Raw genomic sequence first — 54060 nt, forward strand, 5'->3', positions numbered from 1 at the left:
AAGCGCGCCTCGAAGCCCCGGTGGAAGGCCCCCGCGAAGCGCATCAGCGGCGCCCCCACGGCGCCGACGACCCGGCCGATCCGCGTCCGGCGGGGGGCTTCGCCCTTCTCGTGCCGATCCTTGGCGTGCTTGGCCGCGTATTCCGGCGCCACGATCACGTCGATCAGTAGGGGCACCAGGGTCCGCGATAGCAGGTAGGAGGTCAGCATCGCGAACACGACCGCGAGCGCCTGCGGGGTGAACAGGTATTTCGGCGTGTCGGTGAGGGCGAAGACGGCGGTGAAGGCCGCGCAGATCGACAGCGTCGAGATCAGCGCCGGCTTGGCGATGCCCGCCGCGCCGTGGACCACGCTCTCCCGGAACTCCTCGCCCTCCTCGAACAACCGGTAGGTGTTCTCGATGGCCACCGTGGCGTCGTCCACGAGGATGCCGACCGCGAGGGCGAGGCCGCCCAGCGTCATGATGTTGATGGTCTGGCCGAGCGCCGCCAGCACGGCCAGCGAGGTCATCACGCAGAGGGGGATCGAGATCAGGACGACGAGGGTCGAGCGCCACGAGCCGAGGAACAGCAGGATCGCGAGGCCGGTGAGCGCGGCGGCGATGGCCGCCTCGTGCAGCACCCCCTCGATGGCGTTCGACACGAAGACCGACTGGTCGAACAGCAGCTTGATGCTCATGCCCTCGGGGGCGGCGGCCCGGATCGTCGGCATCGCCGCCTTGACGTTGTTCACGACGCTGAGCGTCGAGGCGTTGCCGTTCTTGATGACCTGCATCAGCACGGCTTGGCTGCCGTCGGCCCGGACCACGTTGATCTGCGGCGGCCCGCCGTCGCGGACGAAGGCCACGTCCCGCACCAGCACCGGCTGCCCGGCCACGACCTTGATCGGCGCGGTGTTCAGGGTCTCGATGGAGGGCGGCGTCGCGTTGAGCTGGATCGGGTATTGCTGCTCGCCGATCTTGGCGAGGCCGGACGGGACGGTCAGGTTCTGCGCCGTCATGGCGTTGGTGACGTCGAGCGGCGTCAGCCCGAGCGCCTGGAGGGCGTTCAGGTCGAGATCGACCATGATCTGGCGCGGCGCCCCGCCGAACGGCGCGGGCAGGGTCGAGCCCGGCACCTGCGCCAGGGTCTGGCGGATGCGGTACTGCGCGTAATCGTAGATCTCGTTGAGGCTCTGGCTGGCCGAGGACAGGGCCAGCTGGATCACCGGCACCGACGAGGCCGAGTAGCGCACGATGACCGGCGGCTGGATGCCCGGCGGCATCGCGGCGCGGATGGAGTTCGTGGACGACACGACCTGGGCGATGGCGAGGTCGATGCTCACGCTCGGATCGAAATAGATCCGCTGGACCGCCGTGCCCTGCAGGGTGGTCGATTCCATCCGGCGGATGTTGTTGACGTTGTTGGAGATGCCGAACTCGGCATAGGTCGTGACGCGGGTTTCCATCTCCGGCGTGGACAGGCCGGTATAGGTCCAGACCACCACGACGACGGGGATGTCGACGACGGGCAGCACGTCCTTGGGCATGACGACGATGGCGCCGACGCCGCCGAGCATCATCAGGACCGCGAGCACGTAGGTCGTGATGCGGAACTTGAGGGCGTAGAGGACGAGGCCCATGCGATCTCCCGGCCCCCCGGACGTGCGAGCACTAGGGTGAGCTAACCCGCCCGGGCCGACAAGTACTGATCCGCGATGCCGCAGGCGCCGTTAAGTTGTTTCCGGCGGAAACACTATCGTGGTCACGCTCGTGTTCTCAGCGCAGCAGCGCCGACTTTTCGACTTCCAGCGAATTCGCAATCTCATCGAGCGCCGTGTGCTCGACCGCGCTGATACCGTCGAAATCGGCGACGTCGGCGGCGATCAGGAACACGTCCTGCCTCTGCTCGATGGGCCGTTCGGCGATCGCGGCGGCGGCCCGGAGGTTCTCGATCCGCCCGGCGCGGGTCTTCGCGCGGCTGATCGCCTCGTACAGTTCCTGCTCGACGCGCAGGGTGTCGTAGGACCGTTCGAGGATCGGGTTGGCGCGGATGCCGACGATGGCCGCCTCGACCTCTTCCTCCGCCACGTCGCCATCCGCGACGATGACGTTGGCCGCCGCCGAGACGGCCGCCTGCAGGAACATCGCATCGCCGGCATAGGACATGATCGTCCGGCCGAAGCGAAGGATAGCGTCCTGGAAAATACTCATGCCCCTCTCCCGTTGATCCAAGATGGCGGGAGAAGGGGCCCCTGAGTCAAGCTTGCCCTCAGCAACACCGGAAACCGGAGGTGTTGCCGACGCCGAACCGCGCGTTCTCCCGGTTGCGGAAGAACTCCGTCTCGGTCATCGGCTCCCGGTCGGGATGGGTGCGGCGGATGTGCTCGGCATAGACGGCGTAGTCGCCCTGCCCCACCATCAGCCGCGCCCCGTCGCAGACGCATTTCGTCAACGTCCGCAGTTGGTTGCGAAAGCCCTGCGCCGGCATCATCGCCTCACTCCGCCGCCACCATGCGCGGCTCGGTCTCCAGCGCGGTCCAGCGGTCGGCGCGCAGCGCCTTCATGCAGGCCATGATGCCGAAGACCGCGATCGCCACCACGAGCGCGATGAACAACGCGGCGAGCACTGCGTCGATCCGGTCGTTGAGAATGATCTGGCTCATCTGGTCGGCGCTCTTGGCCGGCGCGAGGAGCTTGCCCTCGGCGGCGGCCGTCGCGTAGCGCTCGGCATGGGCGAGGAAGCCGATCTTCGGGTCGGCCGAGAAGATCTTCTGCCAGCCGGCCGTCAGGGTACAGATGCACAGCCACGCGGTCGGGATGATCGTCACGAAGGCGTATTTCTCGCGCTTCATCTTGAAGATCACCACGGTGCACAGCGTCAGCGCCACCGCCGCCAGCATCTGGTTGGAGATGCCGAAGAGCGGCCACAGGGTGTTGATGCCGCCCAGCGGATCCGTGACGCCCTGGTAGAGAAAGTAGCCCCAGGCGCCCACAGAGATCGCGGTGGCGACGATGCTCGGCCCCCAGGCATCCGTCTTCTTGAAGCCGGGCGCCACGAGCCCCACGAGGTCCTGCACCATGAAGCGGCAGGCCCGCGTGCCCGCATCCACCGCCGTCAGGATGAACAGCGCCTCGAACAGGATCGCGAAGTGGTACCAGAAGGCCATCATCCCCTTGCCGCCGATGGCCGAGGAGATGATGTGCGCCATGCCCACCGCCAGGGTCGGGGCGCCGCCCGCGCGGGAGATGATCGTGTGCTCGCCGACATCGGCGGCGGTCTGGGTGATGACCTCCGGCGTCGTGGCGAAGCCGAGCTTGGTCACGGCGGCGGCGGCGGTCTCCGGCGTGGTGCCTACGAGGGCCGCCGGGGAGTTCATGGTGAAGTACACGCCCGGATCGATCACGCAGGCCGAGACCAGCGCCATGATCGCCACGAAGGATTCCATCAGCATCGCGCCGTAGCCGACGAAGCGGGCATCGACCTCGTTGGCGATGAGCTTCGGCGTGGTGCCCGACGAGATCAGCGCGTGGAAGCCCGAGACCGAACCGCAGGCGATGGTGATGAACAGGAACGGGAACAGGCTGCCCGCCCAGACAGGGCCGGTGCCGTCCACGAACTTGGTCATGGCCGGCATCTGCAGGTGCGGGGCCACGAAGGCGATGCCGAGCGCGAGGCCGACGATGGTGCCGATCTTGAGGAAGGTCGAGAGGTAGTCGCGCGGGGCGAGCAGCAGCCACACCGGCAGGACCGAGGCGACGAAGCCGTAGCCGATCAGCAACCAGCACAGCTGCGTGCCGGTGAAGGTGAAGGCCGGGCCCCAGACCGGGCTCGCCGCCACCTGCCCGCCGCCGAAGATGGCGGCCATCAGCAGGACGAAGCCGACGACGGAGACCTCGCCAATCTTACCCGGCCGGATGTAGCGGGTGTACACGCCCATGAAGATGGCGATCGGGATCGTGGACATCACCGTGAAGGTGCCCCACGGGCTTTCGGCCAGGGCCTTCACGACGATCAGCGCCAGCACCGCCAGCAGGATGATCATGATGAGGAAGGTGCCGAAGAGGGCGATGACGCCCGGCACCGCCCCGAGCTCGGCGCGGATCAGCTCGCCCAGCGAGCGCCCGTCCCGGCGCATGGAAACGAACAGGACCATGAAGTCCTGCACCGCGCCCGCGAGGACGACGCCCGCCAGGATCCACAGCATGCCGGGCAGGTAGCCCATCTGCGCGGCGAGCACCGGGCCGACCAGCGGGCCGGCGCCCGCGATGGCCGCGAAATGGTGGCCGAACAGCACGCTCTTGTTGGTGGGGACGTAATCGAGCCCGTCGTTGTGGCGTAGCGCCGGGGTCTCGCGCTTCGCGTCGAGGCGCATCACCTTGTCGGCGATGAACTTCGAGTAATAGCGGTAGGCGATCAGGTAGACGCAGACCGCCGCGACCACGATCCAGAGGGCGTTCACCGCCTCGCCACGCTCGACGGCCACGATGGACAGGGCGGCGGCGCCGAGCGCCCCGACGAGGGCCCAGGGCCCATGCTTCTGAATGGCGGTCATGGCGTGGCCTCCCCGGCCCACGGCTCGAACGACCCTGACAGGGCCTGTGATCTGGCCTGCGTTCTGCCGGAAATTTTACGCCGTGCAAAGATTTTCGCGAACCGCCCGCCGGACAAACGGGGCCTCGTTGTTCGCCCGCGCCGGGCTGCTATAGGTCGGGCGCCCGCCACGGACCGGCGGGCAGGAACGCGGGCCGCTCCGCATGGCCTGCGGCGTTCGGGTGGAGACGGATGATGGCCAAGGTCGCTTTTCTGGGACTCGGCGTGATGGGCGGCCCGATGGCCGGGCATCTCGCGAAGAAAGGCCATGACGTCACGGTCTACAACCGAACGGGCGCCAAGGCGGAGGCCTGGGTGAAGGCCCATGGCGGCGCCCATGCCGCCACCCCGCGCGAGGCCGTGAAGGGCGCCGCGATCGTCTTCGCCTGCGTCGGCAACGACAACGACCTGCGCAGCGTGGTGCTGGGCGAGGATGGGGCGCTCGCCGGCATGGAGCCGGGCTCGGTCTTCGTGGACCACACCACCGCGTCGGCCGAGGTCGCCCGCGAACTCGCCGCCGCCGCGCAGGAGAAGGGTGTCGGCTTCATCGACGCCCCCGTCTCCGGCGGACAGGCCGGCGCCGAGAACGGCGTGCTGACGGTGATGTGCGGCGGGGAGCCCGAGACCTATGCGAAGGCCGAGGAGGCCATCAAAAGCTTCGCCCGCGCCTGCCGCCTGATGGGCCCGGTCGGGTCCGGCCAGCTCACCAAGATGGTCAACCAGATCTGCATCGCCGGTCTCGTGCAGGGCCTCTCGGAGGGCGTGCACTTCGCCAAGCGCGCCGGTCTCGATGTCGAGGCCGTGCTCGACGTCATCTCGAAGGGCGCTGCCGGCTCCTGGCAGATGGAGAACCGCGGCAAGACCATGAACGAGGGCAAGTTCGACTTCGGCTTCGCTGTCGATTGGATGCGCAAGGATCTCGGCATCCTGCTGGACGAAGCCCGCCGCAACGGTGCCAAGCTCCCGGTCTCGGCCCTGATCGATCAGTTCTACGCCGAGGTGCAGGCGATGGGCGGCAACCGCTGGGACACGTCGAGCCTCGTCGCCCGCCTGGAACGCTGACGGACGCGGGCGCGGCGGCGGCTCAGCTGTCGCTGCCGAGCCCGAGGCCGCGGATGATGTCGCCGATCGGGTCGATGCGGTTCGCCTCCGGCTTCTTCACGGGGGCGACGGCCGCCGGCTGGGCCGGTTGGGTCAGCACGGCCTGACGCACCGGGGCCGAACGCTGCGAGAGCTTATGCCGGTGGGCGCCGGCCTTCCGGCGATGCTCCGGCGCGGCCTCGGCGATGCGCACCGGGACCGGGGGCTCGACCTGCACCGAGGTCCAGGCCACGGGGGCGGGCACCAGCTGCGGGGCTTCCGCCTTGAGGACGGGGGCCGCAGCGGAAACCGCAAGGGCGGCCGGCGGGTTGGCCCAGGCTTGGGGAGCCACCGTCGCGACGGGCCGCGACGGGTATGTCGTGCGCTCGAAGTTGCCCGGATGCAGGATATGCGCTGCGGCGAGGAGGCCGAAAGCTGCAATCGCTGTCGTGGCGATGGTGGACTTGAAGTGTTCCATGCCGCTTCAACGTGAGGCCAAGCTAATGGTTCCGCTTGGCCCATGCCTAGACTGCGGGAGGACTGTCTTCCTTCACCCGGACGGCGACGACTATCCGGCGGGACGGGCGCGGCGCTGATCCGCGATAGCACAGCCATGGTCCATGATGTCCTCCGCGCTGGCCTGGCGGCCCCGGAAGGCGAGGAGGATGAGGCCCGGCTCTGGATCGCCGGGCCGTGTCGAGACCGCCGCGAAGGTGGTCCGCGTCAGGTCGCGGCGGCCCGGCAGGGTCGTGATGGCCGCGAAGGGGTTGAACGTCTCGACGTCGGCGGCGCGCACCCGCATCGCGTGGAACCGGTCATAGGCCAGCGGCACCGGGAACGGCGCCCACGCCTTGCCGACGGCGCGGCCATGGGCGTCGAGGGCATCGAGCACCTTGGGCCGCAGGCAATCGAGGTGGATGTGCAGTTGATCCTGGCTGCGCCCGCGCGCCGAATTCACGGCGAGACCGAGATCGGCCTCCGGCACGCGGTTCTTCAGGGAATCCACCACGAAGTGCCGGGCCGAGAGCGCCGCCTTCCAGTACGCCACGCCGCGCGGGCCGCGTAGGGGCGCCGCTTCGAGCCCCGAGACCGTGTCGGTGGGCATGACCACGATATGCGTCGGCTCGCCCGGCGCCCGCAGCACGGCCGTGCCGGGGCGCTCCTTGTCGCCGAGATCGACGGCCAGACAGGGGAAGGTCCTGTTGGCGAGCGTCTTGGCGAGGACGCAGGTCTTCAGGGCCATCCAGAGGACGTCGCGGGTCGGGTCCGACCCAGCCGAGGCGGGGACGGCGAGCACCAGCCCGATCAACCCCGCCGACAGCGCGATCCGCCGCCGGTCAGTGGTCATGCTTGTGGCTGTGATCGTGCCCATGATGCGCATGATCATGGTTGTGGCCATGGGAATGGCCGTGATCGTGCGCATGGTCGTGAGCATGGTGGTCGTGATCGTGCCCGTGATCATGGTCGTGGGCGTGATCGTGCCCGTGGTGGTCGTGGCCGTGATCGTGGCCGCACGTGCTGTGATCGTGGGCGGCCTTCTCCGGGCTGAAGGCGCGGGTCACCGGGGTGGCGACGCAGCCCTGGCCGCGCACCAGTTCGGCATTGGCCGGCGAGGCGGGGATATGGAGCGTGTCGGCGCCGACCTCGGCCTCGACATGGTTGCCGCCGAGCTGCCACGCGAGGCGCATCAGCCGGGCCGGGTTCTCCGCCCGGACTTCGAGAAGCGATTCGGCCGCCGCCTTCACGACGACGAGCCGGCCGTCGTCGAGGCGCAGGGCGTCGCCGTCCTCCAGCGAGCCGGCCTTCGGGAGGGCCACCTCGAAGGCGAGGCCACCCGCCGCCGTCAGGCTGGACGGGAGGGCGGACCGGCCGGCATGGTCGAGTTCGACGGTGTCCGCGACGCGGTCGGCGCGCACGGCCGGACGGCGGACGATCGTGGTGGCTTTCTGCATGGCGGCCTCGAAATCCGGCGGCGGCCCAGGCGGCCCGCCTTCCGCGTGGCATAGGGCGGGAGGATGACGGGACGCAACTGCCCCGTTCATGGATCGGAACCTTGGCCGTAGGGACGGCGTTGCGTTCCTGCTAAGCTCGATTCGCAGCCATAACGGCAAAAGCCAAAACGGATGCACAGGGGAGTTGTAGAGATATGAAGAAGACCATCGCGGCCGCCCTCGCCGGACTCGCAGCGCTGTCGCTCGGCGCCTGCAACACGCCCGAGGACCGGGCTCTCGGCGGCGCCGGCCTCGGCGCGCTGGCCGGTGCGGCCATCGGCGGCGCGGCGACCGGCCGGGCCGGCGGCGCCCTCGCGGGTGCGGCCATCGGCGGCGCCGGCGGTGCCATCGTCGGCGCCTCGACCGCTCCGCGCTGCCCCTACGGCACCTACCGCGACGCCTACGGCAACGTCTACTGCCGCTAAGGCACGATCGGCCGGGAGACATCTCGGCCCTTCCACCCCGGGCGCCGCCGGTCTATCGGGTGGCGGCCGGGGCCATCCCGGCGGATGATCTCGAAGCCGCCCGATGATCCACGACAGCCGGACGCCGACGCCTCGCGCCTCGGGGATCTGGGGCAAGCTCGGCGGCGCCGGCATCGGGCTGGCGGTCGGAGGCCCCCTCGGCGGGCTGATCGGCGGTGTCGCCGGCCATTTCCTCGTCGACCGGGTCGGCGCGCCCTTCGGCCCGACCCCACGCGACGTGATCTTCACCACCGGGCTCGTGGCGCTGGCGGCCAAGATGGCCAAGTCGGACGGCGTCGTCGCGCCCTCGGAGGTCGAGGCCTTCGCCCGCGTGGTGCATGTCGAGCCCTCGGCCCAGGCCGGGGTGACGCGCCTGTTCGACCTCGCCAAGCGCACCACCGACGGCTACGAGGCCTACGCTTACCAGCTCGCGGCGACCTTCGGAGACGAGCCGGCCCTGCTGGAGGACGTGCTCGACGGCCTGTTCCAGATCGCGGGCGCGGACGGGGCGATCCACGCGGCCGAGGAGCAGTACCTGCGCGCCGTCTCCGCGATCTTCGGCTTCGAGGAGGCCGCGTTCCAGCGCATCGCCGCGCGGCATGTCCGCCTGGAGGACGACCCCTACGAGGTGCTGGGCCTCGACCGGGCCACCGACGACGCGACGGTGAAGGCCCGCCACCGGAGCTTGGTGTCCGAGCACCACCCCGACCGCGCGCTGGCGCGGGGCCTCCCCCCGGAGGCAGTGGCCATCGCCAGCAAGCGCCTCGCGGCGATCAACGCCGCCTACGATCTGGTCGCGGCCGAGCGGGGGTTACGGTAGGGGGCGGTTCGGCTTCGGCTGGGCCATCCTACAGCGTGTAGGGCTCCCGAATCCCCGCGTCGCCCGGCGGAAAATCCTTGGTGTTGCGGGTCACGAGCAGGCGCCCGGTGATCTGAGCCGTCGCCCAGATCACCGCATCGGGGAGCTTGATGCGGTGGCTGCGCCGCAAGTCCACGGCACGAGTGGCGATCTCGTCGTCCAATGGGATGATCCTGAAGCCTTCCAGAAAATGCCGCGTCGGCTCGATCAGGTCGGCCTTCGCGCCGACCATCACTTCCATCCACGTGATGATGCTGATCGCGCGGTTCTCGAAGCGCCCGATCTCCTCGCGGGCCTGCCGAACCGCGTTCAGATTGTCGATGAGGATGTTGGTGTCGAACAGGGCGCCTACCATTCGCTCCGCGCCTTCTCCTGAAAGGCGAGGCCATCGACAGCGCCCTTGCCCCACAGGCCGAAGCCATCCTCCACCTGCTCGCGGCGATGGCGGTCGAGATAGTCGTCGATGGCGGCACGGATCAGCGCGGCGCGCGATTGGCGCTTCCGCTTGGCGAGACTATCCAGCGCCGCCAGCTGCGTCTCATTCATATCGACGAGAGCCCGCATCCTCCCCCCTCCGCGATATCGGGTATGGATATCACATATCCTCGACGGCGATAAAGGGAACGTGGCGCGCGCTCGGCACGAAAGCGTAGAAGCGACCGATGACCCTCACGCCCGACACCCCCCTCGCCCGCAAGGTGGCGCCGTCTCCGAACCAGGGGGACCGGCGCGGCCTGCGGCCGGACATGCTGATCCTGCACTACACCGGCATGGAGAGCAGCGCGGCGGCGCTGGCGCGGCTGCGCGATCCGATGAGCGAGGTCTCGGCCCATTACGTCGTGTTCGAGGATGGCGGCACGGTGCAGCTCGTCGCCGAGGCCGCGCGGGCGTGGCACGCGGGGGCCGGGGCGTGGAAGGGCGTCACCGACATCAACTCCCGCTCCATCGGCATCGAGATCGTCCATCCCGGCCATGTCGGCGGGTTGCCGCCTTATCCGGACGCGCAGATCGCGGCGGTGATCGCACTCGGTCTCGACATCGCGGGGCGCTGGGGCATCCCGCAGGCGCGGGTGCTCGCCCATTCGGACATCGCGCCGGAGCGAAAGGAAGACCCCGGCGAGACCTTTCCGTGGCTCCGCCTCGCGGAGGCCGGGCTCGGCCATTGCGTGCCGCCCGCCCCCCTGCGGGACGGGCGCTTCTTCGCGGAGGGCGATGCCGGCCAGCCGGTTGAGGCGTTGCAGGCGATGTTCGCCCTCTACGGCTACGACCTGCCGGTGAACGGCACGTTCGACGCCCGGACGAAGGCGGTGGTCACCGCCTTCCAGCGCCATTTCCGGCAGGCGCGGGTCGATGGCGTCGCCGACAGCTCCACCATCACCACGCTCCGCGACCTGCTGGCGAGCCTGCCGGCCGCCTGAGGCTCAGGCGCGGTGCGCCCGCGCCTCGCCCTCGGGCAGGGTCGCCTCGCCGCGGGTGCGCCACAGGCTGTAGGCGACGCCGCCCAGCAGGAGGACCAGGGTGACGACCAGGGACACCCAGGGCTGCACCTTCAGGAGCCCGAACGTGTCCGCCACCACGATCTTCGCGCCGATGAAGATGAGGATGAAGGCCAGCGCCGTCTTCAGGTAGGCGAAGCGGTCCACCATCGCGGCCAGCGCGAAATACAGGGCGCGCAGGCCGAGGATCGCGAAGATGTTCGAGGTGTAGACCACGAAGGTGTCGGTGGTGATCGCGAAGATCGCCGGCACGCTGTCGACGGCGAAGATGACGTCGGCGCCGTTCACCAACACCAGCGCCAGGGCGAGGGGCGTGAACCACAGGGCCTTCCGCCCGGTCTTCGGGTCGGTCTTGCGCACGGCGAACTTCTGGCCGTGCAGTTCCGGCGTCACGCGGAAGCGGCGGCGCATCCAGCGGACAACCTTGCTGTTCCCGAAATCGCCCTGCTCCTCATGGCCGGAGAACAGGATCTTGAGGCCGGCATAGATCAGGAAGGCCGCGAACAGCGACAGGATCCAGTGCACCTGATGCACCAGGGCTGCGCCGAGGCCGATCATCAGCCCACGCAGGAGCACCGCCGCGAGGATGCCCCAGAGCAGCACCCGGTGCTGCGCCGTGCGCGGCACGCCGAGCCCGGTGAGGATCATCGCGATGACGAAGACGTTGTCCATCGACAGCGACTTCTCGACCACGAGGCCGGTGACGTACTCTTCGGCCGGCGTCCAGCCGAGTTCCCACCAGATGAACCCGCCGAAGGCGAGGCCGAGGGTGAGGTAGAATGCGGTGAGGCCCAGGCTCTCGCGCACGCCGATCTCGTGCTCCTTGTCGCGATGCAGGAGACCGAGATCGAAGGCGAGAAGCGCCGCGATGAGGACGTGGAAGCCGAGCCACATCCACAGCGGCTTGCCGAGCCACTCGACGTACAGAAAATCGACCATAGGCGGGACCTGATGCTCCTTCCGGGAGGAAAGCATCGACTCCGACATCACGGACGCCTCAAGGAGCGTCCGCCAGAGGGGCCCGCAGTCGATGGCCGCGACGTAAGAGGGGGAACGAGGCGAATCAAGGGCGGCACGGGCCGATCCCCAGCGCTTGACACGCAACCCTGCGGCGCGCCTCTCGGCGCCATGGTGCAAGGATGCGACATCGCGGTGATCGGCGGCGGCCCGGCCGGGCTGGCGGCGGCGGAGATCCTCGCGGCTTCGGGCCGCACGGTCACGCTCTACGACCGGATGCCCTCCCTCGGGCGCAAGCTCCTCATGGCCGGGCGCGGCGGGCTCAACCTCACCCACAGCGAGCCCCTGCCGGCCTTCCTCAGCCGCTACCATCCGGCGCAGAGCCTGACCGAGGCAATCCGGGCCTTCCCGCCCGCGTCCCTGCGTCAGTGGTGCGCCGAACTCGGGCAGCCGACCTTCGTCGGGTCGAGCGGTCGGGTCTTCCCCGAGAGCTTCAAGGCCTCGCCCCTGCTGCGGGCGTGGCTCGCCCGCTTGGCGGAACACGGCGTCGCGATCCGCCCCCGCCACCGCCTCACCGGGATCTCGGAAGGCGCCCTGACCTTCGAGACGCCGGAGGGCGATCTCACGGTACGCCCCACCGCGACGCTGCTCGCCCTCGGCGGGGCAAGCTGGCCTCGCCTCGGTTCGGACGGCGCCTGGGTGCCGCTCCTCGAAGGGCTCGGCGCGGCGGTCGCGCCCCTGCGCCCGGCCAATGCGGGTTTTGCCTGCGCGTGGTCCGACACGTTCCGCGAGCGCCACGCTGGCACGCCGTTGAAGCGCATCGCCCTGACCGTCGCCGGAGAGACAGTCCCTGGTGAGGCCATCGTCACGCGGACGGGGCTCGAAGGCGGAGCGGTCTACGCCCTGTCACGCCCCTTGCGCGAGGCGATCCTCGCGGAAGGTTCGGCGCGGCTCGTGGTGGATCTCCGGCCGGACCTCGGCGTCGAGGTGCTGGCGGCGCGGCTCTCGACCGGGCGGAAGGGCGATTCCCTCTCGGCCCGGCTGCGCAAGGCCGCCGGCCTGTCCCCCGTCGCCATCGGTCTCTTGCGGGAGGCGGCGGGCGCCGCCCCGCCGGCCGATCCCGGCGCCCTCGCGCGGCTCATCAAGGCGGCGCCGCTCACCCTTACCGGCATGATGGGCCTCGACCGGGCGATCTCGACGGCCGGAGGCGTGGATCTCGGCGCCCTCGACGGCAACGCCATGCTCCGGGTGCGGCCCGGCCTGTTCCTGGCGGGCGAGATGCTCGACTGGGAGGCGCCGACGGGCGGCTACCTCCTCCAGGGATCGATTGCCGGCGGCCGGGCGGCCGCCGGGGGGATGCTGCGCTGGCTCGCGGATCAGGGCTTGGCGCAGAAGCCGACGAGGCCGGTAGCTTCAGCCGGGCAGGACGCCCCCTCGCCCTCATAGGTCACGCTGCCGCCGCCGAGGCAGCGGGCTGCGACCAGCACCTCGCCCTCGTCGCAGGTGGCGGAACAGGCGCCGCCGCATTCGGTCTTGCGCAGCACCCGGAAGGCAGACGTCGCCGCCGCGCCGGGCTTGCCGGGCTCGCCGCGTCCGCCGATCGGGCCGCGGGGGCCGGCGGGACCCGCCTCGCCCTTCGGGCCGGGCAGGCCGGGGGTGCCGGCTTCGCCCTGCGGCCCGGCCGGTCCCTGCTCGCCCTTCGGACCCACCTCGCCTTTTGGCCCCGCCTCGCCGGTCGGACCGGCATCACCCTTCGGACCGGCGTCACCCTTGGGGCCGGTCTCGCCCTTCTCTCCGGCGGGTCCGGGCACACCCTGCGGCCCGGCCGGGCCGGGGGGCCCCTCCGGCGCGCAATTGGCCACGACCGCCTCGCGCTCGTCCTCGCCGCTCTTGAGCGTGACGACACAGGTCGCGGGCTTGTAGGGCAGCTTGAACACGAACCGGCCGCGCTTGTCGGCCTGGATCGAGGTCTCTCCGTCCATCTCGACGATGGCGCCGGGCTTGCGCACCGAGCCCGAAAGGCGAAGGTCGCCCGCCTCGATCCGCGCATCATAGACGGCGATGGGCTGGCTCGGCGCCTGCGGACGGTGCGGGGGCGCGGCCCGGCGTGCGGGGGCCGGCGCCCCCTGGCTCATGCCCGGATCCGTCGGCGCCGGCTGGGCGACGACGGGGGCGGTGAGGCCCACCAGCAAAGGCAGAACGAGGGCTGCGCGCATGCTCGACCCGGATCTCGACCGCCCCGGTCGGGCGGCGGCGGACCTTGGCTTTGCAGCCAGGTATCGTCAATTGAAAACTCGGTAGTTTCACACCCCTCGGATGTGCCCTCCGCGGGGACCGTCCGTCACTCCACGGTGACGGATTTCGCGAGGTTGCGGGGCTGATCGACGTCTTTCCCCATCACGACGGCGACGTGATAGGCGAGGAGTTGCACCGGCACCGCGTAGACGATGGGTGCCACGATGGGATCGAGCGCCGGCATGGTGAAGGTCGCCATCGTGTCGAGCCCGTGCTCCGCCGCACCTTGCGCGTCGCCGATGAGCACGATCCGCCCGCCCCGCGCCGCGACCTCCTGCATGTTCGAGACGGTCTTCTCGAACACCGCGTCGTGCGGCGCGATGACGATGACCGGCACGCTCTCGTCGATGAGGGCGATCGGCCCATGCTTCAGCTCGCCGGCGGCGTAGCCCTCGGCGTGGATATAGCTAATTTCCTTGAGCTTCAGGGCGCCTTCCAGCGCCATCGGGTAGCTCGTGCCGCGCCCGAGATAGAGCACGTCCCGCGCCTTCGCGACCTCGCGGGCCAGCCCCTCGATGTCCGGCTCCTGCGCCAGCGCCTCGGCCATGAGGCCCGGCGCCTTGATGAGCCCGTCGATCAGGCGCCGCTCACCGGCCGCGTCGAGGGTGCCCCGCGCCCGGCCCGCCGCGATGGCGAGGCAGAGGAGCACGGTGAGTTGGCAGGAGAACGCCTTGGTCGAGGCCACGCCGATCTCCGGCCCGGCGAGCGTCGGCATCACCACGGAGGATTCCCGCGCGATGGTCGAGGTCGGCACGTTCACGACGCTGAGCGTGTGCTGCCCCTGGCTCTTCGCGTAGCGCAGGGAGGCCAGGGTGTCGGCGGTCTCGCCCGATTGCGAGATGACCAGCGTCAGGCCGTCGCGCTCAAGGGGCGCCTCGCGGTAGCGGGCTTCCGACGCCACGTCGATCTCCACCGGCAAGCGGGCGATCTGCTCGAACCAGTAGCGGGCGACGAGGCCGGCATAGAAGGCGGTGCCGCAGGCGGTGATGTAGACGCGGCTCAGCTTGGCGAAGTCGAAGGGCAGCGCCTCCGGCAGGATCACCTGACCCTCGGCCATGTCGACGTAATGGGCCAGCGTGCGGCCCACGACCTCCGGCTGCTCGTGGATCTCCTTCGCCATGAAGTGGCGGTACTCGCCCTTGTCGACCCGGAACGCCTGGGTGGCGATGGTCTGACGGGGGCGCTCCACCACGGCGCCGGAGGCGTCGCGGAACTCGGCGCCCTCGCGGGTGAGGATCGCCCAATCGCCCTCGTCGAGATAGGCGATGGCGTCGGTGAAGGGGGCGAGCGCCAGGGCGTCGGAGCCGAGATAGGTGGCGCCATGGCCGTAGCCGACGGCGAGCGGGGCGCCGTGCCGGGCGCCGATCAGCAGATTTTCCTGCCCCGCGAAGATGAAGCCGAGGGCGAAGGCCCCGCGCAGGCGCGGCAGGGCGGCGGCCACGGCCTCGACCGGGCCGGCGCCCCTGTCCATCAGGCGGCTCACGAGCTGGACGACGACCTCGGTGTCGGTGTCGCTCTCGAAGCGGATCCCTTCCCCTTCGAGCTCCTGCTTCAGCTCGCGGAAATTCTCGATGATGCCGTTATGCACGACGGCGACGCGCGCCGTGGCATGGGGGTGGGCGTTCACCTCGGTGGGTCGGCCATGGGTCGCCCAGCGGGTGTGGCCGATGCCGATCGTGCCGGTCAGCGGCTGCTCGGCGAGCCGCGCTTCGAGGTTGACGAGCTTGCCCGAGGCGCGGCGGCGCTGAAGGCTGCCGTGCTCCAGGGTGGCGATGCCGGCGGAATCGTAGCCCCGGTATTCGAGGCGGCGCAGCGCCTCGATCACCTGTCCCGCTACTGCGTCGCGCCCGACGATGCCGACGATGCCGCACATGTTCCGTCTTCCATTCGCAGGGCCACCCGGCCGGGGGCCAGGCCCATATATGCGGTCGAGGTTACCGCATCGCAGCGGCGAGACCCAGCGGCCGGCGCGCGGGGCTATTCCGCGTAAGTGTCGCCGTCCCGCGTGAGCACCCGCTTGATGCTCGCGAGGTGCAGCCGGGCGCTCTCGGGGTCGCCTTCGCGCATCTGCGCGGCGGCGGCCCTGGCGATGGCCGGATCGACCGGCAGGAGCCTCCGGCCCGTGGAGAGGGCCTTCACCTGCACCTCGGCGGCGCGCTCCAGGTAATAGAGGTCGTCCCAGGCCTCCGCGATCGTCGGGCCGGTGACCATCACCCCGTGGTTGCGCAGGAACACGAGGTCGGCGTCGCCCAGCGTCGCGGCGATGCGATCGCCCTCGGCCTCGTCCAGGGCGAGGCCGTTATAGGCATCGTCCACCGCCGTGCGGCCGTAGAACTTGAGGGCCGTCTGGCCGGCATAGGCCAGGGGCTCACCCTCGGTCATGCTCAGCGCCGTGGCGTAGGGCATGTGGGTGTGGAACGCCGCCCGGGCTCGCGGCACGTTCCGGTGCACGCGGGCATGGATGAAGAAGGCCGTCGCCTCCGGCTGGCCCTCGCCCTCCACCACCCGCCCGTGAAAATCGCAGACGAGGAGGCTGGAGGCCGTCACCTCGCAGAAGGCCAGCCCGTAGGGATTCACGAGGAACAGGTCGTCCCGCCCCGGCACCATGGCCGAGAAGTGGTTGCAGATGCCCTCTTCCAGACCGTAGCGCGCGGCCATGCGGAAGCAGGCGGCGAGGTCGATCCGCGCCTGACGCAGCGCTTCGCGGTCGATGGCGCCGAGGTCGGCCTTGCCGCCCTCCACCACGCGGAATTCATGAGCCATGTCGCCTCTCCCCCTGGTCTTCCGGGCTCACCGGCCTGACCGCCGTTCCTTCAGGGCGAGCAATCGCTCGCGCATCCGCACCGCCCAGCCGGGCCGCACCTCCTGCCGGCCGCGCGCCACCGCCAGGGCGCCCTCCGGCACGTCCTGCGTGATGACTGAGCCGGCCGCGACCATGGCCCCGGCCCCGATGGTGACGGGGGCGACGAGGGCCGAGTTCGAGCCGATGAAGGCACCCGCGCCGATGCTGGTGCGGTGCTTGAACACGCCGTCGTAATTGCAGGTGATGGTGCCCGCGCCGACATTGGCCTTCGCCCCCACCTCGGCATCGCCGAGATAGGTGAGGTGCGCCGCCTTGGCGCCCGGCCCCATGCGGGTGTTCTTGAGTTCCACGAAGTTGCCGATCTCGGCGCCCTGTTCCAGCACCGCGCCGCCGCGCATGCGCACGAACGGCCCGACCTTCGCCCCGGCCTCCAGGCGGACATCCGCCAGATGCGCGAAGGCCCGCACCGTGCAGCCATCGGCCACCGTCACGCCGGGGCCGAACACCACGTTCGGCTCCACGGTCACGTCGCGGCCGAGCACCGTGTCGTGGCTGAAGAACACCGTCTCCGGTGCCGCCAGGGTCGCGCCGCCCAGGAGCGCCGCCCGGCGCAGGCGGGCCTGCACCACCGCCTCGGCGGCGGCGAGCTGCACCCGGTCGTTGACGCCCTGCGCCTCCGGCTCGTCCACCGGCACGACCGCGACGGTCAGCCCCTCGGCCACCGCCAGGGCCACCGCGTCGGGCAGGTAATATTCGCCGGCCGCGTTGTCGTTGCCGATCCGCTCCAGCAGCCTCAGGGCGTGCGCGCCGCCGAGCGCCATGAGGCCGGCATTGCACAGGCGCACCTGCCGCTCGGCGGGGCTCGCATCCTTCTCCTCGCGGATCGCGACCACGCGCGCGCCCTCGGTGAGCACCCGCCCGTAGCCGGTGGGGTTCTCCGTCTCGAAGGCGAGCACGGCGACCGCCGCCCCGGCGGAGAGCGGCGCGCGCAGGCGGGTGAAGGTCTCTGCGGTGACGAGGGGCGTGTCCCCGAAGGCGACGATCACGTCGTCGGCGGCTTCGGCGAGCAGCGCGCGGGCGGCCAGCACCGCGTGGGCGGTGCCCAGCCGCTCGGCCTGGGCGAAGACGCCCGCGCCGGGCGCCTGCCGCTCGATCTCGGCGGCGACGTCGGCCCGGCCGGGCTCGGCCACAACGCCGACCCGCGTCGCGCCGGCCTCACGCACGGCGGCGAGCACATGGCCGAGCATGGTCCGCCCGGCAACCTTGTGGAGCACCTTCGGCAGATCGGAGCGCATCCGCGTCCCCTTGCCGGCGGCGAGGACGATGGCAGTCAGGCTGCGCGGCGAGGAAGAGGTCGTCATCACGGAGTCCGATCGGGGTCGGCGGGCTGAATGGGCCGAACCGGCCGTTCAGGCAAGCACCCGGACGGCCTGCGCGGAGTGTTCCCGCCGCCGCTCGATGGAGCTGGGGATGCGCAGGGATTCCCGGTACTTGGCGACGGTGCGGCGGGCGATGTCCACGCCCTCGTCCCGCAGCTTCTGCACCAGCGCGTCGTCCGAGAGGACGTTGTCGGCGGTCTCGCCGTCCACGAGCTGCTTGATGCGGTGGCGCACCGCCTCCGAGGAATGGGCCGCCGCGCCCGCCGCGCCGGGGATGGCGGCGGTGAAGAAGTACTTCATCTCCAGCGTGCCCCGGCTGGTGCCGATGGCCTTGTTCGAGGTGACGCGCGAGACGGTCGATTCGTGCATGCCGATGGCCTCGGCCACCGTCTTCAGGTTGAGCGGCCGGAGATGGGCGACGCCGTGGGCGAAGAACCCGTCCTGCTGGCGGACGATCTCGGTGGCGACCTTCAGGATGGTGCGCGCCCGCTGCTCCAGGCTACGGGTGAGCCAGTTGGCGTTCTGCAACGCCTCGGAGAGGAAGGCCTTGTCGCCCTCGGCGCGGGCCGTGCGCGAGACGCGGGCGTAGTAGCTCTGGTTCACGAGGACGCGGGGCAGCGCCTCGCTGTTGAGCTCCACGAGCCAGGAGCCGTCCGGCGCGGCCCGGACGAACACGTCCGGCACCAGCACCTCGACGGCGCTCGACCCGAAGGCGCGGCCGGGCTTGGGATCGAGGCGGCGGATCTCCGCGAGCATGTCCACGAGGTCTTCGTCGTTCACGCCGCAGAGGCGCCGCAGCCCCGCGAAGTCGCGCTTGGCCACGAGGTCGAGGCGCGAGACCAGGGCCTCCATCGCCGGATCGAAGCGGTTGTTCTCGCGCAACTGGATGGCGAGGCATTCCGCGAGGTCGCGGGCGCCGACACCGGCCGGGTCGAAGCTCTGCACGAGGGTGAGCACTTTCGTGACCAGGGCGGGCGACGCCGCCAGCCGCTCGGCCACGGCCTCCACCGTCTCGCGGAGGTAGCCGGCCTCGTCCACGGCATCAATCAGGAAGCCGCCGATCAGGCGCTCGATGGGATCGCGGGTGGCGAGATCCAGCTGCGCGGCCAAGTGCTCGCGCAGGCTCACCTCCGAGGTCAGGGTCGCCTCAAAGTCGGGCGCCTCGGCATCGAAGCTGCCGCCGGTGCTGCCGTAGGGCGCGGGCGTCAGGCTCAGCATGTCGCCCGCGTCCGATTCGCGGACCCTCGTCGGCGTCTCGTCCTGGAAGACGTTGTCGAGGCGGGTGTCGATATCGCCGTCGATCTCGCCCCGGATCGGGTTCATCTCCGGCGCGAGCCACGAATCGGCCTCGCCACCCTCGAACCCGTCGTCGCCCGCACCCTCGTCCGAGGGGGCCGGCGCCTCCGGCGCGTCCTGGCCGCCCGGATTCTCGGCCTCGGCGCGCTCCAGGAGCGGGTTGCGCTCCAGTTCCGCATCCACGTAGGCGGCAAGGTCCAGATGCGAGAGCTGCAGGAGCTTGATCGCCTGCAGGAGCTGAGGCGTCATGACCAGGGCTTGGCCCTGTCGCACCTCCAGCCTTTGCAGCAGACTCATACCCAGCCCCGATTGCGCATTGTTCAGATTGTCCGAGCATGGCAGCCCGGCACGGTTCTTGCTTCTTCGTTCTGCCCAATCTTTAGACCGAATGCCGCGGCGCGTCAAAGCCGGGCGTTCGCTCGTCCCATGCGAAGATTGCGGCGAGGGCGTTCACTCTCGCGGCACGCGATTAAGGAAGCTTTGAGCGGCATGAGGCCGGGACGGTAGGCCTGCCGTCAAGTCTCTCAGCTTGTTGCCAAACCGCATCCGGTGTAAGACGCCGCCCATCCCGAGAGAATTCGTTCCGCGAAGGAGCCGTCAGGCATGGCGCGCGTCACCGTCGAAGATTGCATCGAAAAGGTCGAGAACCGCTTCGAGCTGGTCCTCCTGGCGAGCCACCGCGCCCGCCTCCTGGCGGCCGGCGCGCCGCTGACTGTGGACCGCGACCGCGACAAGAACCCGGTCGTCGCCCTGCGCGAGATCGGGGACGGCACCATCACCTCCGAGGATCTGAAGGAGCAGCTGATCCACTCGCTCCAGAAGTACGTCGAGGTGGACGAGCCGGAGGCCGAGGCCGTGCCGCTGCTGTCGAGCTCGCCGGCCGCCGCCGCCCACGCGCCGCAATCGTCCAGCGACGATGCCGGCGTGCAGTTCGACCGCATGAGCGAGGAAGATCTCCTCCGCGGCCTCGAGAACCTCGCCCCGCCGGTCGAGACCGACGAAGAGGCCGAGTGAGGCCGGCCGTCGGGGGTCGATTCGGCCCCCGGCGCGAAGAAAAAAGCGCCCGATGCGCCGATTGCGGCGCCTTGCCTCTGGTGTCGGCCGCCGCATTGCGGGAGACTTTCCCTGAAGCGGCGGCGCGTACAGCGTTCAGGAGGCACCGATTTCCCGGCGGATCATGCGCCAGTACGAACTCGTCGAGCGGGTCAAGCGCTACAATCCCGCCGCCGACGAGGATCTGCTCAACCGCGCCTACGTCTATGCGATGCAGGCCCACGGCACCCAGAAGCGGGCCTCGGGCGATCCGTTCTTCGCCCATCCCCTCGAAGTCGCCGCGATCCTTACGGATCTGCATCTCGACGATGCGACGATCATCGCCGCCGTCCTGCACGACACCGTCGAGGACACCGAGGCGACCCTCGATGAGATCCGGCGCCTGTTCGGCGACGAGATCGGCGCCCTCGTCGATGGGCTGACCAAGCTCAAGCGGCTCGATCTCGTCTCGAAGCAGGCCGCCCAGGGCGAGAACTTCCGTAAGCTGCTGCTCGCCGTCGCGGCGGATGTGCGCGTGCTCCTCGTGAAGCTCGCCGACCGCCTGCACAACATGCGCACCCTGGAGCACATGCGCGACGACAAGCGTCGCCGCATCGCCCAGGAAACCCTCGACATCTACGCGCCGCTGGCCGCCCGCATGGGCATGCAGGAGTTGCGCGAAGAACTGGAAGACCTCGGCTTCCGCTTCCTCGAACCCGAGATCTACGCCACCATCACCGAGCGCCTGCTGCGGCTGACGGCCAAGTCCGGCCGGATGGTCGAGGACATCGAGAAGGTGCTCTCCGACAAGCTCTCGGCGCGGGGCATCGAGGCCGAGGTCACGGGCCGGCAGAAGCGGCCCTATTCGATCTGGGCGAAGATGGAGCGCAAGTCGCTCGCCTTCGAGCAACTGTCGGACATCTTCGGCTTCCGGGTGATCGTGAACGCCCTGGACGATTGCTACGCGGCCTTGGGCGTCGTCCATACCAGCTGGCCGATGGTGCCGGGGCGCTACAAGGACTACATCTCGACCCCGAAGCAGAACGATTACCGCTCGATCCACACCACGGTGATCGGCCCCAAGAGCCAGCGCGTCGAACTGCAGATCCGCACCCAGGCGATGGACGACATCGCCGAATACGGCATCGCCGCCCACGCCCATTACAAGGACGTGAGCGGGCGCGACACCGTCGGCAGCGTCCACCCGAAGCTCGCCACCGAGAGCGGCGCCTACCAATGGCTGCGCCGCACCATCGAACTGCTCGCCGAAGGCGACAGCCCGGAAGAGTTCCTGGAGCACACCAAGCTCGAACTCTTCCAGGATCAGGTGTTCTGCTTCACCCCGAAGGGCCGCCTGATCGCCCTGCCCCGGGGCGCGACGCCCATCGACTTCGCCTATGCCGTGCACACGGATGTCGGCAACTCAGCGGTGGGCGCCAAGATCAACGGCCGCATGGTGCCGCTGCTGCACGAACTCTCGAACGGCGACGAGGTGGAGATCAGCCGCTCGGACGGCGCCTCTCCGCCGGCCGCCTGGGAATCCCTCGTGGTGACGGGCAAGGCGCGCTCGGCCATCCGCCGGGCGACCCGCACGGCAGTGCGGCGGCAATATGCCGGCCTCGGCAAGCAGATCCTCGAACGGGCCTTCGAGCGCGCGGCCAAGAGCTTTTCCGAGGACAAGCTGCGCGGCGCCCTGCCCCGCCTCGCCCGCTCCACCACGGAGGACGTATTCGCCGCCGTGGGGCGCGGCGAGATGTTCTCCGGCGATGTCGTGCGCGCGGTCTATCCCGACCACCGGGAGGAGCGCCGCCCCTCGGCCGGGCAGCCCGGCGCCACCGGCGCGGGGCGGCTCGTGCGCTCCCCCGACCAGACGATGCGCCTGACCTTCAACGGCAGCGGCGAGGCTTCACCGGACGCGATCCCGATCCGGGGCCTCGCGGGCGACCTGCCCGTCACCTTCGCCCCCAACGGCGGCGCGGTGCCGGGGGACCGGATCGTCGGCATCCTCACGCCGGGCGTCGGCGTGACGGTCTACCCGATCCAGTCGGCGGCGCTGGCCGCCTTCGACAACGAGCCGGAGCGCTGGCTCGACGTGCGCTGGGATACGGAGGCGTCGAGCGGCGAGCGCTTCCCCGCCCGCCTGTCCCTGCAATCCATCAACGAGCCGGGCGTGTTCGCGCAGATCGCCCAGGTGATCGCCGACCACGACGGCAACATCGACAACATCTCGATGAAACGCCGCACCCAGGACTTCACCGACATCACCCTCGACCTGTCGGTCTGGGATCTCCAACACCTGAACGCCATCGTCGCGGAGCTGCGCAGCAAGCGGCCGGTGAGCAGCGTTCAGCGCGTCAACGGCTGATTATTACCTGAGGTTGTCGGGCCATTCAGCGTGTTTAGCCGCTGCCGGCTTGCCTTGACTTCGGCATGACCGTCCGCAATGCTTTAAACCCCCTCATCGCATCACGATGGAGCTTTGATTCATTTTTAACTCAGTTTTGCGAAAGACGTTTTTAATGCATCAGTAACGTTCAAGCGTCCACGTCCCTCCACCGATTTCATCTATTTTGTACTTGGAAAGACATTTATGCCGGCAGATCAACGGTGTGCCATCTTCATCGATGGCGCCAACCTCTATGCGACGACCAAAGCCCTGGGCTTCGACATCGATTACAAGAGGCTCCTGAAGGATTTCCAGGCACGCGAGAACCTGATCCGCGCCTTTTACTACACCGCGATGATCGAGGATCAGGAGTATTCCTCGATCCGGCCGCTGGTCGATTGGCTCGACTATAACGGCTACCGCGTCGTGACGAAGCCGGTGCGGGAGTTCACGGATTCCGCCGGCCGCCGCCGGTTCAAGGGCAACATGGACATCGAGCTGGCGATCGACGCCCTCGAACTCGCCCCGCGCCTCGACCACATGGTGCTGTTCTCGGGCGACGGCGATTTCCGCTCGCTGGTCGAGGCGATGCAGCGCCGGGGCGTGCGCGTCACGGTGATCTCCACGATCCAGACGCAGCCGGCGATGATCTCCGACGAGTTGCGGCGGCAGGCGGACGAGTTCGTGGACCTGTCGACCCTGGCCTCGCGGATCGGCCGTGAGGCCACCGAGCGCGCCCCGCGCCCCACGGGCGAGACGCCGACCCGCCACCGCGCCGAATCGCGCCCGAACCTCGAGAACCGCTACGGCATCCGCCAGCCGGAGGACGACGCCTAGCCGCGCCTCAGGCCCGGCGGCTCGCCTCGAGCCACGCGACGACCTGCCGGGCGCTCCGGTCCGGCGGGAAGACCGGGTAGAACAGGTGCGTGACGACTCCGTCGTCGATCACCAGAGTGAGGCGCCTCAGCAGCGTCTCGCCCCCGGCTTCGAAGGTCGGCAGCCGGGCCGCCATCGCCAGGGCGCGATGGGCATCCGAAAGCAGCGGGAAAGGCAGATGCAGGCGCGTCGCCGCCTCCGTCTGATACTCCCGCGTCTGCGTCGAGAGCCCGTAGACGTGATCGACGCCGAGCCCCTTTAACTCGTCGAAATGGTCGCGGAAATCGCAAGATTGCGGGGTGCAGCCCCGCGCGCCGGGGATCGCATCCCAATCCTCCGTGAAGGTCGGCTTGCCCGGCTCGCCAGTGCGCGGATAGGCATAGGCCACCGTGCGGCCCTTGAGCTTGGCGAGCGAGACCGTGCTCCCGTCCGTGGCCCGCAGGGCCACGTCGGGCAGGCGGGCGCCTAGCAGGTGGGCGGCGGCGCCGTCATCCGCTGGAACCGGCAGATCGTCCGGCAGGCTGGTCAGACTGGCGCTCATCCCGTGGTTCCCCGCTCTATCCCCTGTCGCGCAGGAGGCGGGCCTGATCCCGCTTCCAGTCGCGCTCCTTCACCGCCTCGCGCTTGTCGTGGGCCTGCTTACCCTTGCCGAGGCCGAGTTCGACCTTCGCCCGGCCGCGCTCGTTAAAGTAGATCTTCAGCGGGACGACCGTGTAGCCCTGCCGCTGGGTGGCGCCGATCAGCTTGTCGATCTGGCGGCGGTGCAGCAGCAGGCGGCGGGGCCGCTTGGTGTCGTGGTTGAAGCGGTTCGCTTCCAGATATTCCGGGATGTAGGCGTTGAAGAGCATCAGGTCGTTGCCGGAGGGGCCGGCATAAGCCTCTCCGATCGTCGCCTTGCCCCCGCGCAGGGATTTCACCTCGGTGCCGGTGAGCGAGATGCCGGCTTCGAGCGTGTCCTCGATGGAATAATGGAAGCGGGCGGCGCGGTTGTCGGCCACCACGCGCCGTCCGGGCTCCGTCTTCGGCGCCATGCGGGTCTGTCGTCCTTTCTTACGGGGTCAGCCTTCGAGGAGGCCGGCGTGGCGCAGGGCGTCGTCGACGATTCGGCGGGTCGCGTCCGAGACCGTCACGAGGGGCAGGCGGATCTCCTCCCCCATGTGGCCGAGCCGCGAGAGGGCGTACTTCACCGGGCCGGGATTGGCCTCCGCGAACAAGCCGCTCTGGAGCGGGAACAGCCGGTCCTGGATCGTCAGCGCCTTGGCGTAATCGCCGGAGAGCGAGGCCTCCTGCAGGTCGGCGCAGAGGCGCGGGGCGACGTTCGCCACCACCGAGATGCAGCCGTGGCCGCCCTGGGCGTTGTAGCCGAGCGCGGTCGCATCTTCGCCTGAAAGCTGGACGAAGCTCTCGCCCATGGCCAGTCGCTGCTGACTGACGCGATCGATCTTCGCGGTCGCGTCCTTCACGCCGACGATGTTCTTCAATTCGAAGAGCCTGGCCATCGTCTCGACGCTCATGTCGATGACGGACCTCGGCGGGATGTTGTAGATGATGATCGGAATTCCGACCGCATCGTTGATCGCCTTGAAGTGGGCGTAGAGTCCGCCTTGCGTCGGCTTGTTGTAATAGGGCGTCACCACGAGCACGGCGTCGGCGCCGGCCTTCTCGGCGTGCTGGGCCCGCTCGATGGCCTCGGCCGTCGAGTTCGAGCCCGCGCCGGCCACCACGGGCACGCGCCCGCCGGCCTCGTCGATGCAGGCCTCGACCACCCGGTCGTGCTCAGCATGGGTCAGAGTCGGGCTCTCGCCGGTCGTGCCGGTGGGCACGAGGCCGTGACTGCCCTGCTCGATCTGCCAGCGCACGAACTTTCGGAAGGCCTGCTCGTCGAAGGCGCCATCGCGGAAGGGCGTCACCAGCGCGGTCATCGAGCCCCGCAGGCGGGCGGTCGTCTCGGTCATCTCAGGCGTCCCAGGGGAATCGAGCGGTCGTCTCGCCGCCATTGTGCCGCGCTGTCGTTGCGCGAGCGCGCAGACATAGGGGTTCGTGCGCGCCTTCGCAAACGGATCCGGGACACGGTTAACGGGCTCTTAATCACTCGTTGCCCAGACTGTGTCCTTCACGCTGACGTTGCGGAGGGGTGAGGTCGTGATCCGAGCCATCGCCTGGAAGCGCCCGCATCTCACGCTCATCGCCCTCGCGGCGAGCGCCGGCGCGGCCCTGGCCGGCGCGACCGGGCCGGAGACGCCCGCGCCCGCCGCCATCCATGCCCCGGATTCCCCCGAGGCGGCCCCTGAGGCGGTGCGCGCCGAGGAGGCCGAGCGTAAGCCTGCCGCCGCCTCGGCCTACGCCTCCGCCGACCCGGACGCGGCGATCACCTTCCCGCTGCCGGATGCGGGCCTCACCCCCGCCGCCCCGGTGCCGGAGGTGCCCGACCTCGCCAAGCCGAAGGCCTCCGGCGACACCGACCTGACCCTGCTGCGCGGGGCGATCGACCTCTACCGCAAGGGCAAGGTCTCCGACGCCGACCGGATGGCCGAGGGCTTCACCGATCCCGCCGCCCGCGCCCTGCTGCAATGGGTAGCGATCCGCGCCGGGGCCGGCATCGGCTTCGAGCGCACGGTCGCCTTCACCCGCGCCAACCCGGATTGGCCGGGCGGCCCCCTCCTGCGCCGCCGGGCGGAGGAGACGCTGCTCAGCGAGCGAAAGGCGCCCACCACGGTGCGGGCTTTCTTCGCCACCGCCAAGCCGTCGAGCGCGCCGGGCAAGTTCGCCCTGGCGCTGGCGCTTCGCGCGGACGGGCTCGAAGCCGACGCCGCCGACCTCGTGCGCGACCTCTGGCGCACGGAGAGCTTCGGCCGCAGCCTCGAAGCCAAGGTGCAGGACGCCTTCCCCGGCCTGCTCACCCGCCAGGACCACCGCTACCGGATGGAGCGGGCGCTCCTGAAGGAGGATTGGGAGAGCGCGGGCCGCGCCGCGGGCTATGCCGGCGGCAGCTATGCGAGCCTCGTCCGCGCCCGCCGGGCCGTCGAGGACAAGAGCTCCGGCGCCGCCGCGGCGCTGGCGGCGGTGCCGCCGTCGCTGCGCAACGACGCCTCGTACATCTTCTCGCGGGCGCAGTTCTTCCGCCGGGCCGACAAGCCCGTGGAGGCCGCCGCCGTGCTCGCCACCGCGCCGACCAACCCGGACGTGCTGGTCGATGGCGACGAATGGTGGGTCGAGCGCCGGATCGTCGCGCGCAAGCTCCTCGACGGCGGCGACGCCAAGACCGCCTACGCGGTGGTGAGCGGCCATTCCGCCCGCACCCCTGAGAAGAAGATCGAGGCCGAGTTCCACGCCGGCTGGATCGCCCTGCGCTTCCTCTCCGACCCCGAGAAGGCCGGGCAACATTTCGCGCAGGTCGCGGCCCTCGCCGAGGGGCCGAACTCCCTGGCGCGGGGGGCCTATTGGCAGGCCCGCGCCGCCGAGGCCCTGGGCCGGGCCGACGAGGCGAAGCGCTTCTATGAGAAGGCGGCGGCGCAGCCCATCGCCTATTACGGGCAGGTCGCCCGCGCCAAGCTCGGGCAGACGAGCCTGCCGCTGCGCGCCGTGCCGGCACTCGACGGCGCCGAGCGGGAGGCGTTCGACAACCGGTTGTCCGTGCGCGCCCTGCGCCTGCTCGAACAGGCGGGGCTGCCGGACCTTGCACTCCCCCTCTACATCGATGCGACCCGCGCCCTGACCGATGCGGGCGAGGTCCAGGCGCTGGGCGACGTCGCCACCGAGGCCAAGGACGCCCGCGCCCTGGTGGCGGTGGGCAAGCTCGCCCTGCACCGGGGCCTGCCGCTCGACGCCCACGCCTTCCCGACCATCGGCATCCCGACCTACGAGACCTTCACCGCCGTGCCGCAGGTGGAGCGGGCCATGGTCTATGCCATTGCCCGCCAGGAGAGCCAGTTCGACGCGCGGGCGCGCTCCGGCGTCGGGGCGCGGGGGCTGATGCAGATGATGCCGGCCACCGCCCTGCGCACGGCCAAGCGCGTCTCCACCGCCTTCGACCCGGACCGCCTGACCAGCGACCCCGCCTTCTGCGCGAAGCTCGGCCAAGCGCATCTCGGCGAGCTGATGGAGGATTGGCGCGGCTCCTACGTGCTGGCCTTCGCCTCGTACAATGCCGGCGGCGGCAACGTGAAGAAGTGGATCGACGCCTACGGCGACCCGCGCAAGGGCGAGGTCGATGTGATCGACTGGGTGGAGCGCATCCCGTTTACCGAGACGCGCAACTACGTTCAGAGGGTGATGGAGAATCTTCAGGTCTACCGCTCCCGCCTCGACAGTCGCAGCGCGCTGCTGATCGAGGGGGACCTGCACCGGGGGGCGAAGTAGCGACCGCTACCGCGTCCGCCCCGCCTTCATCAGCAGAAACTCCCCCCCGGCGCGCCGAGCAGGTTCGGACCCACCCATGGCAAAGTGATGCTGGGCTCGAAGCAGGGCCTGCCGCGGCGGGACGCGGCTCATCGAGGGAGATGTGCATCGAGAGCGAAGTATGCGGCCCGCTCGCATGGCGTTGGGCGATCCAGTCGAGTACCAGCGGATCGAGCGCCCGTCAGGGCTTGGCACCCGTACGATGAAGACCAGCCTCGACCACCTCCCCCGACTTCGGCAACGACAACTCCATTACGTCGTTCGGGTATTGCTGGAAGAATTTGAGAAGAAGACCGAGCGAGGTACGCAAGCCTGGACCCGCAACGGGCGCGTCCTCAAGATCATCCTGTTTGGGTCCTTCGCCCGGGGCGATTGGGTCGATAGCCCAAGCACCGGCTACCTGTCGGATTTCGACATCCTCGTCGTAGTCAACCATCCCAAGCTGACGGACAAGGCCGAATACTGGGAAGAGGCCGAAGACAGGCTGACGCGCCGGCACCTAATCGACATCCGCTTTCCCGAGATCAACTTCGTCCTGCACGACTATGCCGATGTGAACGACCAGATCGCCCGCGGGCGTCCGTTCTTCCTGAACCTCGTGCGGGATGGGGTCGCGCTGTACGAGGCAATGGGCTTTCGCCTCGCGAAGCCGGGCCACATGTCGCCTGAGATTATCCGCGAGGAAACGATCGGCAATTACGAAGGCTGGCTTCCCTATGCGCAAGATGAACTCGTTGCTGCGACCACAATTAGGCAGCTTGGCAACTGGCGGGACGCAGCCTTCATGGCGCATCAGACGGCCGAGCGCGCCTATACCTGCGTGCCGCTCACGCTGAACTTGTATTCGAACTACACGCACAACATCCGAAACCTGCGCAAGACGGCGGAAAGTCTGGCGCCGGAATTGCGGGACGTCTGGCCGCCGCAGAACGGCCTCAGCCGCCGTTGCTTCGAACGGATCAAGGACGCCTACATCAAGGCGCGCTACTCGCCGCACTACGAGATCACCGACGAGGAACTGACCTACGGCTTCGCCCGCCTGGAAGAGCTTCTTGTGCTGGTGCGGGCCGTTTGCGAACGGCACATCGCGGCCCTTGCCTAGCGGAAAGCAGGAAACGGCCCGCCGCCCCTGGATTGCTTCGCTGCGCTCGCAATGACGGCGCAGGCGATGAGCGCTCCGCCACCCATCCGCGAAACAGGTTCGAACCACACCACGATTGGGCGGTCCGCTGCCCGAAATTTCTCTGTCATTGCGAGCGAAGCGAAGCAATCCAGGGAAACGCCGAGGCCAAATAGGTCCCGCTTCGCCCGCGGGAACGGCAAAGTTTTTACTTGTCCCGCCCCTGCTTGCTGAGCAGGAACACCCCCTGCGCGCCGAACAGGTTCCAGATCCACCACGGCAGGGCGAAGCGCATGGCCCGCCCCCGCGAGTCGAGGGCCGCCGCCGTCTCGATCCGGGCGCCGAGCAGCCGGCACAGGACGACGAAGTCGCGGATCGTGCAGTGGTGGATGTTGGCGGTCTCGTACCATGCATCCGGCATCAGGTCGGTCACGGGCATCCGCCCGCGCAGGGCGAGTTCGGTGCGCACCCGCCAATGCCCGAAATTCGGGAAGGAGATGATGACGTGCCGCCCGATGCGCAGCAGGTGCTCCAGCACCTCGCGCGGCTGGCGCGTCGCCTGGATGGTCTGCGACATCACCACCACGTCGAACGCCCCGTCGGGATAGTTCGCTAGGTCGGTGTCGGCATCGCCCTGGATCACCGGCAGGCCCTTCGCGAGGCAGGCGTTCACGCCTTCGCGGGACAGTTCGATACCGCGCCCGTCGATGCCGCTGCGGTCGCGCAGCAGGGCGAGGAGCGCGCCGTCGCCGCAGCCGATGTCGAGCACCCGCGCCCCAGCGGGCACGAGGTCGAGCATCAACAGGTGATCGACGCGGGCGCCGGTGTTCTCCCGGGGCAGCGCCTCGGTCGCCTCCCAGGGGCGGGCGTGCGGGGTTGCGCCGCTCACAGGCCGCGCGCCCTGGCCGCCGCGTCGATGAAGCCGCGCGCGGCGGCAAACATCGCCGGCTCGTCGAGGAGGAAGGCGTCGTGGCCCTTGTCAGTCTCGACCTCCACGAAGGCGACCGGCGCGGCCGCCGCGTTCAGGGCGTGGACGATGACCCGCGAATCAGCCGTGGGGAACAGCCAGTCCGAGGTGAAGGAGATCACGCAGAACCGCGTCGTCGTGCCCCGGAAGGCGTTGGCGAGCACGCCGCCATGGTCCGCCGCAAGGTCGAAATAGTCCATCGCACGGGTCAGGTAGAGGTAGGCGTTCGCGTCGAACCGCTCCACGAAGCTCAAGCCCTGGTGGCGCAGGTAGCTCTCGATCTGGAAGTCGGCGTTGAACGAGAAGGTCGGCGCCGAGCCGCCCTGGAAGCGGCGGCCGAACTTCCGGTGGAGCGCGGGCTCCGACAGGTAGGTGATGTGCGCGCCCATCCGCGCCACGCCGAGCCCCTTGGCGGGGCGCGTGCCCTCTTCGAGATAGCGCCCGTCCGCCCAGGCGGGATCGGCCATGATCGCCTGCCGCCCGACCTCATGGAAGGCGATGTTCTGCGCGGAGTGCCGGGCGCCCGTGGCGATGGGCATCGCGGCGAAGACCCGCTCGGGGTAGAGCGCCGCCCACTGCAGCACCTGCATCCCGCCCATCGAGCCGCCGATGCACAGGAACAGGCTGTCGATGCCGAGATGGTCGAGCAGCATCGCCTGCGCCCGGACCATGTCGCGAATGGTCATCAGCGGAAAGTCGAGCCCGTAGGGGCGGCCGGTCGCCGGGTCGATCGAAGCCGGGCCGGTCGTGCCCATGCACGAGCCGATGACGTTCGAGCAGATGACGAAGTAGCGGTCGGTGTCCACCGGCTTGCCGGGGCCGACCAGCGTCTCCCACCAGCCGGGCTTGCCGGTGAGCGGGTGGGTGTGCGCGAAATGCTGGTCGCCCGTCAGCGCATGGCAGATGAGCACGGCGTTCGAGCGGTCGGCGTTGAGGGTGCCCGCCGTCTGGTAGGCGATCTGGAACGGCGCGAGGCGCACCCCCGCATCCGTCAGGAGCGGCCTGTCGGGTCCGAAGCGCGCCACGGGGCTCTTCGGATCGAGGGATTGCGACGGCTCCGCGACGGGCGCGGCGTTCCGTTCGGGGGCGTCCGGCCGGGGGGCCGTATCCAGTCGGGTATCCATGTCCGGGTCTTCGGCGGCACCGCCGGCTACAAAACGCCCTGCGGCACAGGTCGGAGGTAATGGCCCGCTCCGGCAGCGTCAACGCGGATCGGCCGCCCTCCCCGGCCAGTTCAGCGGATGGCCACCGCGCAGGCGACGAAGACGAGGCCCGCCCCCGCCGCCGTGATGAATCCGTTAGCAATCGAGCCCGTATCCCCCCGGCGCAGCCGTAATTCAGCCGTCACCGAGACCAGGATTCCGAGCACGAAGAGCGCGCAGGGAAGAACATCATCCAGCATTGTTGGCGAACCCCGGTCGTTCCCGCCGCCTTTCGGACGGCCGGGTAAAGGGCATTACGGAATAACAACAGGCCGGATGATGGCCGGTGCCCCGCGACATTTGTTCCAGGTGCGGATCGGGTCCAAGTATCGGGCACAAGTAAAGCGCCGCCGGCCCGTTGCAGGGAGCGCTCGCGCCGGATGCATGTCGAGGAGCCGGCCCAGCTTCACCGTCCGGCGAAATGCTGTACAGGGACCGCATCGTCGCATCAGAACCGCCGACCGGCCTCGCCCATGTCCTCCGCCAAATCGCCTGCCCCCTCCCGCCCGGAACCGCGCCCCGGCGTCCTCGCGGTCGACCTCTACGTCCCCGGCAAGAGCGGGCGTCCGGGTCCGGGCAAGGTCCACAAGCTGTCCTCGAACGAGACACCGCTCGGGGCAAGCCCGGCCGCCATCGCCGCCCTGCACGAGGCGACCGCCAAGCTGGAGACCTACCCCGACGGGCGTGCGACCCATTTGCGCACGGCCATCGCGAAGAAGTTCGGCGTCGATCCGGAGCGGATCGTCTGCGGCGCGGGCTCGGACGAGCTGCTGTCGCTGCTGGCCTACGCCTATTGCGGCCCCGGCGCCGAGGGCATTTACTCGGAGCACGGCTTCCTCGTGTACCGGATCGCTATCCTGGCGTCGGGCGGCAACCCCGTCGTCGCGCCCGAGCGCGACCTGACGACCGACGTCGACGCCATCCTCGCCCGCGTCACCGAGCGCACGCGGATCGTCTACGTGACGAACCCCAACAACCCGACCGGCACCTACCTGCCGTTCAGCGAGATCCGCCGGCTCCACGCGGCCCTGCCCGCGCACGTGCTCCTCGTCATCGACGGCGCCTACGCCGAATACGTGCGGGCGAACGACTACACGGCCGGGCTCGAACTGGCGCTCGAGGCCGAGAACGTCGTGATGACGCGGACCTTCTCGAAGATCTATGGCCTCGCCGCCGTCCGGATCGGCTGGATGCTCGCACCGGCCCATGTCGCCGACGCTGTGAACCGCATCCGGGGTCCGTTCAACGTCTCGGGCCCCGCCATCGCGGCGGGCGCGGCGGCCATCGCCGACGAGGCGCACACCGCCGCCGCCGCCGCGCACAACGCCGAGTGGCTGCCGCGGCTCATCGACGGCGCGCGGGCGCTCGGCCTCACCGTAACGCCGAGCGTGGCGAACTTCGTGCTGATCCACTTCCCCGACGAGCCGGGCCGCTCGGCGGAGGACGCGGATGCGTTCCTGACCGAGCGTGGGCTCATCACCCGCCGCGTCACGGCCTACGGCCTGCCCAACGCCCTGCGGGTGACGGTGGCGGGTGCCGAGGCCAACACCGCCTTCCTCGCGGCGCTCGGCGAGTTCGTGCGGGGCACCCGTGCCTGAGACCCCGCCCGCCCCGCCCCCCTTCGACCGGATCGCCATCGTCGGCCTCGGGCTGATCGGCTCCTCCATCGCCCGCGCCGCCCGGCGCTACGGGCTCGCACGGGAGATCGTCGCCGTCGATGCCGACGCGGCCGTGCGCGAGCGGGTGCGCGAACTCGCCATCGCCGACGCCGTGACCGGCGACCTCGCCGAGGGCGCGCGCGGCACGGACCTCGTGGTGCTGTGCGTGCCCGTGGGCGCGATGGGGCCTGTCGCCGAGGCGATGGCGCCGCACCTGAAGCCCGGCGCCGTGGTCTCGGATGTCGGCTCCGTGAAGGGCTCGGTGGTGGCCGCGATCCAGTCGCACCTGCCCGAGGGCGTCCATCTGGTGCCCGGCCACCCCATCGCGGGCACGGAATATTCCGGGCCGGATGCCGGCTTCTCGACCCTGTTCGCCGGGCGCTGGTGCATCCTCACCCCGCCGGAGGGCACGCCGGACGCGGCGGCCGCGCGCGTCCGCGCCCTGTGGGAGGGCATGGGGGCGCTGGTCGAGACGATGAGCCCCGAGCACCACGACCTCGTGCTCGCCATCACCAGCCACGTGCCGCATCTGATCGCCTACAACATCGTCGGCACCGCCGCCGACCTGGAAGCGGTGACGCAATCCGAGGTGATCAAGTTCTCGGCCAGCGGCTTTCGCGACTTCACCCGCATCGCCGCCTCCGACCCGACGATGTGGCGCGACATCTTCCTGAACAACCGCGACGCGGTGCTGGAAATGCTCGGCCGCTTTAACGAGGACCTCGCGGCGCTCGCCAAGGCTGTGCGCTGGGGCGACGGCGACGCCCTGCACGCGATGTTCACCCGCACCCGCGCCATCCGCCGCAGCATCGTCGCGCTGGGCCAGGATACGGCGGCCCCGGATTTCGGCAGGCCTCGCCCGGCAGAGGATGAGGCCAAGGCGTGACATTTGCCGGCGCGGACGTAGACTGGCGCCAAGCGAGGGAGTTCGCTCCGATGCATGTCAGCAAGCCTGAAGATGCGCCTATCGACTGGGAGACGTCCGAGTTCGACGCGTATCTCCGTGCAAAGGTGCAGGAAGCGCTCGACGATCCCCGACCGACGATCCCGGCCGAAGAAGTTTTTGCCAGATTGCGGGCTTACCACGCAGAGCGGTTGAAAGCCGCCGTCGGTGACGCGTAGGGTCGAATTCTCTCCGCTCGCCGAGGCAGACCTTATCAACTTATACAACTATATCGCGACTAATTCCGGTGCGGTGCGCGCAGACCGCTATATCCAACGAATTCAGCGCCTCTGCCTTGGCCTCTCGGAATTTCCCGAGCGGGGCACTCCACGCCCGGATCTCGTCCCTGGCGTCCGCACCTTATCGATGGATCGACGTGTCCTAGTCGCCTTCACCGTAATGGAAGATCTCGTTCTGATCCTTCGCATCCTCTATGGCGGGCGGAACCTGTCGACAGCGGATGTACCGACGCTCCATTGAGCGACTGCTCAATACAACGGCGGCACCCGCACGTTCGGGATCGGGAAGCCGCTGAACAGCACCTGCCCGTTCACGAGCTTGAGCGGCGGCAGCGGCTTCAGCGGCGGGCCGGAGCCGGCGGGGGCTTCCTCCGCGCGAGGGGCGCCACGACCGAGGCCGAGCAGACCGCCGACGAGCTGGCCGACCAGCGCCCCCTTCTCCGAGCCGAAACGCTGCCCCACGACGCTGCCGATCAGCGCATCGACGCCGGCCGCGCGGAGGTCGATCTGCCCGGTGGGGCGGTGGGCTTCGTCCAGGGCGACCTGACCACGGGCCTGGATGCGCTGGTCGCCCTTGGCGAGGGACAGGGCGCCGATCTCCAGCATCCCGCCGGCCTGCCACCACTTCTCCAATTCGCGCGGCACCGCCCCCGTGCCGATCACCGTCGCGCGGGTGATCGTGGTGTCGAGGGAGGCGTCCACCGGCGCGGCGCTGCCGGTCACGGCGTCAAGGTTCGGGATTGCGGCCTGAGCGAGTTGCAGGTTCACCTCGACGGCGCCGTCCGTCTCGTAGCGGGCGGGCGAGGGCCGGGCGTGCAGTTCGAGGTGCTTGCCCTGCACGGTGATCGGCTGCGGCTCGGCGCCCGCGACGCTCACCTTCGGCACGTCCACCACCAGGGAGAGGCGGGTGAAGCCCTCGCTCGCGCTGTGGAAGCTGCCCTGCAGCGCGCTCCACGACGCGTCACCCGTGAGGGCGCCCTGCTCGGCGTGGAACGGCCCCTGGCTCTCGAACAGGACGAGGCGGGGCTGGTAGATCTGCGCCACCACCGTCGTCGGGCCCAGGCGGAAGCTGCCGTCGGAGCGGGTGAGCGTCAGCGCGATGCAGCGCAGTTCGATGCGGAACGGATAGCCGGTGAGGCTGCGGTCTTGGCAAGCCCATGTCCGCCCTGCGGCGGCCTCGCGGGCCATCCAGGCGTCCAGCTCGTGCTCGGTCTTGCCGCGGATCCAGAACCACGCACCGGACCACGCCGCCACGAGGATGGCCAGGGCGACGTAGGGCAGGAACAACCCGAGCCGCCCGCGCCGCCGGGTGCGCGCGATGTCGCTCGCGGGCCCGTTGCGGCCGTCCATCCCCTGCGTCATGCGCGCCGTTCCCCAAGGACCGTATCGTCTGGCCCGCGGCCCTATCCTGGTGGAATGCGGCAGCGCAAGGGCCGTCCCGCCGCCGGTCAGACCTGACGGGGCTCGGCTGTCTCGGGGCGGAGATCGTCCACGATGGCGCCGCGCTCGCCCTCGTCCTCGGCCAGACGATGGATGTGAAGCTCCGTCGCGCCGCTGCGGCGGGCGCGGTCGAGCCAGACCCGGCGCAGGTGCTCGCGCGGGCTCTCGCCCGAACTCGCCACTGAGACCATCTGCGCGATGCCAGACGAATCGCGGCGCACGGCGATGGTCACCGATTCGGACATCTCCTCGGGGTCGAACTCCACCGCCGGGTGGACGCCAACGACGTAGCGGCGGCCAGACCGCCCGCGCCACGCCGACAGCGCGAGCGCCGGGGAGCCGCGCAGGCCCTGGGCCGTTCTCAAGCGTTCCTCACGCACGTCCTGCCTCCGTAAGCGATCGTCCTTCAGGTCGCGGAGCGCGGCCGACCAGGACAGGGCCCGTCTGTTCGTCATTTGTTCTCAATTAGAACGTGTTTTCCACAGACGTCAAGGACGCTGTGGCCATGATGGAAAGATGGGTGTCGGGAGAGTTATCCACAAGGCCGAGAGGCCCTGCGGCAGCCGTCTCAGCGTCGCGGCGCGGCGGCTGGAGTCTCATGCGACGAGACCGTGTAACCCGCTCCGGCCAGGTCCTTCAGGCCGCTTCCCATCAGGGCGTTCGAGGCGGCTTCGATCCGCTCCTCGATCAGGGCCTGGAACTCCGCGCGGGGCAGGCCGGGGGCGATGGGCGGCAGGATGTCGATGATCGCCTTGCCGGGCCGGCGCACGAAGCTGTTGCGCGACCAGAACAGGCCGGTGTTCAGGGCGATCGGCACGCAGGGCACGTTCAGCGCCGTGTAGAGATGGGAGATGCCCTGCTTGTAGGCGGGGAGCGCCCCCGGCGCCCGGCGGGTGCCTTCGGGGAAGACGATGAGTTGCGCCCCGTCCTTGATGGCGGCGGCGGCGGCGGAGTTCATCAGGCTCATCGCCCGCGTGCCCTTGGAGCGGTCGATGGCCACCATGCCGCCCCGCGCGAAGAACCAGCCGACCAGCGGGATCAGGAGCAGCTCGCGCTTCAGCACGTAGGCGAAGCGCGGGAACACCGTGCAGAGGGCCAGGGTCTCCAGCGCCGATTGGTGCTTGGCCGCGATCAGGATCGGCCCGGCGGGGATGTTCTCCAGCCCCCGGATCTCGACCTCGGTGCGCGCGACGACCCGTAGGAACCAGAGGGTGATCCGGCCCCAGAGCCGGGCGACCCGCAGCACGCCGGGACGGGTGGCCAACGCCGGCAGGCCGACGATCGCGACCATCGTCGTCGTGAGGTAGAAACAGAGGTTGAAGGCGAGGGAGCGCAGCGCGAGCATCGCCCTCCTTTAGCGCGGCCCCTGCCCGGCTTCCAAGGGTGCGTTTCTGGCGCTGCGCCCGGCGACGAGCCAGTAGACCAGCCCGGCGCAACCGCCGACGACAAACAGGATGAGGGTCAGCCGCGCCTCGGCGGCGGCGAGGCCAGCGGCGCCGGGCCGGGGCGCACCGCGCACCAGCCAGGGCAGCGCCGCCGTGAGCAGGCCGCAGCCGCCGCCGTACCAGAGAAGGCCCCGCCGCCCCAGCGCCTCGCCCGTCACGCCGACGAGGGCGGGCGGCACGAAGAGCAGCACGAACAGCGCCTTCGCGAGCCCCGCCATGAGCAGGAGGAAGCCCTCCGGCGGGAGTCCGGCGGCAAGGTCGCTGAAGGCGGCGTCGAAGCCAGCGAGCGCGCCCTGCGTCAGCCACGCATTCGCCCCCGGATCGAGCAGGAGGGCCAGCATCAACGCGAGGCTCCCCGCGACGACCGCGAGGAGCAGGGCGAAACCGCCGAGGAGGATGCGGCCGAGGAGCCGCATCAGGTGTGGGCGGGCGTGGCCCCTCCCGTCCCGTGATCGCCATGGTCGGTCTTCTTGCGACGGAAGCTGCCGAGCCAGATCGAGAAGTGGCGGATCACCACGTAGAAGACCGGCGTCAGGAACAGGCCGAAGAAGGTCGCGCCGATCATCCCGAAGAACACCGCCGTTCCGAGCGCCTGACGCATCTCGGCGCCGGGGCCGGTCGCGATCACCAGCGGCAGGGTACCGAGGATGAAGGCGAAGGCGGTCATCAGGATCGGCCGCAGGCGCAGGCGGCAGGCTTCCACCGCCGCATCGACCGGCCCGCGATGCTCACGCTGCTCGATGTCGTGGGCGAATTCCACGATCAGGATGGCGTTCTTGGCCGCGAGGCCGATGAGCACGATCAGGCCGATCTGGGTCAGGATGTTGTTGTCCTGCCCCCGGAACTGCACGCCGCCCAAAGCCGCGAGCACGCCCGTCGGCACCACCAGCAGGATCGCAAGCGGCAAGGCCCACGATTCGTACTGCGCCGCCAACACGAGGAAGACGAGGAGCACGCCCAGCGCGAACACGAGCCCGGCGGTGCCGCTCGCGGCCTTCTGTTGGTAAGCGATCTCCGTCCAGTCGTAGGCGTAGCCGTCGGGGAGGGCCTTCTTGGCGATCTCCTCCATGGCGGTCAGCGCCTGGCCGGTCGAGACGCCGGGCTTGGCCACGCCCTGCACGGGGACCGAGTAGTACAGGTTGAACCGCTGCACGATCTGCGGGCCGGTGACGTCGCGGACCGAGGCGAGGGTGCCCATCGGCACCAGGGCGCCGGTGGAGGAGCGCACCTTGATCTGGGAGATGTCCTGGATCGAGGTTCGGAACGCCGCATCGCCCTGCAACCGTACCTGATAGATGCGGCCCAGCGTGTTGAAGTCGTTCACGTAGGTGCCGCCGAGGTCGGCCTGGACCGACGAGAACACGTTGGCGAGCGGCACGTTCAGCATCCGCGCGATGGTGCGGTCGATGTCCAGGAACAGCTGCGGCGTCGAGTTGTCGAAGGTGGTAAAGACGCGTTGCACGTCGGAACTCTGGTTGGCCTGGGCGATCAGTTGCCCGGCCGCGGCCATGAGCGGACCGATCTCCGAGGATTGGCGGCTCTCCACCTGCATCTTGAAGCCGCCGCCGTTGCCGAGGCCGCGCACCGGGGGCGGCGGGATCACGATCACCCGCGCTTCCTGGATGTTCGAGGTCGCCTTCAGCACCTCGCCGGTGATCACGCCGGCACTGCGCCCCTCGGCCGCGCGCTCCTTCGCCCCCGTGAGGGTGAGGAACATCACGCCCGCGTTGGTGGTGTTGGTAAAGGTTGCCCCGTCGAAGCCGGCGATGATCACCGCGTTGGCCACGCCCTTCACGGTCCGCGCCTGCTTGGCAGCGCGCAGGATCACGTCGGTGGTCCGGTCGAGGGAGGAGCCGGACGGCAACTGGACGACGCCGATCAGGTAGCCCTGATCCTGATCGGGAATGAAGCCCGTGGGCGTGCTGTTCGCCAGGTGCAGCGTGCCGGCGATCACGGCGGCGTAGACCAGCAGCATCACCCCGAGGCCGACGACGCCGCCCGTGAGCATCCGGACCACCCGGCCGTAGGCGTTCGAGGTGGCGTCGAAGGCGCGGTTGAAGCCGTTCGCCAGCCAATTCACGAACCGCGTCAGGAAGAAGCGCGGTTTGGCGTGCTCGTGGTGAGGCTTCAGCAGCAGCTTGCAGAGGGCCGGCGAGAGGGTCAGCGAGTTGAAGGCCGAGATCAGCGTCGAGGCGGCGATGGTCAGGGCGAACTGCTTGTAGAACTGGCCGGAGATACCGGGGATGAAGGCGGTGGGCACGAACACCGCCGCCAGGACCAGGGCGATGGCGATGACCGCGCCGCCCACCTCGTCCATGGTCTTGTGCGCGGCATCGCCGGGAGAGAGCCCCTCGGCCATGTTGCGCTCGACGTTCTCCACGACGACGATGGCGTCGTCCACCACGATGCCGATGGCGAGCACCAGCCCGAACAGGGTGAGGTTGTTGAGCGAGAATCCGAAGGCCGCCATGGCCGCGAAGGTGCCGATGAGCGACACGGGGATGGCGATCACAGGAATCAACGCCGTCCGCCAGCTCTGGAGGAAGACGAGCACCACGATCACGACGAGGCCCACCGCCTCGAACAGGGTCTTGTAGACCTCCTGGATCGATTCCTCGATGAACTCCGTCGGGTTGTAGGCGATGCGGTACTCGACGTCCGGCGGGAAGTTCTTCTTGACGACCTCCATCACCTTCTTGACCGAGGCGGCGGCGTCCAGCGCGTTGGTGCCCGGCCGCTGGAAGGCGCCGATGCCCACGGCCGGCGTGTCGTTCAGGAACGAGTTGGTCGTGTAGTCCTTCTGGCCCATCTCGACGCGGGCGATGTCCTTCACCCGCACGAGGCGCCCGTTCTGCGCCTTGATGATGACGTCGGCGAACTCCTCCGGCGTCTTGAAGCGCGCCTGCGACTGCACGACGAGCTGGAAGGCGGCTGAGGACGAGGCGGGCGGCGAGTTGAGGGCGCCCGCCGCGACCTGGACGTTCTGCTCCTGCAGCGCCGTCGTCACGTCGGTGACGGAGAGGCCATAGGCGGCGAGCTTGTTCGGATCGACCCAGACGCGCTCGGCGTACTCGTTACCACCGAAGATCGTGATGTCGCCCACGCCGTCGAGGCGCAGCAGCTCGTCGCGGATGTTCAGGTAGATGTAGTTGGCGAGGTAGTTCTGGTCGTAGGTCTTGTTCGGCGAGAGCAGGTGCACGACCAGCATCAGGTCGGGCGAGGCCTTGCGCACGGTGACGCCGAGGTTGCGCACGTCCGGCGGCAGGCGCGGCTGCGCCACCGAGAGGCGGTTCTGCACCAGCACGTTCGCGATATCGAGGTTGGTGCCGACCTTGAAGGTCACGGTCAGCAGCATGTTGCCGTCGTTGGTCGACAACGACGTCATGTAGAGCATGTTGTCGACGCCGTTGACCTCCTGCTCGATCGGGGTCGCGATGGTCGCGGCCACGGTCTCGGCGTTGGCGCCCGGATAGGAGGCGCGCACGGTCACGGTCGGCGGGACGATCTCGGGATATTGCGAGACCGGCAGCGTCTCGTAGGCGACGAAGCCCAGGATCAGGAAGACGATCGACGTGACGGACGCGAAGATCGGCCGGTCGACGAAGAAGTGGGCGAAACGCATCGGTCGAACCTCATGGAGAAGCAGCGGCCCTTGCGGGCCCGCGGCGCCTCGTCCCGTTTCAGGTCTTGCTCGGCGGCAGTTCGGTGGTCTCCGGCGCGACCTTCACGCCGGGGCGGACCCGGGTCAGGCCGTTCACCACCACCTGCTCGTCGCCCTTCAGGCCGTCCTGGATCACCCGGTAGCCGTCGACCTTCGGCCCGAGCTTCACGTCCCGCTGCTGGATCACGTCGTCCGGCCCCAGGACATAGACGATCCGCTTGTCCTGGTTGGCGGCCACGGCCTCGTCGGGCAGCAGCACGCCCTGGGCGGGCTTCGTCGCCGGCATCGAAACGATGCCGAACAGGCCGGGCTTGATGAACTTGTCGGCGTTCTCGACGGTCGCGCGCAGCAGCACCGTGCCGGTGGCGGTGTCGACGCGGTTGTCCACGAAGTCCAGCGTGCCCTTGCGGGTCGGCTTCGCCTCGCCCGAGAGGGCGATCAGGATCGGCACGCCCTTGCCCCGCTGGGTCTGACCCATGCCGATGCCGAGCGAGCTTTGGTACTTCAGGAACGACTTCTCATCGACGGTGAAGCTGAAGTAGATCGGGTCGAGGGACACTATGGTCGTCAGCATCGTCTGGTCGGTGATGACGATGTTGCCCTCGGTGACCAGACGCTGGCTGATCCGGCCGTCGATCGGCGACTTCACCTCGGTGAAGTTGAAGTTGAGCTGGGCGTTGTCGAGGGCAGCCTGGGCGCTGTCGACATCGGCCTGCGCGGTCAGCGACGCCTGCCGCCGCTGGTCGGTGACCTGCTCGGAGATGTTGCCGCTGCGCGAGAGCGTCTGGGCGCGCTCGAGATCCGTGACGGAGAAGTTCTGCCGCGCCTTGGCCGAGGAGAGCGCCGCCTGCGCCTGCTCCAAGGCCGCCTTGTAGGGCCGCCGGTCGATGACGAAGAGCACGTCGCCCTTCTTCACCGTCTGGCCGTCCATGAAGTTGATTTTCTCCAGGTAGCCGGTGACGCGGGCCCGGACCTCGACGAATTCCACCGGGTCGAAGCGGCCGGTATACTGGTCCTTCTCCACGATCTCGCGGACGACGGGCTTAGCCACCGTCACCTTCGGCGGGGGGCCGCCCGGTGCTTGGGCGAGGGCGGACGTCGCTGCCGCGGCGAAGCCGACGAAAAGCGAGAGAGTGCGTGCGAGCCGGCTGCGCATCGTTCTTTTGGGGTCCCTTGGCAATGGCGCGCTACTCCCGCGCCGGCCAAAACGCCTGTGCGCGACCACACATCACGGTGTTCGCAGCACGGACGTTCAGGAAACTCTAGGCGATATCCTCGCCCGCCGAATACCAATCCTTGAAACCACCCCGATAGTGTTCGGAGAGATCGAGTCCCGCCCTCTGCGCCACGGCCATGGCCTGCACGGAGCGGACGCCCGCCGCGCAGGACAGGACGGGCCTGCGCCCATCGGTCCGCACCAGTTCGGCGAGGGCGGCGGGGTCGAAGTCCGAGAGGGGATGCGAGACGCTGCCGGGAATGTGCCCCGCCTCGTATTCGTGCGACTCGCGTACGTCGATCACCAGGATCGACCCATCCGCGAGACCCTGTTTGACCGTCTCGCGATCGAGGTCGACCACCTTCATCCGACGTCGCTCCCCCGCGTCTCATCCGTGACGCTGACGCTTTTCCATATTCGTCAGGGGCCGGCGACGCAACTCGCGCGGCGTCACAGGGCGGCCAGGGTCGGCCCCACCGCCGCGAAGTGTGCCGACCAATCTGGCGGCCGGTATCCGACGAGGCGGGCGGCGAGATCCGCGCGGAGGGGCGAGTCCGCCTCCATCAGGCGCTCCACCGACGCCAGCCAGCCCGGCCCGTCGAGGGGATCGTGGAATTGGGCGAGGCCCTCCGCAATCTCCCGGTGGGCCGGGATGTCGGAGGCGACGACCGGCAGCCCTGAAGCGGCGGCCTCGACCACCGGGATGCCGTAGCCCTCGGTGAAGGAGGGCATCAGCAGGGCCGTGCAGGATCGCATCAGCGCCGCGAGGCCGTGGGTCGAGAGGCCGGAGGCCTCGATGACATGCGCCGTCACGCCGGGGCAGCGTTCCAGCATGTCGATGGCGCTCTCAGCCTCCCAGCCCCGCCGCCCGACCACGACGAGCCGAGGCGTCGCCGCCCCGTGCCGCTCGGCCAGCACCCGCCAGAGCTGGAACAGCAGGAGGTGATTCTTGCGCGATTCGATGGTGCCGCAGGCGAGGAAGGTCGGCCGGGGCGGATGCAGGCGCGGCCCCTCCCGCCCGAAGGCCGGCTCGACGCCGAGATGCCCCACCGCCACGGGCGGGCGCGGGAAGCGCCACGCATCGAGGAGGGCGAGCGTGCGCCGGCCCGTATCCTCGGAATTGACGAGGATCGCCGCCGCGTGCCGCCCCACGGTGCGCATCCTGACCTCGTGCCGGGCGGCCTCGCCCACGCGGCCGTATTCGGGATGGCTGATCGGGATGACGTCGTGGACGAAGAAGGCCGCCCGCACGTCCCGCCGGTCGTAGAGCCAGTCGAACCGGCCGGGCTTGTCGAGCCGCAGATGCGAGGTGTGGAGATAGAGGCTGTCGCGCGGCAGGGCCGCGATGGGCCGGGACCGGGCGAGGATCCGCGCCACGGTGCGGGCCTGGATGAGCCGCCGGTCCCGGGCGGCGGAGCCCGGCTTGCCGGCCGGTTCCCGCGCCTCGCCCGGCACCGGGGCCCCGAGGCGCGCGGCGAGCCGTCGATAGGCGGGATCCTCGTCCGCCGGGCGGTCCTCGATCCAGCCCGCCTCCACCGCCGCCACGATGGACAGCGCCTCCTCGCGCGAGAGCACGCGGGGGCCAACCGCCGTGGAGACGACGCCGACGCTCTTTTCTCGATGACCGAGGAATGCGTGCGCGTAGGCGAGATCGACCCGGTCGATCCCGGACGGACTCGCGTGCCGCAGCCGGGTGACGAGGCGGGTGAGGTCGAAGGCGGTCGGGCGCTGGATCGTCACGATGAAGGCGTGGTCTCGCGTGCCGGGGGTGTGGGCCCCTGCCTACAAGCCCCGGCGGCGCGGGACCAGCGCCGGGGGTGCCCTCCGGGCCACCGGGTGTGGCCGATACGCCGTCCCATGCATTTCAGGGCTTGCCTTGCCGGGCGCGGAGACGCTAAGAGCGCGGACCCTTCGGGGCGTCGGAGTGTAGCGCAGCCCGGTTAGCGCACTAGTCTGGGGGACTAGGGGTCGTGGGTTCGAATCCCGCCACTCCGACCATCGATCCGCCCGAGGGGCGGGAGTGACAGGCGGCCTTAGGCCGCCTTTCTCGTTTTCGGCCCCCAACATCGGACGGCCTGCCAGTAGCCAAGCCGCCAACGCTCGGCCATGACTGGCCTTCCGCCGGAGGGGCGGCAGGCGGGATCGGGCAGGGGCATGGCCAGGGAACCGGGGCCGTCGTCGCGGAACAGGTCGGTCGTCGACGCCGATTCCGTCAGGGTCAGCGATCTCGTTCCGCGTTTCGGCTTCCTGGCCGAATCCCTGTCGCCCGAGGACAATGCCGGCGTGTGGCGCGAGGCGGTGGGCACACTCTTCGACGTCGAGGACCTGGCGCTGGGCGAGCCCGGCCCGTTCCGCGCCGACCTCACCAGCTTCGCCCTCGGGTCGGTGCTCCTCGGCACGACGCGGGCGAGCGGCCAGCGCTTCCGCCGGACGGTCGACACCATCGCGCGCAGCAACGTCGATCACATCATCCTGCAACTCTACGTCCGTGGCGGCTTCGAGGGCGTCGCCGGCCAGCGGGCGATGCGGGTGCAGCCCGGCGACATCTGCCTGTTCGACCTCGCCCAGACCCTCGACACGCGGGCGAGCGCCTTCGAGAACGTGACGATGGTGATCCCCCGCCCCAAGCTGGCGGCCTACCTGCCGAGCCTCGAAGCGCTGCACGGGCTGGTCATCCCGGGGACGGAGGTCGCGGGGGCGCTGATCGGGCGCCATCTCCAGGCCCTGCTGGAGGTCGCCCCCTCCATGATGCAGACCGAGTGCGAGATGGCCGTGGAGGCCTCCATCGGCCTCATCACCGCCTGCCTGCGCGCCGAGTTGCAGCGCGCCGACCAGGGCGGCGGCACCGCCGGGGAAGGCGACCGGCTCATCCGCATCAAGCAGCATATCGAGGCGCGCCTCGGCGATGCCGACTTGTCGGGCGAGAGCATCCTGCGCCAGCTCGGCCTGTCGCGCTCGGTGCTCTACCGGCTCTTCGCCCCGCACGGGGGCGTCGAGGCCTATATCCGCAGCCGCCGCCTGCACCGGGCCTTCTTCGATCTCACCGCGCCCGGCGCGCGGGCGAAAGATGTGGCTGGGCGCTGGCAATTGGGCGCGGAGGCGAGCTTCCACCGCGCCTTCAAGGCGGCCTACGGCATCACCCCCAAGATGGCCCGCGCGGTGGCGCAACTGCCCCGCAGCGCCAGCCCCGACGACCCGCAGACGCCGCGCTCGGTGCTGTCCCGCTGGATGCGGGGCATGGCCGCGCCGTACGGCCGTTCGACAAATTAAGACAGCAATTTTTATGTATTAACCTCAGTTTCGTTGATAATGAACAATGGTATAAGGTGATCGTTGAAAGGTATCGGCAGCACACAACCGGTGAAGCCCATGCCTCATTCGATCTTCATCCGCGAACGGAAGGCTGAAACCACGCGGCCTCCCGAACTGATCGCCTACGACATCGACAGCGTGTCGCTGGCGAACCGCCTCGTGCGGCGGCTCGCCAAGTCCTTCCGGGCCAACGGGCACGATCCCGAGACCGGGCGCCGCTGGTTCCGGACGAAGCGCAGCGTGTTCGACATCTATCGCTGGCAGCAATAGCGCTCAGGCCACGCCGAGTTCGGCGCGGAACAGGGCCTCCATGTCCCGGCGGACGCGGATCGCCTCCTGGCCCTCGTCGAAGCTCACGTCGCTCCAGCGCACGGGGCGCCCCGCCGGGACGTCGTTCCGCAGCACCATGTTGTGGGCGAGGCCGATCGGCAGGGCGTCCTGCGCCAGGGCGTCGGCGGCGGGCATCAGCTTGCCGTAGACGGTGAAGCCGCCCTCGCCGTCGAGCCTCTCGCCAGCCTTCAGGGCGCGCTTGGCGGTGGCGGCGACGTCGCCGCGCCATGCGGTGGTGGCGCCCGTCGCCTCGCCCCGGATCGCGATGGAGGCGACCGAAATGCCGAGTTCCAGCCCGATCAGGTGATAGGGCTTGTAGGTGGCGGCGTAGCGGCCGGTGCTGTCGGTCTTCAGGCCGTATTGCGCGAAGCACTCCGCGACGTAGCGGCTCGGCGCCTCGAACACCGCGTAGACGCCCCAGCGCAGGTCGCGGAACACCGGGCGCCCGTCGCGCTCCAAGGACGAGACCACCTCCACCGTGCCCTTGTCGGCGAGGATGCCGCCGTCGGAGACCGGCCGCAGCAGGGTCGGCAGGTCGTCCACGCCGCAGGCCGGGAAGGCGAGGCCGTCGCGCGGGGGCGTGAGGCCGCAGGCATTGGCGACCGCCGCCATCTCCAGCGCCGACTTAGTGCCGTCCAAGAAAGAATTGAACATCTGCCGGTTGAAGTCGCCGCCGGCCACCTGCTCGTCGGTGAAGCCGTAATGGCCCCAGACCGTGTCGGGGGTGGAGGCGTGATAGACCGGCAGGTACTTCGTGCCCTTGCCGGCGCAGACGACTTCGAGCCCGATGGTGCGCGCCCAATCGACCAGTTCGGCGATGAGCGCGGGCTGGTCGCCGGAGGCCATGCTGTAGAGGATGCCCGCCTCTGCGGCCTTCCGCGCGAGGTAGGGGCCGGCAAGCACATCCGCCTCGACGTTGACCATCACCACATGCTTGCGGTGCTCACAGGCCTTCAGGACGTGGTGGATGCCCGCCGCCGGGCTGCCGGTGGCGTCGATGACGATGTCGATGAACGGGCTGGCGATCATCCCGTCCGCGTCGTCGGTCACGCAGGTCGTGCCATCGCGGGACGCCTGCTCGAGGGTGGCGGCGCCGAAGCGCTCGTCGGCCCAGCCCACCCGGCGCAGGGAGTCCATGGCGCGCGGCGGCGAGAGGTCGGCCACCGCGACGAGGTGGATGCCGGGGGTGCGCGGCGCCTGCGAGAGATACATCGAGCCGAACTTGCCGGCCCCGATCAGCCCCACGCGGACGGGCCGCTTCTCCTGCGCGCGACGCTGCAACTGCGCGAACAACGACATGGCCTGTCCTCCCGAATTTTTGCCGAACGGTGCAGCACGATCCGGGACGGGGAGCAAGACCGCCGGTCAGCGCAACCAGTAACGGTCGGCCGCCATCGGGGGCGGGAGGGGGTCGCCCAGGGCGTCGAGGATTGTGCGCTCGACGGTGCGCAGCATCGCGTCGAGGGGCAGGTCGTTCGGCGCCGTGCCGAAGGGCTCTTCCAGCTCGTCGCCGAGGGCATCGAGGCCGAAGAACGTGTAGGCGACCAGCGCCACGGCGAAAGGCGTCGCCCAGCCCAGCGAGCCGGACAGCCCCACCGGCAGGAACAGGCAGTAGAGCCACGCCGTCCGGTAGACGAGGAGCGTGTAGGCGAAGGGCACCGGCGTGTGGCGGATGCGCTCGCAGGCGGTCTGGATCGCGCAGAGGTCCGAGACCTTCCGTTCGAGCAGGCCGAACAGCACGTCGGTGATCGCCCCCGCCCGCATCGCCGCCGCGAGGTCGCCGAGGAGCGGCCGGAGGGTGGCGTCCACCGGGCTTGGCCGCTCACGCAGGGCGGCGGCCTCGTCCTCGCTCAGCCATGCGGCGGCGGCCCGCGCCTCGTCCCCGTCGCGGAGGGAGGCATGGAGGGCGCTGGTGAAGGCGATCACCCGCAGTAGGCTTGCCCGGCGCAGGGCGGCGTGCGCCTCCCCCGGCAGCAACGCGGGGATGGTGCGCGCGAGCCCCCGCGTCTCCACGATGAGCGCGCCCCAGACCTTCCGCGCCTCCCACCAGCGGTCGTAGCAGGCGTTGTTGCGGAAGCTCAGGAAGATCGACAGGGCGAGGCCGATCAGCGTGAACGGCCCGACCCCGGCGGTGACGGGAAAGGCCCAGGGCCAGCGCTGCTCGGCCGCGACGACCACCACCGAGAAGGCGGTGATCCCGATCACCGTCGGCGCCACCTGCGGCAGGATCGAGCCGCGCAGGGCGAACAGGACGGTGATGAGCGTGGGGCGGGGGCGGACGATCATGCCCGCTCTGTGCCATGGGCGCGGGCGCTTGGCAGCCTCTTCCGCAGAGGAAGCGATTGTGCGCCGCGTTGTTGACAACGCGCCGCAACGGGTGCGACTGCGCCGCCTTCGTTAACGAGGGGTCTCCGCCGCGCCGGGAGGGGCACCCCGGAGGGGGCGGCGCTGGGCGTCGCGGCTGGAATGCGCGCACTCATCTTTCCGGGCCAGGGCAGCCAGGCCGTGGGCATGGCCAAGGATCTGGCGGCGGAATTCCCGCAGGCGCGGGCCGTGCTCGACGAGGTCGACGACGCCCTGAACCAGAAGCTCTCGCACCTGATGGCCGAGGGTCCGGCCGACGAGCTGACCCTCACCGCCAACGCCCAGCCGGCGCTGATGGCCGCGAGCCTCGCGGCACTGCGCGTGCTGGAGGCCGAGAAGGGCCTAGACCTGACGCGGGACGTGGCCTGCGTCGCCGGCCATTCGCTCGGCGAATACGCGGCGCTCGCCGCCGCCGGCTCGCTCTCCATCACCGACGCCGCGCGGCTCCTGCGCATCCGGGGCGAGGCGATGCAGGCGGCGATGCCCCCCGGCGCCGGGGCCATGGCGGCGCTGATCGGCACCGATCTCGCCGCCGCCCACGCCCTGGCCGAGGAGGCCGCGCAGGGCGAGGTCTGCGACGTCGCCAACGACAACGGCGGCGGGCAGGTGGTGCTCTCCGGCAGCCGCGCCGCCGTCGAGCGGGCCGTCGCCCTCGCCCCCTCGAAGGGAATCAAGCGCGCGGTGATGCTCAACGTGTCCGCGCCGTTCCATTGCCGCCTGATGGCGCCCGCCGCCATGCGGATGTCGCAGGCGCTCGCGGCGGTGGAGCTGAACGCCCCGCGCGTGCCGCTCTACGCCAATGTCACCGCTGCCCCGGTCGGCGGGCCGGACGAGATCCGCGCCGCCCTGGTGGAGCAGGTCACCGGCACCGTCCGCTGGCGCGAGAGCATCGCCGCCATGGCCGGATCCGGCGTGGACCGCTTCGTCGAACTCGGCGCGGGCAAGGTCCTCGCTGGACTCGTCAAGCGCATCGCCCCCGGCGCGCAGGCCAGTTCGGTCGGCACCCCGGCCGACGTCGCCGCCTTCGCGCTCTGATCACGAACGGAACCCGACCCATGTTCGATCTGACCGGCCGGAAGGCCCTCGTCACCGGCGCGACCGGCGGCCTCGGCGGCGCCATCGCCCGCGGCCTGCACGCGGCGGGCGCCACGGTCGCCCTATCGGGCACCCGCGCCGAGGCGCTGGAGGCCCTGGCGGCGGAACTCGGGGAGCGCACGGCGATCGTGCCCGCGAACCTCGCTGACACCGCCTCCGTCGAGGCGCTGGTCCCCTCCGCCGAGGCGGCCATCGGCCCGCTGGACATCCTGGTGAACAACGCCGGCATCACCCGCGACAACCTCTTCATGCGGATGAAGGACGAGGAGTGGGATTCGGTGATCGCCGTGAACCTCACGGCCGCCTTCCGCCTGTCGCGGGCGGCGGTGAAGGGCATGATGCGCCGCCGCTACGGCCGGATCATCGGCATCGGCTCGGTGGTCGGCACCACCGGCAATCCCGGCCAGGGCAACTACGCCGCCGCGAAGGCCGGGCTCGTGGGCCTCACCAAGGCGCTGGCGGGCGAGGTCGCCTCGCGCGGGATCACCGTGAACTGCATCGCGCCGGGCTTCATCGCCTCGCCGATGACCGATGCGCTCAACGAGAAGCAGCGCGAGGGCATCCTCACCCGCGTTCCGGCGGGGCGCCTCGGCGAGGGCGCGGAAGTGGCGGCGGCGGCGCTTTACCTCGCTTCTGCGGAGGCAGGCTACGTCACCGGCCAAACATTGCATGTGAACGGCGGCATGGCGATGATCTGACCTGAAACGGGGTCAAGGCACTGAAAAACCACACCTCTGAACGGTTTGTGAACGGCCTCTCGCCAGCGCCGGAACCCTGTGCTACCACCCGCTTCAGCCGTACAGGGGGTTGACGGTTAAGCGGGTTTTCAGTCCAAAGCCCCTGCATCGGGGCTAACCCGGTTCACCTCGAAACACGCGCGATCGGACACCGGCTCTCCAGTGCCCTCAGGCAAGGTGAGCCACGGCACACAAGAAGACGCGACAGAGACCAGCAAGGACGAGGACGCAAGACCGATGAGCGATATCGCTGAGCGCGTGAAGAAGATCGTTGTCGAACACCTGGGCGTGGAGCCCGAGAAGGTGGTCGAGAGCGCCAACTTCATCGACGACCTCGGTGCCGACAGCCTCGACACCGTCGAGCTGGTCATGGCCTTCGAGGAAGAGTTCAACGTCGAAATCCCGGACGACGCCGCCGAGACCATCCAGACGGTCGGGGACGCGGTGAAGTTCCTGGAGAAGAACTCGGCCGCCTGAGGGGCCGACGCGAGTTTTCACGCGGCGCGGATGAGGCGGTTTCGCCCCCGCGCCGTTATTCGTTTTTGAAGGGCTGACGGGACGGAATCGATGCGGCGGGTTGTGGTCACGGGTCTGGGGATGGTCACGCCGCTGGGCAGCGGGGTGGAGCACACCTGGAGCCGCCTGATCGCGGGAGACAGCGGGGCCGGGACGATCCGCGGCTTCGAATCGGCCGACCTGCCGTGCCGGATCGCCTGCCAGATTCCCTTCGGCGACGGGTCGGACGGTTCGTTCAACCCCGATTCCGCCATGGATCCCAAGGAACAGCGCAAGGTCGATCCGTTCATCGTCTACGCGGTGGCGGCGGCCGACGAGGCGCTGGCCGACGCGAACTGGCACCCGACCGACGAGGAAGACCGCTGCGCCACGGGCGTGCTGATCGGCTCCGGCATCGGCGGCATCGGCGGCATCTACGACGCCTCGGTGACCCTGCACGACAAGGGGCCGCGCCGCATCTCGCCGTTCTTCATTCCCGGCCGCATCATCAACCTCGCCTCGGGCCAGGTCTCGATCAAGCATGGGCTGAAGGGCCCGAACCACGCGGTGGTCACGGCCTGCTCGACCGGCGCGCACGCCATCGGCGATGCGAGCCGCCTGATCGCGCTGGGCGATGCCGACGTGATGGTGGCCGGCGGCGCCGAATCGCCGGTGAACCGCCTCTCCATCGCGGGCTTCTCGGCCTGCCGCGCCCTCTCCACCGGCTTCAACGACGCCCCGGAGAAGGCCTCCCGCCCCTACGACAAGGACCGCGACGGCTTCGTGATGGGCGAAGGCGCGGGTATCGTGGTGCTGGAGGAATACGAGCACGCCAAGGCGCGCGGGGCGAAGATCTACGCCGAGATCGTCGGCTACGGCCTCTCGGGCGACGCCTACCACATCACCTCCCCCTCCCCGGACGGGGACGGCGCGTTCCGCTGCATGACGGCGGCCGTGAAGCGGGCGGGGATCGACCCGGCCGAGATCGACTACATCAACGCTCACGGCACCTCGACGCCCATGGGCGACGAGCTGGAGCTGAAGGCGGTGGAACGTCTCCTCGGCGACGGCGCAGGCAAGGCCACCATGTCCTCCACCAAGAGCGCGGTGGGCCACCTCCTCGGCGCGGCCGGCGCGGTGGAGGCGATCTTCTCGGTCCTCACGATCCGCGACGGTGTGATCCCGCCGACGCTGAACCTCGACAACCCGAGCGTCGAGACGAAGATCGACCTCGTGCCGCACGAAGCCAAGCGCAAGCGCGTGGACATCGCTCTGTCGAACTCCTTCGGCTTCGGCGGGACCAACGCCTCGTTGGTGATGCGGCGGGTCTGAGGACGGGCGCCCTACGGAGGACGGAAAGGGTTTCCATCCTCCGCCCTCCCCCCTCATCCTGAGGTGCCGCGAAGCGGCCTCGAAGGAGGCGTCTAGGAACCGCGCGCAGACTGGACCCGTCCTTCGAGGCGGCTGACGCCGCACCTCAGGATGAGGGACAGGGCTGGATGGGATGGGCTGCCTTTACAACCGCCGCGCGGGCCGCTCGGCCGGCTTCGTCAGCAGCGTCATGATCTGCATCAGCATCGCCCGTGAGCAGCGATGGAGGGGATCGGTCGGCCATGCGTCGGGCAGGGCCTCGACGGTGGCGCGGAGCAGCGTGAGCCGCTGCTTGGTGTCGGCGGGATTGGACATCCTCAACTCCCGGAAGGCCCGTGTCCGCGGTACGCCCCCGCCGACGAGCCCTGGACCACCCATAGTCGGGGAGTGGGAAAACCGAACAAGATACGGCTCCTACGACCTTTAGCACCGGAGCGCCTGGACATGCGTCGCAGGCTCCCCGACCGCATGGTCAAGGATAACGACGCCCAAGCCGGTGGGCGCCAAACCGATCTTGTTAGGGGCTTCCCAACCCCAAGGCAGCGCGTACCGCCCCACTCGCCAATAGGCCGACAGTAGGCCCGGCGGTCAAGGGGGCGAAGGGCATTTGGTCCCAGGAGAAGGCAGGGGTCTTAGGGCACGCGCCCTTCGGGTGTCAGGCGGTGCACCACCTCCGGCAGGGCCCGCGACAGCTCGCTGAGCAGCGCCGAGCGGTCCATCCCGGTCTCGCGCTCCAGCGTCGCGACGGTGTCGCCGCCGAGCGCGTGGGCGAGCTGGTCCGGGTCGATGGCATGGTTCGCGCCGTGGCCGATCCACGAGCCGATCACGTCGCCGAGCCCGGCATTGCGGAACCGGTCCACCAGCGGGCCGAGGCCGCCGACCTCCTCCGGATCGGGGCGAGCTTGACTGCCGCCACCACCACCGCCGCTACCGCCACCGAGCATCCCCGACAGGTCGTCGAAGCCGCTGCCGCGGAGCGAGTCATCGACGGGCCCATCCGCCGAGGGGCCGGTGTTGCGGCGTCCGCCATACTGGTCGAATCCGCCGATGTCACCGGGCTCGTCACGCGGCATCGGCTGCGGCGGGCGGGTGCCGGTCTGGTCGGCCTCCGGGCCGGGCTCGCCCTGCTGCCCCCGGCCGAAGATGTCGCCGAAGCCGCCGCTGGCGCCCTTGGCGAGGAGCAGCATCAGCAGCGCCTTCACCACCGGGGACATCCCGCCCTGCCGGCCGCCGAAGACCTGCCCGAGAACGCCACCGATCACCGATTCCAGCATGCCCATGGGGGCCTCCCTCCGTGGTGTGTCGCGAGCCCGGACCGGCGCCTGCAGGCCGGTCGGCGGCGGATCAACGCCCCGCGCCGGTCGTTCGGTTCCCCAGGGCGCCGAGCGCGCAGCCCGCGAGGTAGAGGGGCAGCATCAACGCCGCCCCTTCGAGCCAGAGGCCGGGCAGGCCGGGCATCGCCTGGGCGGTGGCGAGCAGCAGCAACACGAGGGCGAGCCCGGCGAGTCCCAAGGGGATCGCCCGGTTCTCCGGCCAGCCCGCCAGGAAACCCACGGCGCAGCCGAGCAGGATCGCCCCGGCGAGGCCGGGCCAGAAGGCGGTGAGAAGCAGGGTCACGGCGCGAGCGCCACCGTCGCGGGGCCGGCGCCCCGGTCGGGACCCGCCGCGACTTGGCCCGGCCGCATCCCCGCCTGAAGCAGGTATTCCATCAGCGCCTGCGCCCGCTGCCGGGCGAGGCCGGAATTCTCCTCCTCCGGCGGCTTGGCCTCGGGCACGGGCTCCGGCGCCTTCTCGGCCTTGGCCTTGCCGGCCTTCTTCTCGGCCGGCTTCTTCTCGCCGTCCTTGGCCGGCTTCTTGGGCTCCTCCGTGGGCGGCGGCTTGGCGCCCGGCGGGTCGGCGGGGCCGGAAACCGCCACGCGCAGGTCCGGGCAGGTCTTGGCCAGGGCGGCCAGGGCATCGAGGCCCGGATAGAAGGCCGGCGTCAGGGCCGTGCTGCCCACGGCGAAGCGCCAATCCGCCGTGGCGGTCGCGGCGGCGACGCCCTGGCGGCAGGATTCCCCGTCGCGCCGGGTGTCGGCCTCCTTCGCAGAGACGGCCACCTCGCCGGTCCAGCCGGCGGGCAGCAGGGTGGAGACCCGGTTCGGCGCACGGTCGGCGGCCTCGGGATAGAGGCTCTCGCCCGTGAGGGAGAGGCTCCTGTCGGTGAGGACCGCCTCCCCCGTGGCGAGGGTGGAGAGCATGGTCGCAGCTCCGTCGAGGGCGTTCGCGAGACCCGTCGGGGCGCCGTCGGCGAGGCGGGTGCGGTCGATCACCGGCTCGCGGAACACCCGCTGGCGCAGGGCGGCGAGCACCCGGCGGCGGGTCTCCTCGTCGGGCAGGTGGCCGCTCACCGTCAGCGCCTCCGGCGTGCGGCGCAGGCTCACCCGGTAGGGCGAGAGCGGCTTGGCGGCGAGCGTCACCGTGCCGGCGGCGACGCCGGCGGGGCGGCCCTCTGTCTGGAGCGCCTGCGCCTCGGGGATCGCCTGCGGGTCGATGGCATCGCCCTTCACCGAGACCGCGCCGCCCGCATACGTGACCTCGCCG

Annotated in this window: 55 protein-coding genes and 1 tRNA gene (2 of these 56 running past the window's edge); 21 read left to right on the plus strand and 35 right to left on the minus strand. The window is 69.9% G+C overall.

The features are described 5' to 3' along the window. The 4 genes from MKK52_RS24160 to MKK52_RS24175 form a co-directional block, all read right to left on the minus strand. Window positions 1–1619: the beginning of an efflux RND transporter permease subunit gene (locus MKK52_RS24160; RefSeq protein ID WP_243958788.1), read on the minus strand. 1666 nt of this gene lie to the left of the window's left edge; the window shows 1619 of its 3285 coding nt (coding positions 1–1619); the start codon lies at window positions 1617–1619; the stop codon falls past the left edge of the window. Window positions 1620–1755: 136 nt separating this feature from the next. Continuing rightward, a complete protein-coding gene (locus MKK52_RS24165) occupies window positions 1756–2190 on the minus strand; it encodes a tellurite resistance TerB family protein (protein ID WP_243958790.1) in 435 nt (144 codons plus the stop codon). 58 nt (window positions 2191–2248) lie between these two features. After that, window positions 2249–2470 (minus strand): YbdD/YjiX family protein, encoded by a 222-nt coding sequence (locus MKK52_RS24170; protein WP_243958792.1) that lies wholly within the window; start codon window positions 2468–2470, stop codon window positions 2249–2251. Between the two features lie 4 nt (window positions 2471–2474). Further along, window positions 2475–4532 (minus strand): carbon starvation CstA family protein, encoded by a 2058-nt coding sequence (locus MKK52_RS24175; RefSeq protein WP_243958794.1) that lies wholly within the window; start codon window positions 4530–4532, stop codon window positions 2475–2477. A gap of 233 nt (window positions 4533–4765) precedes the next feature. On the opposite strand from MKK52_RS24175, the gene MKK52_RS24180 reads away from it, so the two are divergent. Further along, window positions 4766–5632, plus strand: a complete 867-nt coding sequence (locus MKK52_RS24180) for an NAD(P)-dependent oxidoreductase (protein WP_243958795.1) — start codon at window positions 4766–4768, stop codon at window positions 5630–5632. 22 nt (window positions 5633–5654) lie between these two features. Here MKK52_RS24180 and MKK52_RS24185 read toward each other — a convergent pair whose 3' ends face one another. From MKK52_RS24185 to MKK52_RS24195, 3 genes are all read right to left on the minus strand, one after another. Further along, on the minus strand, window positions 5655–6128 hold the full coding sequence (locus MKK52_RS24185; RefSeq protein WP_243958797.1) for a hypothetical protein: 474 nt from the start codon (window positions 6126–6128) through the stop codon (window positions 5655–5657). A 90-nt stretch (window positions 6129–6218) separates the two neighbouring features. Continuing rightward, the gene (locus tag MKK52_RS24190; protein WP_243958799.1) at window positions 6219–6998 is read right to left on the minus strand and encodes a CDP-diacylglycerol diphosphatase; all 780 of its coding nucleotides are present in this window, start codon (window positions 6996–6998) and stop codon (window positions 6219–6221) included. Further along, window positions 6988–7602, minus strand: coding sequence for an urease accessory protein UreE (locus tag MKK52_RS24195; protein WP_243958801.1), 615 nt, complete (start codon window positions 7600–7602; stop codon window positions 6988–6990). The genes MKK52_RS24190 and MKK52_RS24195 overlap by 11 nt, the downstream gene beginning before the upstream one ends. Window positions 7603–7796: 194 nt before the next feature. Here MKK52_RS24195 and MKK52_RS24200 point away from each other — a divergent pair, with 194 nt between their 5' ends. Continuing rightward, entirely contained in the window at window positions 7797–8066 is a 270-nt protein-coding gene (locus MKK52_RS24200; protein ID WP_243958803.1) for a hypothetical protein, read from the plus strand. A gap of 103 nt (window positions 8067–8169) precedes the next feature. Next, entirely contained in the window at window positions 8170–8925 is a 756-nt protein-coding gene (locus MKK52_RS24205; RefSeq protein WP_243958805.1) for a J domain-containing protein, read from the plus strand. Window positions 8926–8953: 28 nt separating this feature from the next. Here MKK52_RS24205 and MKK52_RS24210 read toward each other — a convergent pair whose 3' ends face one another. Then, window positions 8954–9319, minus strand: a complete 366-nt coding sequence (locus MKK52_RS24210; protein WP_243958807.1) for a type II toxin-antitoxin system VapC family toxin — start codon at window positions 9317–9319, stop codon at window positions 8954–8956. Continuing rightward, a complete protein-coding gene (locus MKK52_RS24215) occupies window positions 9313–9510 on the minus strand; it encodes a ribbon-helix-helix protein, CopG family (RefSeq protein ID WP_243958810.1) in 198 nt (65 codons plus the stop codon). The genes MKK52_RS24210 and MKK52_RS24215 overlap by 7 nt, the downstream gene beginning before the upstream one ends. A 116-nt stretch (window positions 9511–9626) precedes the next feature. On the opposite strand from MKK52_RS24215, the gene MKK52_RS24220 reads away from it, so the two are divergent. Further along, window positions 9627–10382, plus strand: coding sequence for an N-acetylmuramoyl-L-alanine amidase (locus MKK52_RS24220; protein WP_243958812.1), 756 nt, complete (start codon window positions 9627–9629; stop codon window positions 10380–10382). A 3-nt stretch (window positions 10383–10385) separates the two neighbouring features. On the opposite strand, the gene MKK52_RS24225 is transcribed toward MKK52_RS24220, so the two are convergent. Beyond that, the gene (locus MKK52_RS24225) at window positions 10386–11399 is read right to left on the minus strand and encodes a TerC family protein (protein WP_243958814.1); all 1014 of its coding nucleotides are present in this window, start codon (window positions 11397–11399) and stop codon (window positions 10386–10388) included. Window positions 11400–11588: 189 nt separating this feature from the next. Here MKK52_RS24225 and MKK52_RS24230 point away from each other — a divergent pair, with 189 nt between their 5' ends. After that, entirely contained in the window at window positions 11589–12863 is a 1275-nt protein-coding gene (locus MKK52_RS24230) for a TIGR03862 family flavoprotein (protein WP_243958816.1), read from the plus strand. On the opposite strand, the gene MKK52_RS24235 is transcribed toward MKK52_RS24230, so the two are convergent. From MKK52_RS24235 to rpoN, 5 genes are all read right to left on the minus strand, one after another. Then, a complete protein-coding gene (locus MKK52_RS24235) occupies window positions 12794–13633 on the minus strand; it encodes a collagen-like protein (protein ID WP_243958818.1) in 840 nt (279 codons plus the stop codon). The two genes, MKK52_RS24230 and MKK52_RS24235, sit on opposite strands and share 70 nt — an antisense overlap. A 125-nt stretch (window positions 13634–13758) precedes the next feature. After that, window positions 13759–15585 (minus strand): glutamine--fructose-6-phosphate transaminase (isomerizing), encoded by a 1827-nt coding sequence (glmS, locus tag MKK52_RS24240; RefSeq protein WP_243958820.1) that lies wholly within the window; start codon window positions 15583–15585, stop codon window positions 13759–13761. 104 nt (window positions 15586–15689) lie between these two features. After that, complete coding sequence (locus MKK52_RS24245) at window positions 15690–16475, minus strand: aldolase (RefSeq protein WP_243958822.1); 786 nt, start codon at window positions 16473–16475, stop codon at window positions 15690–15692. Window positions 16476–16502: 27 nt separating this feature from the next. Then, window positions 16503–17876, minus strand: coding sequence for a bifunctional UDP-N-acetylglucosamine diphosphorylase/glucosamine-1-phosphate N-acetyltransferase GlmU (glmU, locus tag MKK52_RS24250; protein WP_243958824.1), 1374 nt, complete (start codon window positions 17874–17876; stop codon window positions 16503–16505). Window positions 17877–17924: 48 nt separating this feature from the next. Then, window positions 17925–19487, minus strand: coding sequence for an RNA polymerase factor sigma-54 (gene rpoN / locus MKK52_RS24255; protein WP_243958826.1), 1563 nt, complete (start codon window positions 19485–19487; stop codon window positions 17925–17927). A gap of 306 nt (window positions 19488–19793) precedes the next feature. Here rpoN and rpoZ point away from each other — a divergent pair, with 306 nt between their 5' ends. The 3 genes from rpoZ to MKK52_RS24270 all read left to right on the plus strand — a co-directional run bounded on the left by rpoZ (window position 19794) and on the right by MKK52_RS24270 (window position 23445). Then, window positions 19794–20204, plus strand: coding sequence for a DNA-directed RNA polymerase subunit omega (rpoZ, locus tag MKK52_RS24260; protein ID WP_243958828.1), 411 nt, complete (start codon window positions 19794–19796; stop codon window positions 20202–20204). Between the two features lie 160 nt (window positions 20205–20364). Further along, a complete protein-coding gene (locus tag MKK52_RS24265) occupies window positions 20365–22587 on the plus strand; it encodes a RelA/SpoT family protein (RefSeq protein WP_243959723.1) in 2223 nt (740 codons plus the stop codon). Window positions 22588–22812: 225 nt separating this feature from the next. Next, window positions 22813–23445 carry an NYN domain-containing protein gene (locus MKK52_RS24270; protein ID WP_243958830.1) on the plus strand — a complete coding sequence of 211 codons (633 nt, stop codon included), beginning with the start codon at window positions 22813–22815 and terminating at the stop codon, window positions 23443–23445. 7 nt (window positions 23446–23452) lie between these two features. On the opposite strand, the gene MKK52_RS24275 is transcribed toward MKK52_RS24270, so the two are convergent. The 3 genes from MKK52_RS24275 to dapA are packed head-to-tail and all read right to left on the minus strand — an operon-like array spanning window position 23453 to window position 25439. Continuing rightward, window positions 23453–24025: a peroxiredoxin gene (locus tag MKK52_RS24275; RefSeq protein ID WP_243958832.1), complete on the minus strand. Its 573-nt coding sequence runs from the start codon at window positions 24023–24025 to the stop codon at window positions 23453–23455. 16 nt (window positions 24026–24041) lie between these two features. After that, complete coding sequence (smpB, locus tag MKK52_RS24280; protein WP_243958833.1) at window positions 24042–24515, minus strand: SsrA-binding protein SmpB; 474 nt, start codon at window positions 24513–24515, stop codon at window positions 24042–24044. Window positions 24516–24542: 27 nt separating this feature from the next. Further along, window positions 24543–25439 carry a 4-hydroxy-tetrahydrodipicolinate synthase gene (dapA, locus tag MKK52_RS24285; RefSeq protein ID WP_243958836.1) on the minus strand — a complete coding sequence of 299 codons (897 nt, stop codon included), beginning with the start codon at window positions 25437–25439 and terminating at the stop codon, window positions 24543–24545. Between the two features lie 187 nt (window positions 25440–25626). Between dapA and MKK52_RS24290 the strand changes: the two genes are divergently transcribed. Next, a complete protein-coding gene (locus tag MKK52_RS24290) occupies window positions 25627–27843 on the plus strand; it encodes a lytic transglycosylase domain-containing protein (RefSeq protein ID WP_243958838.1) in 2217 nt (738 codons plus the stop codon). A 241-nt stretch (window positions 27844–28084) separates the two neighbouring features. Beyond that, entirely contained in the window at window positions 28085–28984 is a 900-nt protein-coding gene (locus MKK52_RS24295) for a HEPN domain-containing protein (RefSeq protein ID WP_243958841.1), read from the plus strand. Between the two features lie 226 nt (window positions 28985–29210). Here MKK52_RS24295 and metW read toward each other — a convergent pair whose 3' ends face one another. The 3 genes from metW to MKK52_RS24310 form a co-directional block, all read right to left on the minus strand. Next, window positions 29211–29891, minus strand: coding sequence for a methionine biosynthesis protein MetW (metW, locus tag MKK52_RS24300; RefSeq protein ID WP_243958843.1), 681 nt, complete (start codon window positions 29889–29891; stop codon window positions 29211–29213). Beyond that, on the minus strand, window positions 29888–31093 hold the full coding sequence (locus MKK52_RS24305; protein ID WP_243958845.1) for a homoserine O-acetyltransferase: 1206 nt from the start codon (window positions 31091–31093) through the stop codon (window positions 29888–29890). The genes metW and MKK52_RS24305 overlap by 4 nt, the downstream gene beginning before the upstream one ends. Before the next feature lie 110 nt (window positions 31094–31203). After that, window positions 31204–31371, minus strand: coding sequence for a hypothetical protein (locus tag MKK52_RS24310; protein WP_243958847.1), 168 nt, complete (start codon window positions 31369–31371; stop codon window positions 31204–31206). 273 nt (window positions 31372–31644) lie between these two features. Here MKK52_RS24310 and MKK52_RS24315 point away from each other — a divergent pair, with 273 nt between their 5' ends. Genes MKK52_RS24315 through MKK52_RS24330 form a run of 4 tightly spaced genes read left to right on the plus strand, consistent with a single transcriptional unit; the run spans window position 31645 to window position 34252 of the window. Then, complete coding sequence (locus MKK52_RS24315) at window positions 31645–32769, plus strand: pyridoxal phosphate-dependent aminotransferase (RefSeq protein WP_243958849.1); 1125 nt, start codon at window positions 31645–31647, stop codon at window positions 32767–32769. Next, window positions 32762–33715, plus strand: a complete 954-nt coding sequence (locus tag MKK52_RS24320) for a prephenate/arogenate dehydrogenase family protein (protein WP_243958851.1) — start codon at window positions 32762–32764, stop codon at window positions 33713–33715. Before MKK52_RS24315 ends, MKK52_RS24320 begins: the two co-directional genes overlap by 8 nt. Before the next feature lie 50 nt (window positions 33716–33765). Continuing rightward, on the plus strand, window positions 33766–33951 hold the full coding sequence (locus MKK52_RS24325; protein WP_243958853.1) for a hypothetical protein: 186 nt from the start codon (window positions 33766–33768) through the stop codon (window positions 33949–33951). After that, entirely contained in the window at window positions 33941–34252 is a 312-nt protein-coding gene (locus MKK52_RS24330; RefSeq protein ID WP_243958855.1) for a type II toxin-antitoxin system RelE/ParE family toxin, read from the plus strand. Before MKK52_RS24325 ends, MKK52_RS24330 begins: the two co-directional genes overlap by 11 nt. Before the next feature lie 8 nt (window positions 34253–34260). On the opposite strand, the gene MKK52_RS24335 is transcribed toward MKK52_RS24330, so the two are convergent. From MKK52_RS24335 to MKK52_RS24370, 8 genes are all read right to left on the minus strand, one after another. After that, window positions 34261–35373 carry a DUF2125 domain-containing protein gene (locus tag MKK52_RS24335; RefSeq protein WP_243958857.1) on the minus strand — a complete coding sequence of 371 codons (1113 nt, stop codon included), beginning with the start codon at window positions 35371–35373 and terminating at the stop codon, window positions 34261–34263. An 86-nt stretch (window positions 35374–35459) separates the two neighbouring features. Next, the gene (locus MKK52_RS24340; RefSeq protein ID WP_243958859.1) at window positions 35460–35906 is read right to left on the minus strand and encodes a hypothetical protein; all 447 of its coding nucleotides are present in this window, start codon (window positions 35904–35906) and stop codon (window positions 35460–35462) included. A 113-nt stretch (window positions 35907–36019) separates the two neighbouring features. Continuing rightward, window positions 36020–36796 carry a lysophospholipid acyltransferase family protein gene (locus tag MKK52_RS24345; RefSeq protein ID WP_243958861.1) on the minus strand — a complete coding sequence of 259 codons (777 nt, stop codon included), beginning with the start codon at window positions 36794–36796 and terminating at the stop codon, window positions 36020–36022. A 9-nt stretch (window positions 36797–36805) separates the two neighbouring features. Beyond that, the gene (locus MKK52_RS24350; RefSeq protein WP_243958863.1) at window positions 36806–37312 is read right to left on the minus strand and encodes a hypothetical protein; all 507 of its coding nucleotides are present in this window, start codon (window positions 37310–37312) and stop codon (window positions 36806–36808) included. Next, window positions 37312–40518, minus strand: a complete 3207-nt coding sequence (locus MKK52_RS24355) for an efflux RND transporter permease subunit (protein ID WP_243958865.1) — start codon at window positions 40516–40518, stop codon at window positions 37312–37314. The genes MKK52_RS24350 and MKK52_RS24355 overlap by 1 nt, the downstream gene beginning before the upstream one ends. A gap of 58 nt (window positions 40519–40576) precedes the next feature. After that, a complete protein-coding gene (locus MKK52_RS24360) occupies window positions 40577–41713 on the minus strand; it encodes an efflux RND transporter periplasmic adaptor subunit (protein ID WP_243958867.1) in 1137 nt (378 codons plus the stop codon). Between the two features lie 106 nt (window positions 41714–41819). After that, entirely contained in the window at window positions 41820–42140 is a 321-nt protein-coding gene (locus tag MKK52_RS24365) for a rhodanese-like domain-containing protein (protein WP_243958869.1), read from the minus strand. Window positions 42141–42223: 83 nt separating this feature from the next. Then, a complete protein-coding gene (locus tag MKK52_RS24370) occupies window positions 42224–43507 on the minus strand; it encodes a glycosyltransferase family 4 protein (RefSeq protein WP_409564751.1) in 1284 nt (427 codons plus the stop codon). A 186-nt stretch (window positions 43508–43693) separates the two neighbouring features. On the opposite strand from MKK52_RS24370, the gene MKK52_RS24375 reads away from it, so the two are divergent. From MKK52_RS24375 to MKK52_RS24385, 3 genes are all read left to right on the plus strand, one after another. Beyond that, window positions 43694–43771: transfer RNA gene (locus tag MKK52_RS24375), tRNA-Pro, on the plus strand. Between the two features lie 156 nt (window positions 43772–43927). Continuing rightward, window positions 43928–45043, plus strand: a complete 1116-nt coding sequence (locus tag MKK52_RS24380) for a helix-turn-helix domain-containing protein (RefSeq protein WP_243958872.1) — start codon at window positions 43928–43930, stop codon at window positions 45041–45043. Window positions 45044–45142: 99 nt separating this feature from the next. After that, window positions 45143–45355, plus strand: coding sequence for a hypothetical protein (locus tag MKK52_RS24385; protein WP_243958874.1), 213 nt, complete (start codon window positions 45143–45145; stop codon window positions 45353–45355). 3 nt (window positions 45356–45358) lie between these two features. Here MKK52_RS24385 and MKK52_RS24390 read toward each other — a convergent pair whose 3' ends face one another. Both MKK52_RS24390 and MKK52_RS24395 read right to left on the minus strand, forming a co-directional pair. Continuing rightward, complete coding sequence (locus tag MKK52_RS24390; protein ID WP_243958876.1) at window positions 45359–46714, minus strand: NAD(P)H-dependent oxidoreductase; 1356 nt, start codon at window positions 46712–46714, stop codon at window positions 45359–45361. A gap of 66 nt (window positions 46715–46780) precedes the next feature. After that, window positions 46781–47701 (minus strand): bestrophin family protein, encoded by a 921-nt coding sequence (locus MKK52_RS24395; protein WP_243958878.1) that lies wholly within the window; start codon window positions 47699–47701, stop codon window positions 46781–46783. A 180-nt stretch (window positions 47702–47881) separates the two neighbouring features. Between MKK52_RS24395 and fabD the strand changes: the two genes are divergently transcribed. The 4 genes from fabD to fabF all read left to right on the plus strand — a co-directional run bounded on the left by fabD (window position 47882) and on the right by fabF (window position 51438). After that, window positions 47882–48814, plus strand: coding sequence for an ACP S-malonyltransferase (gene fabD / locus MKK52_RS24400; RefSeq protein ID WP_243958880.1), 933 nt, complete (start codon window positions 47882–47884; stop codon window positions 48812–48814). A gap of 20 nt (window positions 48815–48834) precedes the next feature. Beyond that, window positions 48835–49572 (plus strand): 3-oxoacyl-[acyl-carrier-protein] reductase, encoded by a 738-nt coding sequence (fabG, locus tag MKK52_RS24405; protein WP_243958882.1) that lies wholly within the window; start codon window positions 48835–48837, stop codon window positions 49570–49572. A gap of 276 nt (window positions 49573–49848) precedes the next feature. Next, entirely contained in the window at window positions 49849–50088 is a 240-nt protein-coding gene (locus MKK52_RS24410) for an acyl carrier protein (RefSeq protein WP_007559070.1), read from the plus strand. 90 nt (window positions 50089–50178) lie between these two features. Further along, window positions 50179–51438 (plus strand): beta-ketoacyl-ACP synthase II, encoded by a 1260-nt coding sequence (fabF, locus tag MKK52_RS24415; RefSeq protein WP_243958884.1) that lies wholly within the window; start codon window positions 50179–50181, stop codon window positions 51436–51438. Window positions 51439–51621: 183 nt separating this feature from the next. Here fabF and MKK52_RS24420 read toward each other — a convergent pair whose 3' ends face one another. The 4 genes from MKK52_RS24420 to MKK52_RS24435 all read right to left on the minus strand — a co-directional run. Then, window positions 51622–51792 carry a hypothetical protein gene (locus MKK52_RS24420; protein WP_243958886.1) on the minus strand — a complete coding sequence of 57 codons (171 nt, stop codon included), beginning with the start codon at window positions 51790–51792 and terminating at the stop codon, window positions 51622–51624. Window positions 51793–52109: 317 nt separating this feature from the next. Then, entirely contained in the window at window positions 52110–52757 is a 648-nt protein-coding gene (locus MKK52_RS24425; protein ID WP_243958888.1) for a YidB family protein, read from the minus strand. 64 nt (window positions 52758–52821) lie between these two features. Beyond that, on the minus strand, window positions 52822–53094 hold the full coding sequence (locus MKK52_RS24430) for a hypothetical protein (RefSeq protein ID WP_243958890.1): 273 nt from the start codon (window positions 53092–53094) through the stop codon (window positions 52822–52824). Continuing rightward, on the minus strand, window positions 53091–54060 hold the 3' portion of the coding sequence (locus MKK52_RS24435; RefSeq protein ID WP_243958891.1) for a hypothetical protein. The gene runs 914 nt beyond the window's last position; 970 of the gene's 1884 nt are visible here — the last part of the coding sequence; its start codon lies beyond the right edge, outside the window; its stop codon occupies window positions 53091–53093. The genes MKK52_RS24430 and MKK52_RS24435 overlap by 4 nt, the downstream gene beginning before the upstream one ends.

The organism is Methylobacterium sp. J-067 (assembly GCF_022829465.1).
GTDB lineage: Bacteria > Pseudomonadota > Alphaproteobacteria > Rhizobiales > Beijerinckiaceae > Methylobacterium > Methylobacterium litchii.

What these genes read in the sequence shown, in the direction of transcription:
- MKK52_RS24165 (WP_243958790.1), bottom strand. Translation starts at nt 2,190, where the DNA reads ATGAGTATTTTCCAGGACGCTATCCTTCGCTTCGGCCGGACGATCATG.
- MKK52_RS24170 (WP_243958792.1), bottom strand. Translation starts at nt 2,470, where the DNA reads ATGATGCCGGCGCAGGGCTTTCGCAACCAACTGCGGACGTTGACGAAA.
- MKK52_RS24175 (WP_243958794.1), bottom strand. Translation starts at nt 4,532, where the DNA reads ATGACCGCCATTCAGAAGCATGGGCCCTGGGCCCTCGTCGGGGCGCTC.
- MKK52_RS24180 (WP_243958795.1), top strand. Translation starts at nt 4,766, where the DNA reads ATGGCCAAGGTCGCTTTTCTGGGACTCGGCGTGATGGGCGGCCCGATG.
- MKK52_RS24185 (WP_243958797.1), bottom strand. Translation starts at nt 6,128, where the DNA reads ATGGAACACTTCAAGTCCACCATCGCCACGACAGCGATTGCAGCTTTC.
- MKK52_RS24190 (WP_243958799.1), bottom strand. Translation starts at nt 6,998, where the DNA reads ATGACCACTGACCGGCGGCGGATCGCGCTGTCGGCGGGGTTGATCGGG.
- MKK52_RS24195 (WP_243958801.1), bottom strand. Translation starts at nt 7,602, where the DNA reads ATGCAGAAAGCCACCACGATCGTCCGCCGTCCGGCCGTGCGCGCCGAC.
- MKK52_RS24200 (WP_243958803.1), top strand. Translation starts at nt 7,797, where the DNA reads ATGAAGAAGACCATCGCGGCCGCCCTCGCCGGACTCGCAGCGCTGTCG.
- MKK52_RS24205 (WP_243958805.1), top strand. Translation starts at nt 8,170, where the DNA reads ATGATCCACGACAGCCGGACGCCGACGCCTCGCGCCTCGGGGATCTGG.
- MKK52_RS24210 (WP_243958807.1), bottom strand. Translation starts at nt 9,319, where the DNA reads ATGGTAGGCGCCCTGTTCGACACCAACATCCTCATCGACAATCTGAAC.
- MKK52_RS24215 (WP_243958810.1), bottom strand. Translation starts at nt 9,510, where the DNA reads ATGAATGAGACGCAGCTGGCGGCGCTGGATAGTCTCGCCAAGCGGAAG.
- MKK52_RS24220 (WP_243958812.1), top strand. Translation starts at nt 9,627, where the DNA reads ATGACCCTCACGCCCGACACCCCCCTCGCCCGCAAGGTGGCGCCGTCT.
- MKK52_RS24225 (WP_243958814.1), bottom strand. Translation starts at nt 11,399, where the DNA reads ATGGTCGATTTTCTGTACGTCGAGTGGCTCGGCAAGCCGCTGTGGATG.
- MKK52_RS24230 (WP_243958816.1), top strand. Translation starts at nt 11,589, where the DNA reads ATGGTGCAAGGATGCGACATCGCGGTGATCGGCGGCGGCCCGGCCGGG.
- MKK52_RS24235 (WP_243958818.1), bottom strand. Translation starts at nt 13,633, where the DNA reads ATGCGCGCAGCCCTCGTTCTGCCTTTGCTGGTGGGCCTCACCGCCCCC.
- glmS (WP_243958820.1), bottom strand. Translation starts at nt 15,585, where the DNA reads ATGTGCGGCATCGTCGGCATCGTCGGGCGCGACGCAGTAGCGGGACAG.
- MKK52_RS24245 (WP_243958822.1), bottom strand. Translation starts at nt 16,475, where the DNA reads ATGGCTCATGAATTCCGCGTGGTGGAGGGCGGCAAGGCCGACCTCGGC.
- glmU (WP_243958824.1), bottom strand. Translation starts at nt 17,876, where the DNA reads ATGACGACCTCTTCCTCGCCGCGCAGCCTGACTGCCATCGTCCTCGCC.
- rpoN (WP_243958826.1), bottom strand. Translation starts at nt 19,487, where the DNA reads ATGAGTCTGCTGCAAAGGCTGGAGGTGCGACAGGGCCAAGCCCTGGTC.
- rpoZ (WP_243958828.1), top strand. Translation starts at nt 19,794, where the DNA reads ATGGCGCGCGTCACCGTCGAAGATTGCATCGAAAAGGTCGAGAACCGC.
- MKK52_RS24270 (WP_243958830.1), top strand. Translation starts at nt 22,813, where the DNA reads ATGCCGGCAGATCAACGGTGTGCCATCTTCATCGATGGCGCCAACCTC.
- MKK52_RS24275 (WP_243958832.1), bottom strand. Translation starts at nt 24,025, where the DNA reads ATGAGCGCCAGTCTGACCAGCCTGCCGGACGATCTGCCGGTTCCAGCG.
- smpB (WP_243958833.1), bottom strand. Translation starts at nt 24,515, where the DNA reads ATGGCGCCGAAGACGGAGCCCGGACGGCGCGTGGTGGCCGACAACCGC.
- dapA (WP_243958836.1), bottom strand. Translation starts at nt 25,439, where the DNA reads ATGACCGAGACGACCGCCCGCCTGCGGGGCTCGATGACCGCGCTGGTG.
- MKK52_RS24295 (WP_243958841.1), top strand. Translation starts at nt 28,085, where the DNA reads ATGAAGACCAGCCTCGACCACCTCCCCCGACTTCGGCAACGACAACTC.
- MKK52_RS24305 (WP_243958845.1), bottom strand. Translation starts at nt 31,093, where the DNA reads ATGGATACCCGACTGGATACGGCCCCCCGGCCGGACGCCCCCGAACGG.
- MKK52_RS24310 (WP_243958847.1), bottom strand. Translation starts at nt 31,371, where the DNA reads ATGCTGGATGATGTTCTTCCCTGCGCGCTCTTCGTGCTCGGAATCCTG.
- MKK52_RS24315 (WP_243958849.1), top strand. Translation starts at nt 31,645, where the DNA reads ATGTCCTCCGCCAAATCGCCTGCCCCCTCCCGCCCGGAACCGCGCCCC.
- MKK52_RS24325 (WP_243958853.1), top strand. Translation starts at nt 33,766, where the DNA reads ATGCATGTCAGCAAGCCTGAAGATGCGCCTATCGACTGGGAGACGTCC.
- MKK52_RS24335 (WP_243958857.1), bottom strand. Translation starts at nt 35,373, where the DNA reads ATGACGCAGGGGATGGACGGCCGCAACGGGCCCGCGAGCGACATCGCG.
- MKK52_RS24340 (WP_243958859.1), bottom strand. Translation starts at nt 35,906, where the DNA reads ATGACGAACAGACGGGCCCTGTCCTGGTCGGCCGCGCTCCGCGACCTG.
- MKK52_RS24345 (WP_243958861.1), bottom strand. Translation starts at nt 36,796, where the DNA reads ATGCTCGCGCTGCGCTCCCTCGCCTTCAACCTCTGTTTCTACCTCACG.
- MKK52_RS24350 (WP_243958863.1), bottom strand. Translation starts at nt 37,312, where the DNA reads ATGCGGCTCCTCGGCCGCATCCTCCTCGGCGGTTTCGCCCTGCTCCTC.
- MKK52_RS24355 (WP_243958865.1), bottom strand. Translation starts at nt 40,518, where the DNA reads ATGCGTTTCGCCCACTTCTTCGTCGACCGGCCGATCTTCGCGTCCGTC.
- MKK52_RS24360 (WP_243958867.1), bottom strand. Translation starts at nt 41,713, where the DNA reads ATGCGCAGCCGGCTCGCACGCACTCTCTCGCTTTTCGTCGGCTTCGCC.
- MKK52_RS24365 (WP_243958869.1), bottom strand. Translation starts at nt 42,140, where the DNA reads ATGAAGGTGGTCGACCTCGATCGCGAGACGGTCAAACAGGGTCTCGCG.
- MKK52_RS24380 (WP_243958872.1), top strand. Translation starts at nt 43,928, where the DNA reads ATGGCCAGGGAACCGGGGCCGTCGTCGCGGAACAGGTCGGTCGTCGAC.
- MKK52_RS24385 (WP_243958874.1), top strand. Translation starts at nt 45,143, where the DNA reads ATGCCTCATTCGATCTTCATCCGCGAACGGAAGGCTGAAACCACGCGG.
- MKK52_RS24390 (WP_243958876.1), bottom strand. Translation starts at nt 46,714, where the DNA reads ATGTCGTTGTTCGCGCAGTTGCAGCGTCGCGCGCAGGAGAAGCGGCCC.
- MKK52_RS24395 (WP_243958878.1), bottom strand. Translation starts at nt 47,701, where the DNA reads ATGATCGTCCGCCCCCGCCCCACGCTCATCACCGTCCTGTTCGCCCTG.
- fabD (WP_243958880.1), top strand. Translation starts at nt 47,882, where the DNA reads ATGCGCGCACTCATCTTTCCGGGCCAGGGCAGCCAGGCCGTGGGCATG.
- fabG (WP_243958882.1), top strand. Translation starts at nt 48,835, where the DNA reads ATGTTCGATCTGACCGGCCGGAAGGCCCTCGTCACCGGCGCGACCGGC.
- MKK52_RS24410 (WP_007559070.1), top strand. Translation starts at nt 49,849, where the DNA reads ATGAGCGATATCGCTGAGCGCGTGAAGAAGATCGTTGTCGAACACCTG.
- fabF (WP_243958884.1), top strand. Translation starts at nt 50,179, where the DNA reads ATGCGGCGGGTTGTGGTCACGGGTCTGGGGATGGTCACGCCGCTGGGC.
- MKK52_RS24420 (WP_243958886.1), bottom strand. Translation starts at nt 51,792, where the DNA reads ATGTCCAATCCCGCCGACACCAAGCAGCGGCTCACGCTGCTCCGCGCC.
- MKK52_RS24425 (WP_243958888.1), bottom strand. Translation starts at nt 52,757, where the DNA reads ATGGGCATGCTGGAATCGGTGATCGGTGGCGTTCTCGGGCAGGTCTTC.